We start from the raw sequence: 57671 nt of genomic DNA on the forward strand, positions 1-57671 counted from the left end.
CCACAGATAATGCGGGGCGTTTATCAAATCAGATGTAAAATTATTCAGTTACAATACTTACGTATTTACGGCTTTTCTCGCCTTTAACTTCAAATTTTACTTTACCGTCAGCGGTAGCAAATAAGGTGTGGTCACGACCCATACCTACGTTGTTACCTGCGTGGAATTTAGTACCACGTTGACGTACAATGATGCTACCTGCTAATACAGATTCGCCACCGAAACGTTTAACACCAAGGCGTTTAGCTTCAGAATCACGACCGTTACGAGTTGAACCACCAGCTTTTTTAGTTGCCATCTACTTGATCTCCTCTGAAATTATGCTTGAATCCCAGTGATTTTCACTTCTGTGAACCACTGACGATGACCTTGTTGTTTACGGCTGTGTTTACGACGACGGAACTTAACGATTTTAACTTTATCGCCACGACCTTGTGCCACAACTTCAGCCACTACTTTCGCGCCAGCTACTACTGGTGCACCAATTTTAACATCTTCACCATTAACGACCATCAACACTGAGTCGAACTCAACTGTTGCGCCAGTTGCAAGTTCAAGTTTTTCTAAACGAACTACTTGACCTTCGCTCACACGGTGTTGTTTACCGCCACTTTGGAAAACTGCGTACATAAATACTCCGCTATAAATTGTGCTTCTCCGTTACTATTTTCGGTCCGCACTTCAAAATTCATATAAATAGGTCGCAAATTCTACGGAAAAAACAACTCGATCGCAAGCACTTATTTGCAATAAAATAAAAAAAAGCGCTTTTCCTCGAGTTTAATTTCAGAAACCCTGAAAAATCGGGTAAAATTCACCGCACTTTTCTTTTATATACACAACCATCGAACCAAATGAAGATGAACAAACAAGATTTAATGGATATGCATGCCATCCAAGCATTAACAGATGCGGATATGCAGAAAGTCAACCAAGCCATTTTAGCACAAATTAACTCCGATGTGCCGATGGTTAATCAGCTTGGTTTTTATATTGTACAAGGTGGCGGAAAACGTATTCGACCACTTATTGCGGTTTTAGCGGCGCGTGCATTAGGTTACGAAAGCGATAAAGTAGCCACTTGTGCAACCTTTGTAGAATTTATTCATACTGCTTCCTTATTACATGATGATGTGGTGGATGAATCGGATATGCGTCGTGGTCGAGCAACAGCAAACTCTGCCTTTGGCAATGCCGCTAGCGTATTAGTGGGCGACTTCATTTATACTCGTGCATTCCAATTAGTGGCGCAGTTACAATCATTAGATATTCTTCGCATTATGGCGGACGCCACCAACGTATTGGCTGAAGGTGAAGTTCAACAATTGATGAACGTGAACGATCCCGATACCACGGAAGAAAGCTATATGCGTGTGATTTATAGTAAAACAGCACGCTTATTTGAAGTAGCGGCACAATCTGTTGCAATTGTTGCGGGTGCTGAAAAATCAATTGAAACCGCATTTCAAGAATATGGTCGCTATCTTGGTACCGCATTCCAATTAGTGGATGACGTGCTAGATTACAGCGCTAATGCAGCTGCATTAGGTAAAAATGTGGGTGACGACCTCGCTGAAGGTAAACCTACTCTTCCTTTATTACACGCAATGCGTCACGGTAATCCACAACAAGCCGCGCTTATTCGCGAAGCCATTGAACAAGGCGGAAAACGTGATGCGATCGATGAAGTACTTGCGATTATGGCTGAACATAAATCCCTTGATTACGCGATGGATCGTGCGAAACAAGAAGCCCAAAAGGCCGTTGATGCGATTCAGATTTTGCCGGAAAGTGAATATAAACAAGCGTTAATTTCTCTAGCTTATTTATCTGTTTCTAGGAGCTATTAAATGGAGCTTAAATGGATTACAGATAATTTATTTCCCAATTTTGTTCAAAATCTATCAATAATTGCAAGTATACTGGGAACGGTTATAACATTTTGTGTGTGGCTTAAAACGAATAAGCTATATAAACTGTATAATGAAAAAAGTTCTAACTTTTACATTACAGATCAGATTTCTCAAGCGTATGAGGAATACACTAATGTGATTACTATAAAGAGTGATTTTGAGGAACGAAAGTTAGATGTATGGAGGCTAATAAAAAAGATTAACGGAATTGTTATTACTTACGAATATCCAACAACATCAATTGGCAAACATGTCGGTACATTTAAATCTGATACAGAGATGTTTATTAATCTTTCAAAGGATAATTTAACATATGATAATGCTTGGAGTTATTACGATTATTTAGCAAATCTGTATCAAGCATTAAGAAATATACAAGCGTTAAACGCGAGAAAAACCGCATAATTACTAAAGAGATGTTTATATGACTGCAAACGAAATTTCTATTATTAATGAATTACTAAAAAAGTCAGTAGAAGATATTGTTACGTGGAATATGGTAGTTCCACCAAGAATTTTATCTGAGACTACTGAGTTCACTATAATCTCATGTTATATAGCTTCTGGTCTAAATAACAATTCAGGAAAGTTATATCTATTTAAATATAGAGTACCTGAGTACTTAGGTGAATATGATAAGTTTTTCAACTTAGAAAAGGTTGGATTAGCTCTTATTAATAATGATCAAATAACTTGGCAAAATATAAATGATTCAATTCCTGCTCATAGCTTATATGAATATGTCAGTAATAAATATTCTGGGATACAAAATATCTTTAACGTATGATAGAACAACAATCTCAAAGTGCGGTCGGTTTTCAACATAAAACACGCAAACAAAAACCGCGCAAAGATCCGAACGCACCTTTTATTCGTGAAAAACTCGAATTACCTGAAGGGCATAATAAGCTACTTCTCCACTCTTGCTGTGCGCCTTGTTCGGGTGAAGTGATGGAGGCTATTTTGGCTTCTGGTATTGAGTTTACGATTTATTTTTACAATCCGAATATTCATCCATTAAAAGAATATTTAATTCGTAAAGAAGAAAACATTCGTTTCGCCCAAAAATTTGGGATTCCATTTATCGATGCAGACTACGATCGCCAACAATGGTTTGATCGCGCAAAAGGTATGGAATGGGAACCTGAACGTGGCATTCGCTGCACCATGTGTTTTGATATGCGTTTTGAAAAAGCGGCTGAATATGCTCATGAACATGGTTTCCCTGTATTTACCAGCTGCCTTGGTATTTCTCGCTGGAAAGATATGGATCAAATTAATGGTTGTGGTCACCGTGCGGCTGAAAAATATGATGATGTGATTTATTGGGATTACAACTGGCGTAAAGCAGGTGGATCGCAACGCATGATCGAAATCAGTAAGCGTGAACGTTTTTATCAACAGGAATATTGTGGCTGTGTTTATTCTTTACGAGACAGCAATAAATGGCGTGAAGAAACAGGGCGACAAAAAATTGAAATTGGTAGACTCTATTACACGCCAGATTAAAAAACACATAAAAAAAGAACCGCACTTTCAACATGCGGTTCTTTTTTATTTAATCTACGATGGTACGCCCACCTAATGCATTCTCTAAAGAATGATCTAACTGCTGAATTCGCGTACATAACACGTTTTCAATCTGGGCATTTTTATTTTTTTCTTGGGTTAATTCAAAACTTAAATTCAAGGCAACAATAGAAAGCACACGGTCTAACTGCAATAAACCTGTACGCTCTTTCATTTCAGACACTTGAAGATCTAAATTACGCGCCGCTTGACGCAAAATCTCTTCTTGTTCTGCAGGGACATTCAAGCGCAGCACTTGCCCTAATACAACAACTTCAACCAGTTTTAATGACATGTTATTCCCTTATGTTGAATGCTCAAGTGAGCCTATTATGCCACAGCCAAACGCCTTCGTCATAATTTTTACGTTTAATTGACCACACTTTATCCGTTCGCCCCATTTCGCAATTTACGCTATAATGCGACACTTTTCATTATTTTTGAACGGAATATTTATGCCAACTATCGCTCCAAATCCATTAGTCCTAGTGGACGGTTCATCTTATTTATATCGTGCTTTTCATGCATTTCCGCCACTCACCAATTCAGCCGGCGAGCCGACCGGTGCCATGTACGGTGTATTAAATATGCTTAAAAGCCTGATTTCGCAAGTGCAACCGAGCCATATTGCGGTAGTCTTTGATGCAAAAGGCAAAACGTTTCGTGATGAAATGTTTGAGCAATATAAATCCCATCGTCCACCGATGCCGGACGATCTGCGCAAACAAATTCAACCGTTACACGATATTATCCGAGCCCTTGGCATTCCTCTTTTAGTTATTGAAGGTGTAGAAGCCGATGATGTCATCGGTACTCTAGCGGTAGCGGCTTCCAAAGCGAATCAAAAAGTTTTGATCAGTACCGGCGATAAGGACATGGCGCAGCTAGTAGATGACAACATTATGTTGATCAACACCATGAATAATACCTTATTGGATCGCGATGCTGTGATTGAAAAATACGGTATTCCACCAGAACTCATCATTGATTACTTAGCGCTAATGGGCGATAGTGCCGATAATATTCCTGGTGTAGCTGGTGTGGGTGAAAAAACGGCTCTCGGTCTCTTGCAGGGTATCGGCAGTATGGCAGAAATTTATGCCAACTTAGACAAAGTGGCCGAATTGCCAATCCGTGGAGCAAAAAAATTAGGTGATAAATTATTGGCTGAAAAAGAAATGGCCGATTTATCCTATCGCCTTGCCACGATCAAAACCGATGTCGCTCTCGATATCACTCCGGAGCAACTTACCCTTGGTGCAAGCAATAACGATCAACTTACCGAATATTTCGGCCGTTATGAATTTAAACGTTGGCTCAATGAAGTGATGAATGGCGCTGATTCCATCACTAATAATAACGAACAACCGACCAAGATTAATCACTATCAAGCTACGCCTGCCCTCGCTCAAGACAATAGCGATGAAGCATTGCCGGCAATTCAAATTGATCGCAGCCGTTATGAAACCTTGCTCACTGAAGCAGATTTAAATCGTTGGGTGGAAAAACTCAAGCAAGCTAAACTTTTTGCGTTGGATACAGAAACCGATAATTTAGATTATATGGCTGCCAACTTAGTGGGGATTTCCTTTGCGTTAGAAAACGGCGAGGCGGCTTATTTACCGCTACAATTAGATTATTTAGGCGCACCAAAAACTCTCGAAAAAACAACCGCACTTACGTTGTTAAAACCGATTTTAGAAAATCCTACTATTCAAAAAGTCGGGCAAAACTTCAAATACGATCTCACCATCTTCGCCCGTAATGGCATCGATGTGCAAGGTGTGGCTTTCGACACTATGCTTGAATCCTATGTACTCAACAGCACAGGCCGTCATAATATGGACGATCTGGCGAAACGTTATTTAGGGCATCAAACCATTAGTTTTGAAGAGATTGCAGGCAAAGGTAAAAATCAGCTGACCTTTAACCAAATTCAGTTGGAACAAGCCGCCGAGTACGCGGCGGAAGATGCTGATGTAACAATGAAACTGCAACAAGTGCTATGGGAAAAACTCTCCAAAGAACCCACTCTTGAAAAACTCTTTAAAGAAATGGAATTGCCGTTGTTAGGCGTGCTTTCCCGTATGGAACGTCGCGGTGTTTTAATTGATAGCGATGCACTATTCCTACAATCCAACGAAATCGCTAACCGTTTAAGTGAATTAGAAGAACAGGCCTATGTCTTGGCGGGGCAGCCATTTAATTTGGCCTCAACCAAACAATTACAGGAAATTTTATTTGATAAATTAGGTTTGCCGGTTATTCAAAAAACACCAAAAGGCGCGCCATCCACCAACGAGGAAGTATTGGAGGAACTGGCATTTAGTCATGAATTACCGAAAGTGTTGGTAGAACATCGTGGTCTCAGCAAACTAAAATCCACCTACACTGATAAATTGCCGCAAATGGTAAATCCACAAACGGGTCGAGTGCATACTTCCTACCATCAAGCGGTGACAGCTACCGGTCGTCTTTCATCAAGTGATCCGAATCTGCAAAACATTCCGATTCGTAATGAAGAAGGTCGCCGTATTCGTCAGGCCTTCATTGCGCGCGAAGGCTTTACTGTTGTTGCAGCCGACTATTCACAAATCGAACTACGCATTATGGCGCACCTATCTCAGGATCAGGGCTTAATTAATGCTTTTACCCAAGGCAAAGATATTCACCGCTCTACTGCGGCAGAAATCTTTGGGGTAGCACTGGATGAAGTGACGTCCGAACAACGCCGCAATGCTAAGGCAATTAACTTCGGTTTAATTTATGGTATGTCTGCCTTTGGCTTATCGCGCCAACTCAGCATTGGCCGTGCCGATGCTCAGAGCTATATGGATTTATATTTCAAACGCTATCCTGGCGTACAAACTTTTATGCATGATATTCGTGAAAAAGCTAAAGCCCAAGGCTATGTGGAAACCCTATTCGGCCGTCGTTTATATCTACCAGATATTAACTCTTCTAATGGTATGCGCCGTAAAGCAGCCGAACGTGTCGCGATCAATGCACCAATGCAAGGTACCGCCGCAGACATTATCAAACGTGCCATGATTCAATTGGATCAAAAACTACAAAATGATCCCGATATCGCGATGATTATGCAAGTGCACGATGAATTGGTGTTTGAAGTGCGGTCAGAAAAAGTCGAGTTTTATAGCAAACTCATCAAAACACACATGGAAAGCGCAGCTGATTTAGTGGTGCCATTGATTGTAGATGTGGGGCAAGGCACTAACTGGGATGAGGCGCACTAAGGAATTTAGTCATGAATAAAGTTATTCAAAGTCAGCACTTTACGGCAGAACGTGCTTGGGGAGCACTGGATATTACCAATATGAATGGCATTTCCGTGCGTCTTCACTGGACAGATAAACCTTACAAATGGCATATCAATGACGGTGAAGAAGTCTTTGCTGTCATGGATGGTACGGTGGAAATGCATTACAAAGAAGAGGGCCTAGAGAAAGCCGTATTGCTCCATGCGGGTGATATTTTTTATGCGGGTATTGGTACCGAACATGTTGCTCATCCACAAGGCGAAGCGCGCATATTAGTCATAGAGAAAGAAGACAGCATTTAACAGACTTAAAAAGAATTTTATGAATCAAGAAAGACTCAACGAAATCGAAAAACCATTACTTCATCTTGTAGAACGCGATGTGGTTCCGGCACTTGGCTGTACTGAACCTATCTCTTTAGCGCTTGCAGCAGCAACTGCAGCCAAATATTTAGGCAAAACACCGGAGCGTATTGAAGCTAAAGTATCACCAAACTTAATGAAAAATGGTTTAGGTGTTGCAGTACCGGGAACGGGCATGGTGGGCTTGCCTATTGCCGCGGCGATTGGTGCTTTAGGCGGTGATCCTGAGGGTGAATTGGAAGTATTAAAACACATCACGCCAGAGCAAGTATCCCAAGCCAGGGCGATGCTTGATAACAAGCTCGTTAATGTGGATATTCATCAAACCGAGCATATTTTATATTCTGAAGCTGTGTTGTTTTCAGATAATGACCGAGTGAAAGTAGCCATTCAAGATCAACACACCAACATCATTTTGATTGAAAAAAATGGCGAGGTCATTTTTGAGAAAGAACACGATCAATGTGCGGATTGCGATCCCTATGATATTTTCAAACAGGTGAGCGCACGTGAAATCTTTGAATTTTCTTGTGAAGTTGAGCTCGATAAAATCCGTTTTATCGGACAAGCTGCCGCCCTCAACCGCGCGCTATCTGACGAAGGATTGCGCGAAAATTACGGTTTACACATTGGCAGAACATTACGCAAACAAGTTGGTAGTGGCTTAATGTCAGATGATTTACTCAGTAAAATTATGATTGAAACCACCGCAGCCTCCGATGCCCGTATGGGTGGGGCTACATTGCCAGCGATGAGTAATTCCGGCTCAGGTAACCAAGGTATTGCTGCGACTATGCCCGTAGTTGTGGTCGCCGATTATTTAAACGTGGATGAAGAAAAACGTCTCCGTGCACTCTTCTTATCACACTTAATGGCCATTTATATCCACAGTAAATTACCCAAACTGTCTGCCCTTTGTGCGGTAACAACCGCCTCAATGGGAAGCTGTGCGGGTATCGCCTATTTGCTTACAGGTAAATTTGAAACAGTGAGCATGGGGATTTGCAGCATGATTGGTGACATCAGCGGGATCATCTGCGATGGCGCATCTAATAGCTGTGCGATGAAAGTGTCCACCAGTGTGGCTTCTGGCTATAAATCAGTACTCATGGCGATGGATGAAACCCATGTTACAGGCAATGAAGGTATCGTTGAACACGATCTCGATCGCACTATCGACAATCTATGCTCAATTGCTTCTAAGAGTATGCACCACATCGATCGCCAAGTAATTGAAATTATGGTGAGTAAACCCTGCCCTTAATGTTGAAATAACTTACAATAAAGTGCGGTCAGAAAAACACACAAATTTCTGACCGCACTTTTTTTATATCAAAAAAACATATTTTCTAGCCAAAAGTTATTGGCGCTACCTTCTTATTTTTTTAGAAAATACCGACCTACTTAGTTCTAAAAGAGAAGGAATATTTATGCTTTTAACCGGATTACTTTGCGGAATTTTACTCGGATTTGTGATGCAGCGTGGGCGCTTTTGTATTACTGGCGCATTTCGCGATATGTATGTCACCAAAAATAACAAAATGTTTGTTGCCCTTCTGTTGGCGATTACCGTGCAATCCATTGGTTTCTTTCTCTTAAAAGAAATCGGTGTATTAAATGTTGATCCGGCTGAAAACTTTGCCTTTTTGGCAGTGATTATCGGTGCCTTTGTGTTTGGTATCGGCATTGTTCTTGCTGGCGGTTGTGCGACAGGTACATGGTACCGCGCTGCAGAAGGCTTAGTCGGCAGTTGGGTCGCGTTATTCACTTATATGCTATTAAGTGCCATCATGCGCACCGGCCCGTTAGGCGAATTCAATAAAGCTTTACGTAGCATCAATATCGAACAACGCAACATTTACGATACATTCGGCATTTCACCTTGGTGGTTAGTCGCATTATTAACTTTAGTGACAGCCTTTTATGTATACAAACATCTCAGCAAACCAAGCGTAAAAGTCGCGGCATTAAAACCGAAGAAAACGGGGCTTGCCCACTTATTATTTGAAAAACGCTGGCACCCATTTTTCTCAGCCGTGTTAATCGGATTAATCGCGCTTGCCGCTTGGCCACTCAGTGTCGCTACAGGTCGTGAGTTTGGACTTGGGATCACTGGTCCATCCGCTAATATTATGCAATTCCTCGTTACTGGCGACGATAAATTTATTAACTGGGGCGTATTCTTAGTTTTAGGGATTTTTATCGGCTCATTCATCGGCGCGAAAGCAAGCAATGAATTTCGTGTCCGCGTACCGGATGCCACTACAATTCTACGCAGCGGACTCGGCGGTATTCTCATGGGCATTGGTGCAACCCTTGCAGGTGGCTGCTCCATCGGTAACGGTTTAGTCGAAACTGCCTTTTTCTCTTGGCAAGGTTGGGTATCATTGCCATTGATGATTCTCGGCACTTGGGTGGCCGCCTACTTCACCATTATCCGTCCACAACGTTTAAAATTAGCAAAAACATCATAAGGAGTTTATATGATCGTTAAATTACCTACACTCGGCCTTGTTTGCCCATTTCCTCTCGTTGAAGCTAAGGAGGCCATGGCTAAGTTAAATAAAGGCGATGGCCTAGAAATTGAATTCGACTGTACCCAAGCCACTGAAGCTATCCCCGCTTGGGCGGCTGAAGAAGGTTATGAAGTCACAAACTTCGAGCAAATTGATGATGCGAAATGGTCAATTACGGTGATTAAATAATAAAAAAGTGCGGTCAGAAAAATACATAAATTTCTGACCGCACTTTTGCTTTAAATCGAAATAATTAAATTAATTCTACCGGTACTTTCACCACCAGTTTTTTCACAAAACTTGATTTGCCGTTTACGGTGCAACCTGGTTTATGGGGTTCATAAGGGAAGAAGACGGCGAACATTTTTGGTAAAAGTGTCACGGTGCTTTTATCTTCAATTTGCGGGGTAAGTTGGTAGTCATCTGCATCACGATATTCATCGTATAAGCTGAGGTTTGGATAAGTCGCGCTTACTTCAACATTTTCTTCGCCACGAATAAGTAATTGAATATCTAGATATTTGTGGTGAAGTTCGGCTTGTTTGCTATCCGCTTCAACCGTATCAAATTCCATGACATTCATATAGACTTGCTCGCTTAAATCATGACGACCATTTTCTAATGCTTCAAGATCTAAGGTATTGAGATGATCGCAAATGTCCGCGATAACTTTTGGTAAACCCACTTTGAAATTTGGGTTATTTAATGCACTGATAATCATAGTGTCTCCTTACGTATGTATTTGTATGAGAATATGATAACAAGTTGCTTATATTAAATAAAGTTACCAATAAATTTAAAACTCTGTATAATAAGCGAGCTTTATTTTCTGCATTAGCGTGCGGCTATCAAAAGAAATTTTTAAACGACCAAAGTGCGGTCATTTTTTCGAAAGATTTCTTTTGCTAGTCGCAATCTGGAAAATAAAGCTTTGTTTTAAATATTATTTTGAAGGAAAACATTGTGAATCCAATTGTTAAACAATTTAAATACGGTCAACATACCGTTACTCTAGAAATCGGCGCAATTGCACGTCAAGCAACTGCTGCGGTTATGGCAAGCATGGACGATACCACGGTATTCGTGACTGTTGTTGCTAAAAAAGATGTGAAAGAAGGTCAAGACTTCTTCCCATTAACCGTAAACTACCAAGAGCGTACTTATGCGGCGGGTAAAATCCCTGGTGGTTTCTTCAAACGTGAAGGTCGTCCATCTGAAGGCGAAACTTTAATTGCACGTTTAATCGACCGTCCAATTCGTCCATTATTCCCAGAAGGTTTCTTCAACGAAATCCAAGTTGTAGCAACTGTAGTTTCTGTAAACCCGCAAATCAGCCCAGACTTAGTCGCGATGATCGGTACTTCTGCAGCATTAACCTTATCTGGTGTGCCTTTCAATGGCCCTATCGGTGCAGCGCGCGTTGGTTTTATCGACAACCAGTTCGTATTAAACCCAACTATGGCTGAACAAAAACAAAGCCGTTTGGACTTAGTAGTAGCAGGTACTGACAAAGCCGTATTAATGGTTGAATCTGAAGCTGACATTTTAACTGAAGAACAAATGTTAGCGGCAGTAGTATTCGGTCATCAACAACAACAAGTTGTGATTGAAGCAATCAAAGAATTTGCGAAAGAAGCGGGTAAACCACGTTGGGATTGGGTTGCGCCACAACCAAATACAGATTTAATCAACAAAGTAAAAGCGATTGCTGAAGCACGTTTAGGCGATGCATACCGCATTACTGAAAAACAAGCTCGTTACGAACAAATCGATGCGATTAAAGCGGATGTGATTGCACAAATCACAGCTGAAGATGAAGAAATCAGCGAAGGTAAAATCGTAGATATTTTCACTGCACTTGAAAGCCAAATCGTTCGTGGCCGTATCATTGCTGGTGAACCACGTATTGATGGCCGTACCGTTGATACCGTTCGTGCATTAGATATTTGCACAGGTGTATTACCACGTACTCATGGTTCTGCAATTTTCACTCGTGGTGAAACGCAAGCATTAGCTGTTGCAACGTTAGGTACTGAACGTGATGCACAAATCATTGATGAATTAACAGGTGAACGTCAAGATCACTTCTTATTCCACTACAACTTCCCTCCATACTCTGTAGGTGAAACCGGTATGATCGGCTCACCAAAACGTCGTGAAATCGGTCACGGTCGTTTAGCAAAACGCGGTGTCGCTGCGGTTATGCCAAGCCTTGCAGAATTCCCGTATGTAGTGCGTGTTGTGTCTGAAATCACTGAATCTAACGGTTCTTCTTCTATGGCATCTGTATGTGGTGCGTCTTTAGCATTAATGGATGCGGGTGTTCCAATCAAAGCCGCTGTTGCAGGTATCGCAATGGGCTTAGTGAAAGAAGAAGAAAAATTCGTGGTGCTTTCAGATATCTTAGGTGATGAAGACCACTTAGGTGATATGGACTTTAAAGTGGCCGGTACACGTGAAGGTGTCACCGCACTTCAAATGGACATCAAAATTGAAGGTATCACCCCTGAAATTATGCAAATTGCATTAAACCAAGCAAAAGGTGCACGTATGCACATTCTTGGCGTAATGGAACAAGCAATCCCTGCACCACGTGCAGATATTTCTGACTACGCGCCGCGTATTCACACCATGAAAATTGATCCGAAGAAAATCAAAGATGTTATCGGTAAAGGTGGTGCAACTATCCGTGCATTAACTGAAGAAACTGGTACTTCTATCGATATCGATGATGATGGTACAGTGAAAATTGCTGCAGTAGATAGCAGTGCAGCTAAAAATGTGATGGCACGTATTGAAGAAATCGTTGCTGAAGTTGAAGCTGGCGCAATTTACAAAGGTAAAGTGACTCGTCTTGCTGATTTCGGTGCATTCGTGGCTATCGTAGGAAATAAAGAAGGTTTAGTTCATATTTCTCAAATCGCAGAAGAACGCGTAGAGAAAGTGAGTGATTATCTTCAAGTAGGTCAAGAAGTGACGGTTAAAGTGGTTGAAATCGATCGTCAAGGTCGTATCCGCTTAACCATGAAAGATCTTGCACCAAAACAAGAAACTGAAGCAGAATCTGCACCTGTAGAAGATATTTCAGAAGAACAAGAATAATCTCATAGGGTGTGTAAAAACCTTTGCACACCCGTTTTGATTATCGAACTAACTTATAAAACAATGCAATATTTTCGGTTATTCCGTTTTCTAGTTTCATTATCTAGCCTAAGTCTGACTTTATTTATTTCCGGTTGTGTACAATCGGGAAACGTGTTTGTCGCACCAAATAAAGTCGTTCTCTCGGATCAAACGCCGAATACGCACTTCGAACAAGAAGTGATGATTACCCGAATCGGGCAGGTTTTATTAGTTGGTAAAATGAGTAATGAAGAACGGGCGACGCTTCACTTTGAACGTGGCGTTTTATATGATTCCCTCGGTTTATGGGGCCTCGCACGTTATGACTTTACACAAGCCCTTGCGTTACAGCCAAAGATGGCTTCCGTTTATAATTACTTAGGGCTTTACTTACTGCTTGAAGAAGATTACGACAGCGCATTAGAAACCTTTAATGCGGTGTTTGAGTTGGATCCAAGTTATGACTATACCCACCTTAATCGTGGTTTAAATTTTTATTACGTCGAACGCTATAATCTTGCTGAAGACGATTTAATGAAGTTTTACGAAGCCGATACCAAAGATCCCTATCGCGTACTCTGGCTCTATTTGAACGAACAAAAATTAAAACCACAAGAAGCCCATGCCAACCTTGTTGAACGAGCTAAAGGGCTATCTAAGGACTTCTGGGGAACCAATATCGTTCAATACTATTTAGGTAATATTTCCGTGAGTGACTTGCAAGAAAGGGCAACTAAATTTGCAGAAAATTCACAACAATATGCAGAAATATTAACCGAAACCTACTTTTATCTAGCAAAACAAAAACTCAATTTGGGGCAAATTGATGAAGCGGCGGCTTTATTCAAACTCGCTATTGCGAATCAGGTATATAACTTTGTTGAGTATCGTTTTGCCGTGTTAGAGCTGATGAAATTGAAGCCAGCTCAAACTGACGACGAAAAAGAAGAAAAAAGTGCGGTCACAAAAACTGCTGTTTTTTAGACTTGCCTCTTTCTTGTGTAACAAATAAACCTGAAAGCAAAATTGAGCTTTCCTTACTTATATTCGAGCATTTTAATGACAGACAAAATCACTTTTAATGATTTAGGCTTGCCTGAATTCATTCTAAAAGCCGTTTCTGACCTTGGTTTTGAAACACCTTCGCCAATCCAACAAGCTTGTATTCCTGCTCTTCTAGAAGGCAGAGATGTACTTGGCATGGCGCAAACCGGTAGTGGTAAAACTGCCGCATTCTCTTTACCTATTTTGGCAAAAATTGATCCTGCCGCAAAACATCCACAATTATTGGTGATGGCACCAACGCGTGAACTTGCCATTCAAGTTGCTGATGCTTGTGAACACTTTATGAAATATGCCAAAGGCATCAACATCGTGACCCTTTATGGAGGTCAACGTTATGACATCCAATTACGTGCATTAAAACAAGGCGCACAAGTTGTTGTGGGTACACCAGGTCGTATTTTGGATCACATCCGTCGTAACACATTAGATCTATCTGAGTTAAAAGCTATCGTACTTGATGAAGCAGATGAAATGCTTCGCATGGGCTTTATTGATGATGTAGAAACCGTTATGGCTGAATTACCTGAAGAGCACCAAACTGCGCTTTTCTCAGCCACCATGCCTGAGCCAATTCGTCGTATCACAAAACGCTTCATGAACAACCCGCAAGAAGTAAAAATCAAAGTAAATAACGATAATGCGCCTGATATTGAGCAAAATTGTTGGTATGTTCAAGGTTTCCGTAAAAATGATGCATTATTACGTTTCTTAGAAGTAGAAGATTTTGATGCGGCAATCATTTTTACTCGCACTAAAACAGGCACACTTGATGTGACTGAATTATTAGAAAAACACGGTTTCCGTGCTGCGGCATTAAACGGTGATATGACTCAGCAATTACGTGAGCAAACCTTAGATCGCTTACGTAATGGTAGCCTTGATATTGTGGTTGCAACCGATGTTGCTGCGCGCGGTATCGATATTGAAAGAATCAGTCTTGTAGTGAACTATGACATCCCACTTGATGCAGAGTCTTACGTTCACCGTATCGGCCGTACCGGTCGTGCAGGTCGTTCTGGTCGTGCATTATTATTCGTTGAACCACGTGAACGCCGTTTACTCCGTAATATCGAACACTTGATGAAAAAACCAATCAATGAAGTTGAATTACCAAATCATGAAGTGTTGCAAGCCTGTCGTCGTAAAAAATTCCAAGACAAGATTACCAAACAATTGGAACATCATGATCTTGAAATGTATCGTAGCCTATTGGAAGATTTATTCACGGCAGATCAGGATCAAGAAGATATTGCTGCGGCGATGTTGATGTTGCTTCAAGGAAAACAAAAACTCATCCTTCCACCGGATCCACCAATGGATAAGCGTCGTCGTGACCGTAATGATCGCGGTGATCGTCGTGAAAACCCACGTTCAGCTGAACGTCGTGGTGAACGTAAAGGCTATGGCACCCCACAACCGATGGATTTATATCGTATCGAAGTAGGTCGTGCGGATGGTGTAGAAGTGCGTCATATCGTAGGCGCTATCGCCAATGAAGGTGATATTAACAGCCGTTACATTGGCCATATCAAACTTTATGATGACTACTCTACCGTTGAATTACCACAAGGCATGCCAAAAGAATTGCTTCAACAATTCGGTAAAACTCGCGTTTTAAATAAACAAATGCAAATGAGCTTTATGGGTGCGGTACAATCAGACAGCGGACGTAGTGGTAACGATTTTGGTGGAAAAGGCCGTCGCGATGGTCGCCGTAATGACCGTGGAGAGCGAGGACAAGATCGCTTCCGTGGTGAACGTAATGGTGAGCGTCGTCAGCGTAAATTTAACGATAAAAACGACCGCACTTTTAATGAACGTGGTCGCCGAGATCGTCAACGTTAATCCTTATTTAACAGCCCCTTGAAGTAAAAGGGGCTTTTTTATTGTCTTAATTCTCGTTACAATCGTCTCTTATCTCAATTTACAAGGTTTATCTATTGAAAGGTCTATTTTTACGTATTATTGCTGCCTTTGCATTATTACTTTGGGCAGTGGATATGGTGTTCCCTTGGCAAAAAATTATGCAATCGGAGCAAAACCCTTACACTGAGATCAAAAATCGCGGCAGCCTTATTGTCGGCACCATTAACAATCCCATTTACTATTTTATTGGGAATGAGGGCGAATCTGGCTTGGAATACGAATTAGCAAAAAACTTTGCTGATTACTTAGGGGTTCGCTTACAAATTAAAACCTTAGAAAATCACGATCAACTTTTTAACGAATTAGAGAATAACAATATTGATATTGCTGCTGCAAATCTTTTGTTCCAGCCTCAACGTGCAGAAAAATTTCAGTTAGGGCCCTCTTATACTTCTGCCTCTTGGCAGCTTGTGTATAAAAAAGGTGAAAATCGCCCGAAAGATTTAGCGCAAGTCCAGCAAGAAATTATTATTTCTGCGGGGGAAGACTTAGAAAAATTATTATCCCTTGCACAGAAAAAACTTCCTGCACTTAAATGGCAGAATAACAAGCAGTTAACCCAAGAGGAATTATTAATTCAAGTAGCGGAAGGCAAAATTCCTTATACAATTGCAAATAGTATTGATGTGGCAGCAGCGCAACAAATTCGCCCTAATTTAGCCATTGCATTTGACCTAACGGATGAAATGACCGTGCATTGGTATCTTTCCAATAAATCCTATAATGAACTGCAAGCAGGCTTGTTGGACTTTATGAATAATGCCATTGAAACAGGATTAATTGATCGTATTGAGGAAAAATATTTCCGCCATATTACTGCCTTTGACTATGTAGATACTCAGGCTTATTTAGAGGCGGTTGAAAAAATTCTCCCTCAATATCAACCGCTCTTTGAAAAATATAAAGGGAATTTAGACTGGCGATTATTAGCCGCTGTAGCCTATCAAGAATCGCATTGGGACCCTTATGCGACCTCTCCAACCGGTGTGCGTGGGATGATGATGTTAACCAAAGATACGGCTGCACGTATGAATATTAACAATCGCACGGATGCCGAACAAAGTATAAAAGCGGGATCGGAGTATTTGCATTGGCTACTCGACCAAATGCCTGACAGTATTCCAGAAGAAGATCGAATTTGGTATTCTTTAGCTGCATACAATATGGGATTAGGGCATATTTTAGATGCACGTCGCTTAACCAAAAAATTAGGGGGCAATCCTGATAACTGGCTAGATGTGAAAAATAATCTGCTATTATTATCGGAAAAACGCCATTATTCGAACTTAAAATATGGCTATGCTCGAGGTTATGAAGCCTACCAATATGTCGAGAATATTCGCCGTTACATGAACAGTATTGTGAATTATCATCGTGTTCAAGAAAACCAAGCAACTGCAACAGAATAAGTGCGGTCAGAAAAAATAGAATTTTGATTGAATGAAAAGAAAACAAGGAGAAAAAGATGTTAAAACGAAAAACCTTTTTAAAGAAAAAAGCATCAAGAGATATTTCAGCCTCACGTAATTTACGTCTAAGACGTTTTAAACACCGTAAAGCACAACAATTCCAACGCCACGCATTACAACTTGTGGTTCAAGATATCTAATAAAAAGGCGAGCATCATGTTCGCCTTTTTACTATTGATTACTAGATATTATTGCTTAATCCCACCAAATGAACCGCGAGCTTGATCCGCTTCGTTAACAAAGAGGCCGGTCATTTCTTGTGCTTTTTCACCAAAGAAACCACCTTGCGTTTTAATTCCATTAGCATCTCCAGCAAAACTGTTGCCTGTAATCTTACCACCAAAGTTCATTCCTGGTAAGGCATTCGTTTTTCCTGCAATATTGATATCAATCACTTTTTTATCAAAATCAGCTGTTGCAGTCATTTCGCTTAGCTCACTATAATTTTCTGCACCATCTTTCTTGTAAACAGCGCCACCTTTATATTCCACTTGACCAGCAGTTGGAATTTGCGTTACTGCAGTTGGTAAACCTTGTGCAAAGAAATATCTATTGCCTGTTAATGCGTAATAATAGACACCAAATGCACTAGATTTAAAATTACTATTGCTTAAAATTGCTTGGCCTTCTTTACGAAGATTATACTGATCATCGTATGCTTCATAAGTCCATGGATCCATATCGCCCGCTCTTCTTAGGATATTGATATCCACTAGCTTACCTTTGTCATCAATAATAGTTAAATCACGAATATCACGAGTTTGTGGACGAGAGGCAACATTTTGTCCGTCAATTAAAACGCCACCAGAAATCGCATCCGTCATATTACCACTACTACCACCAAAAATTTTATCACCTAATGAAACTCGCGCTTTTTCATCCGCTAACAATTTTTCAAGCTCTTTTAATTTCGTTTCTAAGTCTGGAGATGATGTGTATGTATATGATCCTTTTGTTCCACTTGAATTACTTGAGCTACCTGAATTACTTGAACTGCTTGAACTGCCTGAATTACTTGAACTGCTTGAACTGCCTGAATTACTTGAACTGCTTGAACTGCCTGAGTTTGAACCTTTTGCTGCTGCTTCAGCTTTTTGAGTTGCTTCAGCAATTTTCTGATTCAATTCACTTTCTAATTGGCGAATTTGATCAGTATTATCCGTACCACCTTTCGAGCTAGAAGAACAAGCACTTAAAGCCATAGCGCAAGAAAGAGCAATGATTGATAGTTTAATTTTACTCATAGGAGAATCCTTATTGTTCATGTTTGATAAATAGATGCGCACAATTTACAGAAAATGAAAATAATTTGCAATAGCATTGTCAAAATTCTTTAACTTTTGTAAAATTTACTCCAAAGTTTATATATCAATCGAATTTTAGGTGAAAATATGGCTCTTAAATTTCCTCTTTCTTTAGGTGCAATCTGTGTAGCCGTAGCTTTACAAGCTTATGCAGAAGAACAAACAACACTAGATACCATCACGGTAACCGATACTGAAATCAAAGCAAGTCAAATTAAAAAAACTCGTAAAGTCATTCAAGAAGAGTTAGTGGCTGATAATTATGACTTAGTGCGTTATGCAACTGATGTTGGCATCAGCGATAATGGTCGTCGTAACAAAGGTTTTGCAATGCGAGGCGTAGAAGGTAACCGCGTTGGTATTAGTGTTGATGGTGTTAATTTACCTGAATCTGAAGAAAACTCACTTTATGCTCGCTATGGTAACTTCAATAGCTCACGATTAAGTATTGACCCTGAATTAGTGCAAGGCATTGACATTATGCGAGGTTCAGACTCTTTCAATGCAGGAAGTGGATCATTAGGTGGTTCAGTAAACTATCGCACTCTTGGTGCTGAGGATATTATTCTACCAGGTCAAAAATGGGGCGTATTGCTTAAAAATGGTTACGCGAGTAAAAATCGAGAATGGACACACACCTTAGGTGTAGCTTATAGAGATGACAAATTTGATGCAACCTTACTCTATTCTCATCGTCACGGACATGAAATGAAAAGCCGTGGCAACGGTGAAGACATTTTTGGTAATGCTCGAGGTATTCCCGACCCATCCCATCATAAAAATCATAGTTATTTAGCGAAAATTGGCTATTTCATCACGCCATCGCATCGCATAAGCGCATCATTTAATGGACAAAACGCAAATAATTTTGTTGATGAAAAATCTTACCAACTATCAGGCATCTGGCGCGAATCTGAAGATATTGGTAAACGTTATAATGCTAACGTTGCCTATGAATATTTTCCGGAAAATAATCGTTGGTTAAGTTATGTGAAAACTGACTTTGATTGGCAAAAAACGGATGTTGGTTCAAATAACTACAAAGGTGGGCATAGTTATAATGCTGATTTTAGCAAACCATCGGAAAAACGTTTATATGAAATCCAAGATACACACATGAATACTCGATTTATGCGTGGATCATTACGCGCTGATTTTCAGCCGTGGGAAAGTCGTTTTGGTAGCCATCAATTCACTATAAAAACCGGTATTTCACAAAAAGATTTTGATAACCGCAATAATCATGAATATCTAAATATAAATGCTGATGGATCTAGTGCAAAAGATAGCGAATCCATTCAACATCCGGTAAGAACACGTTCATTCTTCGCTCAGTTACAAGATAACGTAACTTGGAATGACATTTTTTCTAGCCAACTTGGTATTCGTTATGATTGGGATGAATTGGTGCCACAAGATTTAAATGCAACTTGTCGTGCTTGTAGTAGCACTCCCCCATCAAATACATTCCAAAGTGTCAGTGGTTCATTAGGATTAGATGCTCAACTTAATGATATTTGGAAAATTGGTTATAACATTTCTACTGGTTTCCGTATTCCAACAGCCTCAGAGATGTATTTTACTTATAACCATGCAGCGGGTAACTGGCTAGCGAATCCTGATTTAGAAGCTGAACAAGCGCTTAATCAATCTATTCATCTTCAAGCAGAACACCAATTAGGTTCATTCGGTCTAAATCTATATCATACTCGTTATAAAAACTTCCTCTATGAACAGGAATCAACCTATAAAAAGCGGAATCAATTCTACGATCCATATAGTGCTGGATATGGGCAGTTACCTTATTACACAACTATTGCACAACAAGCAGTAAACATTGATCGTGCTAGAATTTCAGGTGTGGAATTCACCAGCAAAGTTAACTTGGAACAAGTTTCTTCGGCCATTCCACAAGGTTGGAAATTCTTAGCTAATCTCGGTTATGCCAAAGGGAAATTGAGTGGCACTGAAGCAAGCTTACTTTCTATTCAGCCAATTAAAGTGATTTTAGGTATCGGCTATGAAGATCCAAATGATCTCTGGGGAGTTAACGTCAAAGCTAGCTATCTTGGTGCGAAGAAAGCTAAAGATGCCCAAATAGTACAATACTCAACTAACTTTGTTAGAGAAGTAAAAACTTACCCTTATCTCAATAATTCAGCCGTTTTATTCGATCTATATGGTTTCTATAAAGTGAATAAAAATATCACACTACGAGCAGGGCTTTATAACTTATTTAATCGTAAATATCACACTTGGGATACTTTACGTGGTATTAACAAAATAAGCACTACTGACTCTATAGATAAAGAAGGAAAAGGTTTAGAACGTTTTTATGCGCCTGGGCGTAATTTCGCAGCATCTGTTGAAATTCGTTTTTAACTCATTATTCTCTTAATAAGAAAGGGCGAACATCATGTTCGCCCTTTTATTCACTCACTATTCTTTATTTTTCAAAAGAATCTTTCAAACGTTCGTCTGCTCGACGAGATTCACCTTTATGTTGAAGTTTGTTTAATTGGCGTTCTAATTTTTCTTCAACTTCATTGATCGCTTTATACATATCCTCTGCTGTTGCACTGGCTAACAGATTACCTAATGGAGTTCCAATTGAAGCCTCTACAGAAAAGCCGTTTGGTACTTTACTTAAAACAAAGTGCGGGCTAATCAGTTGAGTGTGCCATTTCTCTAATTTTGCAAGTCTTCCCTCCACATGTTCACGAATTGCAGGGGTGATTTCCATTTGTTTACTTGTGATATTGAGTGTCATAGCATTTACCTCTTTTGCTTAAATGAACCCTTCGGTTCCGTTCATCTTTAATAACAACATATCGACCTTGAACCACTTTTTCAAGTGCTTTTAGTCAAATAAAAAAACAAATGTTCAAAAATATGATCGGGATCTAATTTCTGAAAAAATATGATTTTCTTTCTATGCAAACTTGTTATGATGTAAAGCTGTAAACAACAAAGGGAAGCGCTCTGCTTCCCTTTTCTTTTTATGAGATGAATTAGGCTAATTCATCTTGATCATGTTGCGTCGCTTTTAAACGCTCAAAGTAATCTTTGGTTTCTGAAATAATCTCTTTGCGTAAACCAATTAATGCAACTAAGTTCGGGAAGGCCATTAAACCATTCACGATATCCGCTAAGATCCAGATTAAATCTAAGGTTAGGAATGAACCCGCTCCAACTAGAACAATAAACACGAAGCGATAAAATTTAATACCACGGATACCAACTAGGTAAAGGAAACAGCGTTCACCGTAGTAACACCAGCCTAAAATTGTGGTGAAAGCAAAAAATAATAAACCAACGGTTACAATAGTTGCACCGATTGATGTGCCTAAGCCCTGTGCAAAAGCGTAGTTGGTAACACTTGCACCAGAAAGCTCAGGATTACTCCATGCTCCCGTAATCACAAGAACTAAGCCAGTCATCGTACATACGATGATGGTATCTAAAAATGTCCCTGTCATCGAAATTAAACCTTGGCGAACGGGCTCTTTCGTTTGCGCTGCAGCAGCAGCAATAGGCGCACTTCCTAAACCTGATTCATTTGAAAAAATACCACGTGCAACACCCGATTGAATCGCTTTCATCACGGTAAAACCAACTGCACCGCCTAAAGCCGCTTGTGGGTTAAACGCACTCTGAATAATTAATGCAATTGCAGCAGGCAATTTGTCGTAATTAACGATTAAGATGATAATTGAGGTCGCCACATAGCCGATTGCCATAAAAGGCACAATCACTGAAGAAGCTGTCGCAATACGTCTTACACCACCGAGAATAATCATAGCGACCAATACGGTCACCACTGTTGCCGTAATAATAACGGGTACATTGAATGTGTCTTGCATCGCATGCGTAATGGCATTTATTTGAGGGAAGGTACCAATACCGAAAAAGGCCACTAATACCCCAAAGAGCGCAAATAATTTAGCTAACCATTTAATACCAAGACCACGCTCAATGTAATACATTGGTCCACCGGCCATAAAACCGTATTTATCTCGAACACGATATTTCACGGCCAGTAAGCATTCAGCATATTTAGTTGCCATGCCTAATAATGCAACCAACCACATCCAAAAAATCGCACCTGGTCCACCTGCTTGCACCGCAGTGGCTACACCCACGATATTCCCTGTACCAATAGTTGCCGCTAATGCCGTACAAAGTGCCGCAAAAGAAGATACATCCCCCTTGCCTTTATTCGCACCACGAGCAAATAAATAGCTCAATGCACGAGGCAAATAACGAATTTGTAAGAAGCCTAAACGAAGGGTGAGATAAAGTCCGGTTCCGGACAATAGAATGAGTAGGGGCGGTCCCCATACAAAGCTGCTAATAGCAGATAAGGTTGTCTGTAATGACATTGATGATTCCTCGTCGTTTAAAATACAAATAAACTCGACAAGGAGACAAGAAGAATCCCGATAGAAATATTTTGATAATACCGATTGTCTTTTGCCCCTGTCCTTTTGCCTGAGCGTTTGGAAAACAATCGAAAAATCGACCGCTCTTTTGCGCCTTCGGCGTCCATTTACATCAATAAAATGCAATGGATCTCTCCAAGGGTTCGTCCAGTAACAGTCCCTGCAACCTTGCGATTGCGCCTGAAAGATTTTACCTCGTCGGCGTAGGGGCAATTCCCTACTCTCCAGCTACCTTCTTCCGAACTCACTTTTTACGTTTTATTCTTATTGCAAAAAGTACTGCAAATTTTAACAAACTTAAAAAGCGAACTCAATGGATTGACGAAAAAAGGCTTAGATAACAAGGTGAAAGCAGATAAAAACAAAGTGCGGTCAAAAATTTTCTTATTTTTTGACCGCACTTTCTTAAAAAAGAAAGGCAGGTCATTACCTGCCCTTATCTATTTTAATAATTATAAAATCTCTTTTGCTTTTGCCACCACGTTATCCACGGTGAAACCAAAGAGTTTGAATAATTGATCTGCTGGTGCTGATTCACCGAAGCTATTCATACCTACCACGCGACCTTCAAAGCCAACGTATTTATACCAGAAGTCTGCAATACCTGCTTCAATCGCAACACGTTTGGTTACAGCTGCAGGTAATACGCTTTCACGGTACGCTGCATCTTGTTTATCGAAACGATTAGTACTTGGCATAGAAACTACACGTACTTTTTTACCTTCAGCACTCAATACATCTGCTGCTTTCATCGCTAATTCTACTTCAGAACCTGTCGCAATGAAGATTAACTCTGGTGTACCCTCACAGTCTTTTAACACATAAGCACCACGCTTAACTGCATCTAATTGTGCAAAAGTGCGGTCCATTTGGGCTAAGTTTTGACGAGTAAAGATCAACGCACTTGGACCATCTTGACGTTCAACCGCTTGTTGCCATGCGATAGCTGATTCCACTTGGTCACATGGACGCCATGTTTCAAGATTTGGAATTAAGCGTAATGATGTGGTTTGCTCAACTGGTTGGTGAGTTGGTCCATCTTCGCCTAAACCAATCGAGTCGTGCGTATAAACAAAGAGTGAGCGTTGTTTCATTAATGCCGCCATACGCACTGCATTGTGAGCATATTCATAGAACATTAAGAAGGTTGCGCCATAAGGAATGAAACCGCCGTGTAAAGCAATACCATTCATGATCGCTGACATACCGAACTCACGCACACCATAGTTAAGGTAGTTACCACCTACGTTTTCGTGTGCACGAATTGGTTTAGACCCACTCCATAACGTTAAGTTAGAGCTTGCTAAGTCTGCTGATCCGCCTAAGAATTCAGGTAACACATGTGCATAAGCTTCGATTGCATTTTGTGATGCTTTACGGCTTGCAATGCTTGCAGGGTTAGCTTGTAATTTTTCAATAAACGCTTTAGATTCTGCCGCCCAATTTGCTGGTAATTCACCGTTTACACGACGTGTAAATTCTGCCGCAAGTTCCGGATATGCTTTTGCATAAGCGGCAAATTTTTCTTCCCAAGATTTTTCAGCTACAGCACCTTTTTCTTTCGCTGACCATTCAGCATAGTACTCATCTGGAATTTCAAATGGACCATATTCCCAGCCAAGTGCTTTACGGGTTAATGCGATTTCCTCATCACCTAATGGTGCACCGTGGCAATCATGAGAGCCTGATTTATTTGGTGAACCAAAACCGATGATGGTTTTACAAATAATTAACGTTGGTTTTTCTTTTTCAGCTTGAGCAAGAATGGTTGCGGCACGAATTTGTTCTGCATCGTGGCCGTCCACATTACGGATTACTTGCCAGCCATAAGCTTCAAAACGAGCAGCTGTATCATCACTGAACCAGCCATCTACATGACCATCAATCGAAATGTTGTTGTCATCGTAGAATGCGATTAATTTACCAAGACCTAATGTGCCTGCTAAAGAGCAAGCTTCGTGAGAAATCCCTTCCATTAAACAGCCATCACCTAAGAACACATAAGTGTGGTGGTCTACGATTTCATGACCTTCACGGTTAAATTGACCTGCTAATGTTTTCTCCGCAATCGCCATACCCACGGCATTAGTGATACCTTGGCCTAACGGACCAGTTGTGGTTTCAACACCTGGTGCATAACCATATTCTGGATGTCCAGGGGTTTTAGAATGTAATTGACGGAATTGTTTTAAATCTTCGATAGAAAGATCATAACCTGTTAAATGTAATAAGCTATAGATCAACATTGAACCGTGGCCATTAGAAAGTACAAAACGGTCGCGATCGGCCCATTTAGGATTGTTTGGGTTATGTTTTAAGAAATCGCGCCATAATACTTCAGCGATATCCGCCATTCCCATCGGTGCACCTGGGTGGCCTGATTTCGCTTTTTGTACTGCATCCATTGATAGCGCACGAATTGCGTTGGCGAGTTGTCTACGAGTTGCCATGTTTTTCTCCTATCTAAATAATTCTAAGTATTCTACCCTATTTACTGATTGGCTTAACCAATATTTGCAATTTTATTTAACTTGATCAAATTCTTCGACGACGTTGATGGAAACGCTGGCTACTCGATTTACCTTGTAAATTTACCACCGTTTTAGTTTCTACTGGTTTTCGATATGTTCGACGATAATGACTTAAAAAATAATGAATGGAACTGGCGAATAAAGCACCTAATAAAAAAACCACGACAATTTCACCATATAAGCGGTGGAAGACTTGATTAATTTTGCTCTGCGTCGTTTGAGCATATTGCGCGTCAAATGTTACACGCAAAAAGCCACGAACGGCATTATTCGAGGCGGAATAAATGGGCTCAACAATTTGTTGTGTTGAAAATTCACCTTCATTTTTATGTTCTAGGCCAAGTTGTTCACGAAGATTGCCGGTATTGGTACTTTGTGCCAATTCTTTGCCGTTATAATCATAAATGGTCGCATCGAGCACAAAGTTTTCTTTAACTAAATTATCCAAATTTTCGACGAGCTGATCGGATTTCGCATTATTAGTTAATAAAACCGAAAATAAATTGGCTTGCTGACGAACCAAAGTATGCGATAAATTCGCCACTTGATTCACACTTGAAAGCTGTGAACCAATCTTAAATTGTTTCACACCAAATAAAATCACCGCCATAGCACCAATGCAAAGCAGAACGATGAGTCCAAACATCAGTGATTTTTGAAGTTTTTCTTTAATTAATTGCACGTTGTTTTTCCATTTTTTCGCCAAGATCGGCTAGAATAGACGAGTATTCACAATTTACAGGATTTTCTATGCAAATTCAAAACCTTGCAAGCATTACCCAAAAATATCCCCAATTCCCCACCGCACTTTCGTCTGATTTGCCTCACTCCGATGAATCGCATGCGTTTATTTTATACGGTACAACGCTGAATTTAGCCAAATTACTCGAATTCCAACAAAAGTGCGGTCAAACTTTTCTGTGTTTTGATGCATGGAACGTTGAAAAAAATACCATTGTCCTTTTAAAAGGCGAATGGCTATCCGATTTTATTGCCCATGCTCACGACCTGCAATTAGACATCGCCAAACTGGATTTTGATGCAAAATTATCAGAAAAAGGTTTATTGGTGATGGATATGGATTCTACCGCCATTCAAATTGAATGTATCGATGAGATCGCTAAACTGGCTGGCACGGGTGAATTAGTTTCTGCCATTACTGAAAGCGCCATGCGTGGCGAGCTCGATTTTGAACAAAGTTTGCGTCGCCGTGTGGGTACGCTTAAAGGCGCGCCAGAAAGCATTTTGCAACAGGTACGTGAAAAATTACCGTTAATGCCAGGCTTAATTGAAACCATTAAGACATTACAACAACATGGTTGGAAAACCGCCATTGCCTCTGGTGGCTTTACCTATTTCGCCGATTACTTAAAAAGTTTATTAAATCTTGACTTTGCGGCTTCCAATCAATTTGAAATTATTGATGGTACGCTGACTGGAAATGTAAAAGGTAGCGTAGTCGATGCACAATACAAAGCGAATACCTTGCAAAAACTCGCTGAGGAATACGGTATTCCACGCAAAAACACCCTTGCTATTGGTGATGGCGCTAATGATTTGGCTATGATGAAGGTCGCCGGATTAGGCGTGGCATTTCATGCGAAACCAAAGGTGCAACAACAAGCACAAATTGTGGTAAACTTTGCTGACTTAACCGCACTTTTATGTCTTTTAAGTGCAAATGATCGAATTTAATTGATTTTGGGAGAAAATTTATGCCATCTTTTGACATCGTATCTGAAATTACTATGCACGAAGTGCGTAATGCGGTTGAAAATGCAAACCGCGTATTAAGTACACGTTATGATTTTCGTGGCGTGGAAGCGGTCATTGAATTAAATGAAAAAAGCGAAACCGTGAAAGTGACGACCGAATCAGATTTCCAATTAGAACAATTAATTGAAATCTTAATTGGTGCGTTTGTAAAACGTGGCATTGAGCATAGCTCATTGGATATTCCAACAGAAAGTGAACATCACGGTAAACTTTACACCAAAGAAATCAAATTAAAACAAGGGATTGAAACAGAGATGGCGAAGAAAATCACTAAATTAGTGAAAGATTCAAAAATCAAAGTTCAAACTCAAATTCAAGGTGAACAAGTACGCGTAACCGGTAAATCCCGTGATGATTTACAAGCTGTTATTCAATTAGTGAAAGGCGCGGAATTAGGCCAACCATTCCAGTTTAATAACTTTAGAGATTAATTTAATGAAAAAATATCTTTGGGTATTTTGGGCTGCCGTTCCACTATGTTCGTTCGCAAATGAGAATGCCATGAATCTCGGTGATAGCGTCATTGATGTTGTAAAATGTGAAAGCACCAAAGGGGAAAAACTTTGGGTCGCGCTAAATAATCTTAAAACATTCACTTACATGAAAAACGATGTGAATGTGGCTGATCAAACGATAGATAATGCTTACTTACAAGCTTATGCCACAGAAGCGACGCTTTTTCTTCCACCAACAGAAAATAATCAGTTGTGGACGATAATAAAAGAAAGAGCAGTAGATAAGACGAGCATCAGTCAAGTTACTATCGATTTGCGTAATAAGAAAGGTAAGCTAATTTCTCATGCTGCTTGCAAACGAAATGACGAGACTTTTTCATTATTAATGGGATCGAGTTTCGATATAAAAGAGCCTACCGATAAAATCCTTGAATTAATGGATCCACTTCCACAATAAAACTAAAGAGCGGTCAAAAAGCACAATATTTTTTGACCGCTCTTTTTATTTGCGCTAATTAAGCTAATCTCGCTTTTGCTTCTGCAATCGCTTCTGCTACACGAAGTGGTGAAACCCCACCTTTCGCACAACGTTTATCTAAACAAGATTGTAGTGAAAGAATGTCATATACATCATCCCCTACCACATCACTAAATTGACGGAATTCAGGAATGGTTAAGTCTTCCAAGGCTTTGCCTTTTTCAATGGCATAAACCACGGTTTCACCGACAATATGGTGAGAATCACGGAATGGCACACCTTTTGCCACAAGGTAATCCGCTAACTCTGTTGCATTTGAGTAGCCTTTTAAAGCGGCTTCACGTGTACGGTCGATATTCACTTTTAACTCATCTAACACGAAAGTCGCCATATCTACGCAATCTTGCCAGGTATCTAACGCATCAAAGATCCCTTCTTTGTCTTCTTGCATATCTTTGTTATACGCTAACGGTAAACCTTTTAAGGTCATCAACATACCGGTTAATGCGCCCATTACACGGCCCGCTTTACCACGAATCAATTCACAAGCATCTGGATTTTTCTTTTGTGGCATTAAAGAGGAACCTGAAGTTACACGATCTGACAATTCGACAAAATTCGCTTCACCACTGTTGAAAATAATCATATCTTCTGCAAAGCGAGAAAGATGCGCCATACTTAAAGATGCCGTTGAGAGTAATTCCACAATATGGTCACGATCAGAGACGCTATCCAAACTATTACGCGTCGCAAAAGCAAAACCTAAATCTGAGGCTAATTGTTCACGATCGACTGCATAGGCTGTCCCCGCAAGTGCACCACTACCTAATGGGCAGCTATTCATGCGTTTATAAGCATCAGCGAGACGTGAATAATCACGCTCAAACATTTCTACATAAGCCATACACCAATGGGCAAAAGTGATTGGTTGTGCACGTTGTAAATGGGTATAACCCGGCATCACCGCATCTTGCGTATTTTCAGCAGTTTGTACCAAATGGCGTTGAAGATTACGAACTGACTCTTGCAACTCGACTACACGCTGTTTGCACCACATTTTAATATCAAGTGCAACTTGGTCATTACGGCTACGACCCGTGTGTAATTTTTTGCCCAAATTACCCACTTTATCAATAAGCTTACTTTCCACCCAGCTATGAATATCTTCTGCATCATCTTGCAAAATTGCTTGTGGATTTGACCGCACTTCGATTAATAATTCATTTAAGGCAACCTCTAGCTGTTGTTGCTCTTCAGCACTTAATACACCAACATTCACTAAAGCTTTGGACCAACCAATTGAGCCTTCAATATCTTGCTCTGCCAAGCGATAATCAAAACGCAGGCTATCATTAAAATCTTTAAAACGTTTGTCTGCCGCTTGTGTAAAACGACCACCCCAGAGAGCCATAAGTTATCCTTATCTCGATTATAAAAATGATTAATTATTCAATTATTACGCATAATTAATCAACATGCAATAATAATCTCTACATCGTCTGCTATTTTACCCTGTTTTTTCTAACAAAAACTAGACAGTACTGCATTTTAGTGGTAATTTACGCAGCATTCTTAAGGGCATTGCCCACCATTCAAACAATTCAGTATTATCAACTCTTATTAATTCCAACATTATTAATTATGCATCTTACAGAACTTAAAAACACGCCTGTTTCTGATCTTGTGAAACTTGGCGAAGAACAAATGGGTTTGGAAAATCTTGCCCGTTTACGTAAACAAGACATTGTTTTTGCTATTTTGAAACAGCACGCCAAGAGCGGTGAAGACATTTTTGGCGGCGGCGTATTGGAGATTTTACCCGATGGTTTCGGCTTCTTACGCTCCGCAGACAGTTCCTACCTTGCTGGTCCTGATGACATCTACGTTTCCCCAAGTCAAATTCGTCGTTTCAATCTTCAAACTGGTGATAAAATCGAAGGCAAAATCCGTCCACCAAAAGAAGGCGAACGTTATTTTGCACTTTTAAAAGTCGACCAAGTCAACGATGACAAACCTGAAGTCTCTCGTAGCAAAATCCTTTTTGAAAACTTAACCCCATTACACGCAAACTCTCGCTTAAGAATGGAACGTGGTAATGGCTCAACCGAAGATTTAACTGCGCGTATTTTGGATTTAGCGTCTCCGATTGGTAAAGGCCAACGTGGTCTTATCGTGGCTCCACCAAAAGCCGGTAAAACCATGTTGCTACAAAACATTGCACAAAGTATCACGCACAATTATCCGGAATGTGAACTTATCGTGCTTTTAATCGATGAGCGTCCAGAAGAAGTAACGGAAATGCAACGTTCAGTAAAAGGTGAAGTGATTGCTTCTACCTTTGATGAACCTGCAACCCGTCACGTTCAAGTGGCAGAAATGGTTATCGAGAAAGCCAAACGTTCTGTTGAGCATAAAAAAGATGTGGTGATTTTACTCGACTCTATTACTCGTTTAGCGCGTGCTTACAATACCGTTACACCAGCATCCGGTAAAATTCTTTCTGGTGGTGTGGATGCTAATGCTTTACATCGTCCAAAACGTTTCTTTGGTGCGGCGCGTAACGTAGAAGAAGGCGGTAGCTTAACCATTATTGCAACTGCGCTTGTGGATACCGGTTCAAAAATGGATGAGGTTATCTTCGAAGAATTTAAAGGTACCGGTAACATGGAATTACATCTTTCTCGTAAAATTGCAGAAAAACGTGTGTTCCCAGCAATTGACTTCAACCGTTCTGGTACGCGTAAAGAAGACTTACTTACCACACCAGATGAATTACAAAAAATGTGGATTCTTCGCAAAATCCTTAACCCAATGGGTGAAGTGGAAGCGATGGAATTCCTCATCGACAAACTTATGGTGGCGAAAACTAACGATGAGTTTTTTGAAATTATGAAGCGGTCTTAATTCTGACCGCACTTAAAAACAAAAAAGGCTTGGAAAACCAAGCCTTTTTTATTTTGCGAATTATTCGCCCAAACGCTCTTTAATACGAGCTGATTTACCTGAACGTTCACGTAAGTAGTAAAGTTTAGCTTTACGTACTGCACCTTTACGTTTAACCGTGATTGAATCTACAACTGGTGAGTGAGTTTGGAATACACGCTCAACACCTACACCGTTAGAAATTTTACGTAAAGTGAATGCTGAGTGCAAACCACGGTTACGAATTGCAATAACCACGCCTTCGAATGCTTGCAAACGACGTTTGCTACCTTCAACTACCCATACTTTAACTTCTAAAGTATCACCTGGGCGGAAGCTAGGTACGTTTTGTTTTAATTGTTCTTGTTCAAGTTGTTTGATAATGTTAGACATTGTTTGATCCTTTATTGATCCTAGATGTAACTGAAACTAACTGTTATGCTCGGCTTGCGCCTCTTTTAACAGCTTACGTTGTTCGTCAGTCAGAGCTAGGCCTTCTAAGAGCTCAGGGCGTCGGAGCCACGTTCTTTGTAGCGATTGTTTTAATCGCCATTTCCGAATTTCTTCGTGATGTCCCGACATCAGCACGAGTGGTACAGTTAATCCTTCTAACACTTCCGGTCTGGTGTAATGCGGGCAATCTAATAAACCATCAGCAAAAGAATCTTCTTCTGCGGAGGCTTGTTTGCCTAATACACCGGGAATAAAACGCGCAACAGCATCAATTAATGTCATTGCCGGCAATTCCCCACCGGTCAGAACGTAATCGCCGATTGACCATTCTTCATCGATTTCAGTTTGAATCAATCGCTCATCAATACCTTCGTAACGTCCACATACCAAAATCAATTTTTGATTTTGAGCAAGCTCGGTTACGCCGCCTTGATCGAGTTTACGTCCTTGTGGCGAAAGGTAAATCACCTTTGCGCCTTCTCCTGCCGCTGCTTTCGCAGCATGAATCGCATCCCGTAAAGGTTGCACCATCATCAGCATTCCTGGACCACCACCATAAGGGCGGTCATCCACAGTTTTATGCTTATCGAATGTAAAATCTCTTGGATTCCAACATTCCACTTGCAGAAGATTGTGTTTTACGGCTCTACCTGTAACCCCAAATTCCGTAATCGCTTTAAACATTTCGGGGAATAATGATATCACCCCTATCCACATAAAAAGCCTACTACATTACGTTTGTGCATACTTGAGATTAGAAACCAGCGTCCCAATCCACTTCAATTGTTTTCGTGGTGAGATCGACTCTTTTAACTACTTGTTCATACAAAAACGGAATTAACCGCTCTTGTTTTCCAAAAGCATCTTTGGTATTGGCTTTCACCACTAACACATCATTAGAACCGGTTTCCATCATCTCTGTTACCGTTCCCATTGTATAACCTTCTAGGTTGACGACTGAACAACCGATTAAATCGTGCCAGTAATAATCGCCCTCTTCCAGTTCAGGGAAAACAGATAAATCCACACCAATTTCAACATTCGCTAAAGTTTGTGCGGCTTCACGATCATCAACGCCTTTTAATTTAACGATGATTTCGTGATTATGATGACGCCAGTTTTCTAATTCCGTTGGCTGCCATTCACCTTTGATTTTTAAAAACCAAGGTTGGTAATCAAAAATGCTTTCAGCTTGTTCTGTTGATGAATAAATACGTAACCACCCACGAATACCGTAGGTTGAGCCTAATTTGCCCACAACTTCAATGCGTTGTTGTTCCATATTTTTCACCTATCTTAGTTTAAGAACTAAATCAAAAAGCGAGATTATGCTTTTTGGGCTTCTTTTACCAAAGTTGCAACACGATCTGAAAGTGATGCACCTTGAGCAACCCAGTGGTTTACACGCTCAAGATCAACACGAAGACGCTCTGCGTTACCTTGTGCGATTGGGTTGAAGAAACCTACACGCTCAATGAAACGACCGTCACGTGGTGAACGACTGTCAGCTACTACGATTTGATAAAATGGGCGTTTTTTAGCTCCGCCACGAGATAAACGAATGGTTACCATAACCTTCCTCTAAATGTTTAATTACTAAAAGAATATTCTCAAACTCGAAAGTGATTTAAGAATATAGCTTACTTTTTTCTCTGTATATATAGACAAAAAGCCTGAAGATTTTACACTTTTTGAGCAAAAAAGCAAGCCGATCGCCTATTTCAACTGAACAATTCGCCATAAAAAATGACCGCACTTCATCACAAAGTGCGGTCAAGTTTTCACTAATTTATTGGATTAATAAACCCCTTGTGCCAACATTGCATCGGCTACTTTTACAAAGCCAGCTACGTTTGCGCCCACTACATAGTTAATGTTTGCTTGGCCTTCTGCTGAACCGTATTTTTTACAGTTTGCATGAATATCTAACATGATGCGATGAAGCTGTCTGTCCACCTCTTCAGCAGTCCAGTATAAACGTTGTGAACTTTGCGCCATTTCTAAACCTGATGTCGCAACACCACCTGCATTAGCCGCTTTACCTGGGCCAAATAATACACCAGCCTCTAAGAATGCTTCTGTCGCTTCGATAGTAGTTGGCATGTTTGCCCCCTCAGCGACTAATTTCACACCATTTGCAATTAAGGCTTTTGCATCAGAGATCTCTAATTCATTTTGGGTTGCGCAAGGAAGTGCAATATCTGCTTTCACTTCCCAAGGGCGTTTACCTGCAAAATATTGAAGACCAAATTGTTTTGCAAACTCTTCTACTCGACCACGTTTTACATTTTTAAGCTCTAATAACGCTTCTAATTTTTCACGATCGAATCCTTCTGGTAAATACACGTAACCTGCAGAGTCAGAACAGGTTACAACTTTCGCACCTAGCGCCATCGCTTTTTCAATCGCATATTGCGCCACGTTACCCGAACCGGACACTAAAACCGTTTTACCTTGGAAACTATCCCCTTTCTCTGCAAGCATTGCTTGGGCAAAATAAACCAATCCATACCCTGTTGCTTCTGGGCGAATTAAGCTCCCACCGAATGAAAGACCACGACCAGTAAAGACACAAGCAGCTTGGTTTGATAATTTTTTCATATAGCCTGCAAGATAGCCTACTTCACGACCACCTACACCAATATCACCGGCGGGCACATCGGTATCTGGGCCAACATGACGATACAATTCAGCCATTAACGCTTGGCAGAAACGCATCACTTCAGCATCTGATTTGCCTTTAGGATCAAAATCTGAGCCGCCTTTCGCACCGCCCATTGGCAATGTGGTTAAGGCATTTTTAAAGATCTGTTCAAAACCTAAGAATTTTAAGATTGATAAGTTAACGGATGGATGAAAACGCATACCCCCTTTAAAAGGACCAATTGCACTGTTGAATTGCACACGGAAAGCACGGTTTACTTGAACTTGACCTTTATCATCAGTCCATGCCACACGGAATTGGATTGCGCGCTCTGGCTCAACTAAACGCTCTAATAAAGCTTCTGAACGGTATTTAGGGTTTGCTTCCAAGAAAGACCAGATTGACGTGAAGACTTCACGAACGGCTTGTAAAAATTCAGGTTGGTGGCCGTCACGTTGAGCCACTTTTTCAAGAAATGCGTCTAATGATGCTACTGCTGACATAGGATTTTCCTTCTAGTAGTGAGTTAATATGATGTGTGTAATGTTATTTTATTTATCACCGTCTTGTTGCGGCGTGTCATCAATATAACAATAGAAAAATCAACTAGGCAATAGTTTTTTTATAGAAAAAATGAAGAAAAAATAAAAAACGAGAAAAAATTTAATATTTTCTCGTTTTTATTAGATGAGTTCTAAAATCAGCACCTAGATTAGCACTTCAAGTTAAAAAGTGCTTATTTATTTTTACCTTCTAAGTAAAGCCATTCAGCGACTTGCTTCGCAAAATACGTCAAAATACCATCCGCACCCGCACGCTTAAAGCAAAGCAATGATTCCATAATGCATTCTTTTTCTTTCAGCCAACCATTTTGAATGGCTGCCATATGCATCGCATATTCACCAGAAACTTGATAAGCAAAGGTTGGCACGCCGAAATAGTCTTTCACACGATATACCATGTCTAAATATGGCATACCTGGTTTCACCATCACCATATCCGCGCCTTCTTGTAAATCAAGTGCGACTTCTTGCAAGCCCTCATTGCCATTTGCCGGATCAAGTTGGTAAGTTTTCTTATCCCCACCTTTCAGATTACCCGCAGAACCAACTGCATCACGGAATGGACCATAGTAATTAGACGCATATTTCGCTGAGTACGCCATAATTTGTGTATTGATATGGCCATTCTCTTCCAATGCCTGACGAATACGGCCAATACGACCATCCATCATATCACTCGGTGCCACAACATCTGCACCCGCTTCAGCATGGGAAAGTGCCTGTTTGATCAGAATATCTGTCGTGATATCGTTTAAGACATAGCCTTCTTCATCAATGATGCCATCTTGTCCATGGATAGTATAAGGATCAAGTGCCACATCAGTTAATACGCCTAATTCTGGATACGCAGCTTTCAATGCTTTTACGGCACGCTGTACCAAACCATTTGGGTTAAACGCTTCATCTGCCATTAAAGATTTTTTATCTTGCTCAACTACAGGGAATAATGCGATCACTGGCACACCATATTTTACTAAAAGGCCTGCTTCAATTAATAATTGATCGATGGTTAAACGCTCAACTTTAGGCATAGAAGGCACTGGTTCACGATGATTTTCACCTTCAATAATAAATACCGGATAAATTAAATCATTCGCTGTTAAGGTATTTTCTGCCACTAAACGGCGGCTAAAATCATGTTTACGTAAGCGACGAAGACGACGGGTTGGAAAACCGCCTAAAATTTGTTGAGTCATAATAATATTTCCTGTTTTTATGATGTTAAAAGGGCGTATCACCTACGCCCATTTTCTTAATCTTTGTGATTCAAATCACCTTGATTTTCTACCGCACTTTCTTCATCAGCTGCCTCTTCTTCATCCTCTTTCGGTTGATAGAAACGTGCAACTAACAAGCCTAATTCAAAGAGAAGACACATTGGTACAGCAAGTAAAGTTTGAGAGAACACGTCTGGTGGCGTTAAGATCATGCCAACAAAGAACGCTCCCACAATAATATAAGGGCGTTTTGCCGCCAATGCTTTTGTGGTTGTGACACCTGTCCAGCAAAGCAAAATAATAGCAACGGGTACTTCAAAGCACACACCGAAAGCCAAGAATAATGCTAGCGCAAAATCAAGGTAACTGCTGATATCTGTTGCGATAGCGACCCCTTCTGGTGCAGTTTGCGTAAAGAAACTAAACACGAAAGGGAAAACAACATAATAAGCAAACGCTACACCGCAATAGAATAAAACTGTACTGGAAAACAATAACGGATAAATTAAACGTTTTTCATGTTGATACAGTGCCGGCGCAACAAACGCCCAAATTTGATAAAGCAAATAAGGTACAGAAATAAACACCGAGACAATCGCGGTTAATTTAATTGGCGTAAAGAAAGGTGTTTGGATATTGGTTGCAATCATCGTTGCACCTTTTGGCATCACCGCTGTTAAAGGTGCGGCAACAAAATGATAAATATCATTAGAAAAATAAACCAACGCCACAAAAACCACTAAAATACAAATTACACAACGTAATAAGCGGTTTCTGAGTTCAACAAGATGGGTAATTAACGGTTGGGAATCGTCCGTCGTATTGCTCATAATTATTCTCTAGGACTTAGCTTCAGATTTAGGTGCTGGTTGCAGTTCCACATCATCCGGCGAATAGTAATCAGATAAACGCTCGGTTAATTCAGCTTGTTCATGGGCTTCAAGTGCGGTCAAATCTACTTCTGTTTTTTCAGGTTCTGAAACTTCAGCAAGTTCATTCTCTACATGCTCTGCCGATGCTGTTTCAGCCGATTTTTCTGTAGTTTCTTGTGAATTCACCACGAGTTTTTCAGCAGAATCAGCCGAATTTTCAGCCGCACTTTTAATTTCTTTAATTTGCTCTTCTACCGTTGTGCCCGCTGCAGCTGCTTTTTCTTCTAGCTCCGCACGCATTTTTTGAGCCTGTTCTTTCAGCTCTTCAACGGTTTTACTTAAGTCTGGGGAAAGCTGTTTTAGATTAAGTTGTTCCGCTTTCTTAATGCTATCTTGCAATTCTTGCAATTTAAGCTCTTGTTTTAATTCATTTTGAACATTAGCTGCCAACCCACGGATTGTTTTCACCCAGCCCATTACCGTGCGAATAGCCACAGGTAAACGCTTAGGGCCTAGTACTACTAAGCCCACAAGCATCAATAAAACAAGTTCGGAAAAACCAATATCAAACACGGTTATGCCTGTTCTTTATCTTTTACAGTTTCAGTTTTTTCAGCGGTTGTTGTACCGTCTTTAATTTGAGTAAATTCCGCATCTTTTTTCGGCTCGTCATCAGACATCGCTTTTTTAAAGCCTTTTACTGCTGCGCCAAGATCAGAGCCCGCATTGCGTAATTTTTTTGTACCGAATACTAATAAAATCACGACTAATAAAATAATCATTTGTGCTGGGGATAAACCAAACATAGAAAAACTCCGTTAGAATTAAATTGAAAATTTGGGCTTGAATATACTCTTTTTATGCATTTGTCTCAAGAGGTAATTTTAAAAGTGCGGTCAAAAAAATTAGAGGATTTTCAACCGCACTTTCGTCTTCTTATTCAGCCAGTTCTGTTTATTCATCAGACATTAACGCTCATCCACCATATTAAGCTTATGTGACAGAAATTATGAAATAACAAAATCCAGTTCTTTCATGTATCGCTCATAACATTGCAAGATGTCCACGATCAAATCCTCTTCATTTGTAATACTCAAAGGATAACCTTCCAAGTGAATATTGGTTGAAACCATTAATGCATGATGAACTTGTGCAGTTTCAGGCTCAGGCTTCTCGAACAAGGTAATTTGGTAAAAAAAATCTTCTGCTAATCCATTTTCAATAGAAAGAACCAGTTGATTATTATCACGACCAAAATGTTTCTGTAAGGTCACATTTAAACCATAGGTACCAATGAGTAGCTGGCGCAACTCTCTCATTGCCAAAAGCGCCGTTGTTTTTAAATGTAAAATGGCATCATCTCGCTTAGGTTCAATCACTAACTGTCTTAAACGGCTACGCCAGTTTGCACCTGTCCACAAATCTGAAACCTCTGTGGAATAATATTGACGTTCAAATCGTAAGCCCTTCAACAAACTCCATGCCATCACAGACATCAATAGAGCAAAAGGTAAAGAAAAAAACAACATCGTTGATTGGAGTATTTCAATACCACCAAAAAGATAAAGCACAAACGTAACTACTGACAATAGCCCTCCCCAGAACATAGATTGCCAACGAGGTGAAATCTGGCTTTTGTCTTCAATCGCGATATTATTAAGCGTATAAATACCAAAGTTAATGGTGACGATAAAAAAGAGTGTGATAATAAATAAAGCTAAAGTTTTAGTTAAGCCGGAATAGGGTAAATAACTCAGAAAATCAAAAAGGAGTGACCCCACATTATTTACAGCTTGACCTAATGCCCCCTTAGCAAGATGTTCATTGACCCAAATGGCCCCATTTCCAAATACTGTGAACCATAAAACAAAGAATAAACTTGGCACCATCAATACGCCGAAAATAAACTCCCGTAAAGTTCGTCCGCGAGAAATCCGTGCGATAAAAATTCCAAACCCTGGAGCCCATGAAAACCACCATGCCCAGTAAAAAACGGTCCAATCCATAAACCAGTCTAGATGTTCTACATCATAGGCATAAGCCTTGAAGCCGACTCTAATTAAACCGCTTAAGTAGGTACCAATATTTTCTGTAAACGCAGAAATTAAATATATTGTCGGACCGAATAACAAAACCAGTAGCATAAAGAGAAATGTGACGCCTAGATTAAGCTCACTAAGAATACGGAATCCGTTAGCTATGCCCTGCAGTGAAATTAAAATAGCAATGATAAAAACACTCACCAAAATAAGGGGAACCAAATACGGTGAGTTATCCAATAAATGCATGGAATGGAACGCTGCAGCTAATCGAATTGCACTGTAACCTAAAGTTGCGACCACGCCAAATAAGGTAGTGCAAATTCCGAGAATATCAATGATATCCCCGACTCTTCCATTAATCTTTTCTTTCAGTAAGGGATAAAAACAAGAACGTAAAGAAAATGGCAATTTATAGCGAAATCCGAAGTAAGCAATCGTAAGTGCGATCAATCCATAAATAGCCCAAGCACTGATGCTCCAATGAAAAATACTAAAAAATAATGCCGTTTTAACTTTCTCATATTCACCTATTGGTGAAAGAAAGTGTGAAAGCGGTTCAGCGACACCAAGAAAAACAATGCCAATACCAATTCCAGAGGTAAAGAGTAATGCAATCCAAGAGCCTAATTTAAACTCTGGTTCTTCCTCATCACTCCCGAGTTTAATATCGCCATATCGTCCTAATGCCAAGAAGAGTAAAAAAAATAGAAAAAATGCACTCAGTAAAATATAAAACCAGCTAAATTGAGAGAAAATAAATGCTTTCGCCGCAGCAAGATAAGATATCGTTTGCTGCGTATCAAATAAAAGGGCTGCAATAATCGCTAAGCTAAAACCTAAACTGCCCCAAATAACATTTGCTTTGAACGTATTTTGTATCTTCATATTTGTTTTAAGATAAAAAGTGCGGTTAAAAATTTAGAGGATTTTCAACCGCACTTTAGTCTTATTATTCAGCCAGTTCAGTTTGCTCGTGTGCCATCAATTCTTGGCCAACGTCATCTAGCAAACTTAAGTAACGTTCATAATGTTTCAACATATCAGCAATTAATTCATCTTGATCCATATATTGCACATCATAACCCACTCGACCATCAAAGAAATAAGTGTATGGTTCATAAGTCATACTATGCTGGATATGTGGCAAGTTATCGTCATTAATTAATTGCTCTGACACCTCACGACCGATAGATTTCACCCCATACATAAAGTCTCGCATCAAATCTTTCTGAATGACTAACTCGACTGCAGGTTCATCTTGATCAAATAACGTGTTAATTTGTACGCTTAAGTCATATTTGCCAATCAACTCTTGACGTAATTCACGCATAGCTGGTAAAATCGTATGTTTAAGGAAACGTAAAATATCTTTTTCTTGCGTTTGGTTCATCATTTGTTCCAAACGTTCTTTCCATTTATCCCCCGTCCAGAAAATACTGGTTGGATTAACTTTGGTATCAAAATATTTTTTATCCGCATTCAAGCCTTTCCATAAACTAAAACACATCAACAACATCAACATGGCGAAAGGTAACGCCACTAATAGCGTCATTGCCTGTAGATTAGCCAAGCCGCCTGATTGCATCAAAACAATGGCGACAACTGACATTAATATGCCCCACATCACCGCTTGCCAACGTGGTGCAGCAAGACTTTTATCACGTGATGCAATGTTATTTAATACATAAATACCGGAGTCTGCTGAGGTGATAAAGAATAAAGAAATCACCACCAAACTCACTAAACCCGTTACACCAGAAAGCGGTAAATAATCTAAGAACTTAAAGAGCAACGTTTCAGGCGAAGAAATCATTTGTCCTAATGCACCAGCCGCCTCACCATCATTTAACCAAATAGCCGTGTTACCAAATACGGTAAACCACAAAATACCGAACATGCTAGGAATCACCAACACGCCAAAAATAAATTCGCGAATGGTACGCCCTTTCGAGATACGCGCAATAAATAAACCTACAAATGGCGCCCAAGAACACCACCATGCCCAATACAGAATGGTCCAACCGCTAAACCAGCCAGTATGTTCTTGTTCATAAACATAGGTTTTGAAGCTTAATTGGACTAAGTTGCTGAGATAAGTTCCGATGTTGTCGCTAAAAGCAGATAACAAATAAAGTGTTGGCCCCGCCACTAATACAAAAATCAACAAACAGAAAGCTAATGTTAAATTCAGCTCACTTAAGATTTTTACCCCTTTTCCTACACCAGAAATCGCGGAAAATGTGGCTAAACTCATCACGACAGCAATCACGATAATTTGCAGACTAAAGCTATTTTCACTAATCCAACCTAATTGATGTAAGCCAGCCCCCAATTGGGATGCACCAAAACCTAATGTTGTGATAATCCCGAATAAGGTGGCAAGTAATGCCATGATGTCGATAAGATCACCTAACTTGCCATTAATACGCTCTTTCAATAACGGATAGAAACAAGAACGTAATGCCAAAGGTAATTTGTAACGGAATCCAAAGTAAGCCAATGCTAACGCAATCGTGCCATACACCGCCCAGGCATGAATTCCCCAGTGGAATAAGGTGTGTAACAAGGCTTCTTGTTGCTTATGCTCTGCGCTGCCTGTGGTAATATCAGATAAGTAATGTGTCAATGGCTCTGCGACACCAAAGAACATCAACCCTACCCCCATGCCGGCAGCAAATAACATCGCCAACCAAGAAAGAAAACCGAACTCAGGCTCTTCTTCATCATTGCCTAATTTGATATTACCTAGGCTACTGACTGATAAAATGACTAAAAAGCCCAAAAACACTGAGAATGCTAATACGTAAAACCAACTAAAGTTAGCAAAAATGCCCGATTTTGCGGTATTTAATAAAGTTTGCGTTTGTTCAGGTGCGATTAAAATCATCGCGACAAGTAACACCACAAAAAATAACGTTGCACCAATCACTAAAGGATTGAACGACGTTTGCTTTTCCATAAATTTAGATAAAGACAACGCTTTCCCCTTGAAAATTAAGTGAATAAAAATAAAATCAGATTAATAAAACAAGGCCCTAAGCCCTAAATGGTGCGATGGAACCATCGCAAATGACAGCACGGAGAAGTGCGATTTTGAAGGAAACGCTCAGTAGGATTTGAGTGGATTGTTTCCAAATACGAAATTTATAATATCAAAATATCAATATTTTTTCAAATTAACGAAAATTAAAATACGATAAAGAAAAAGTGCGGTCAGAAAAATCGTTAAATTTTTGACCGCACTTTAACTTAATAATACTCATATGAATGTTCAACAATAGTGCTGCTAGGTTCATTAGCCTCATCAAACTCTTCATCCTTCAACACATTGCCATAGTTATCAACAGTCTTTTTCCAACGTTTTACAGAAGATTTTGAACCATCTCCAAATCCCAAAGGTGGGAATTCTTCAAATTGAATTTGATGTCCATTAGCATCAAAAGTCCTCACCTCTTTTCCACCATAACTGAATTCTGTCTGTTCAATTAGTTTTCCATCAGAGTATTTATTGGTATATTTTACAGGCTCAACAGCAAAAAGCTCATTCTTAAATTCTACAACATTGCCATGTTCATCATAATGGTAGCTATATTTGTTCATGCCATTTTCAAGTTTCTCGCACTCATTCTCACAAGAGTCATCTGTTTCTTTTTTAATGATTAATAATCCATTTTTATCATAAGTATTTTCAGATATAACTCGAGATTCGCTATCTTTAAATTTCTGTTTCTCTATAACCGTCAAAGTACCATCTGAATTAGTACGATAGCTATATTCGAGAACAGCGTCATCATCACTCCAAAAAATTTTAATCAATCGCCCTTGTTCGTCATACACAAAGTTTTTTGTTTGAGCAGAAGAATCTAATGTTTCTTCTTTGATTTTAAATCCCTTTGGATTAAAGTGAGTAATCTTATGTTCCAAAACAGAAGAATTACGTAGATCTGTTATTTTCATTTCCCATTTTTTTACTGGTCCTTTCAAATTTAATAAGGCTAAATCTGTTTTTAAGTGGGCAAAAAGTGTAGTGGAAAACAAAGTTAACAGACATCCCAATACGATGTGACGCATAAAAAGCTCCATTAGGTAAATAATTAAAAAGTGCGGTCAGAAAAATCGTTAAATTTCTGACCGCACTTTATTGAATGTTGATTAAATTCGTTCTTCGATAATGCCGCCACCCAAGCAGACTTCATCTAGGTAAAACACGGCTGATTGACCTGGCGTGACCGCGGCTTGCGGTTCGTCAAAAATCACGCGGATACAATCGTCATCAATTGGCTCAACCAAACAAGCGATGTCTGTTTGACGATAGCGCGTTTTCACTGTACAACGGAACGCTTCACGCACTGGTTCTCGATTGACCCAGTGGAGCTGTTTAGCAATTAATCCTTTAGAGAACAAGCGTGGATGATCATGTCCTTGCGCAACAATCAATTCATTGTTTTCGACATCTTTATCCACTACATACCAGGCTTCATCACCGGCATTTTTTAATCCACCGATACCTAATCCTTTTCGCTGCCCCAGTGTGTGGTACATCAAGCCTTCATGGCGACCAATAATCTCGCCATCTACGGTACGGATGTCACCTGGTTGAGCCGGCAAATAACGCGCTAAGAAATCTTTAAATTTACGCTCACCGATAAAGCAAATCCCAGTAGAGTCTTTTTTCTTCGCGGTAATTAAACCTAAATCTTCTGCAATAGCACGCACGATTGGCTTTTCGATTTCACCTACAGGGAAAAGGCTTTGACCTACCTGATGTTTACTCAACGTGTAAAGGAAATAGCTTTGGTCTTTGTTGCTATCTAAGCCGCGTAATAGCTCTGCTTGATTATCTGCACCACGACGACGCACATAATGGCCGGTAGCAATATAGTTAGCGCCCAAATCTTCCGCTGCATATTCCAAGAAAGCTTTAAATTTAATTTCTTTATTGCATAAAATATCCGGGTTTGGCGTACGACCAGCTTTGTATTCTGTTAAGAAATGTTCAAACACGTTATCCCAATATTCCGCCGCAAAATTGATTTTATGTAGCTTAATACCTAGCTTATCGCATACTGCCTGCGCATCAGCAAGATCCGCTGCGGCTGTACAATAATCGGTATCGTCATCTTCTTCCCAGTTTTTCATAAACAGGCCTTCCACTTGGTAGCCTTGCTGTTGAAGAATAAACGCAGAAACGGAGGAATCCACTCCTCCTGACATACCACATATTACTTTTTTAGTGGCATTTTCGGCAAGTTGTTCTGCAGAGAGTTTCGGAAAATGTTTTTCGTAGGTTTGTGATTTCATAGTTTAGTAATAAATGTTCCACTAAATAAATAATTGGGCATTCTACCGCAAATCAAGTAAGAGTAAAAATGCCCGACAATTTCGGGCACTTTCATACAGGTTACGGCATGATCACTTCATTGAACGTCGAGAAGTTACCGTTTTCCCTCCAATCCCCCAGTTATCCATATCGACTTCGTCAATAACCACCACTGTCGTTTCGGGATTTTTGTTTAACACTTTCTGTAATAAATGGGTGACACCTTCAATTAACTCTGCTTTTTGTTTAGCTGTCGGCGCCTCTGCTCCACCGGTCACTTTAATATTGACATAGGGCATACTGTTCTCTCATCACAACGTTAAATAGAACTACTTCACTTCATAAAATTGCGAATCATCGTCTTTCTTCGCAAATTTTTGTTCGTACTCAGCTTTGGCATTTTCATCGCCAGCATCTAATTTTTCTTGCAAAGTGTCACAAGGTTTATCGCAATCACAGGCTTTGGCAATACCGAGTGAGGAAAGGCCTCCACAGCTACCTTTTAAAGCTTGTTTTTTAAAGATAAAGCCTACTGACATCAATACGATAATTGCCACAAAAGCTAATAGGGTAAAAAATAACGTTTGCATGATTATTCCTTATTTGCGAGTAATTTTTGGAAGGCTGACGACATTTTTGTTTCAAAGCCTTTTTCCGTTTTCATAATTAAATACACTGGAATATTTTCTTTCTCGGCCACTTCAAGTGCTTTATTTTCACCGAGTACAAATAAACCTGTAGATAAGCCATCAGCAGTCATCGAACTTGGTGCAAGCACGGTAATTGAGGCTAAATGATGCTGAATTGGATAACCTGTTTTTGGATCGATTTCATGAGCAAAGCGTTGACCGTTTTCCTCAAAATAAATACGGTAATCGCCTGAGGTCGCCATCGCCATATTATTTAAACCAATCACTTCTTGAACGGCTCTTTCACCGGTATTATTCGGTTTTTCAATGGCGATTTGCCACGCTTTATTCTCGGGATTTTTACCTTTAGCGCGAATTTCCCCGCCAATTTCCACCATATAATTTTGCACGTGGTGTTGCTCTAATACATCCGCAACTTGATCCACCCCAAAGCCCTTAGCAATCGATGATAAATCAATATAAACTTGCGGTACTGCTTTACTTAATGTTGGGGTTTTACCGCTCATATCAAGGTGAATCTTATCAATTCCCACCCAACTTTGACGTTCAGCAAGTTGCTCTGGGGTTGGCTTACGTTCTGGGCGTTTTTCTGGCCCAAAGCCCCATAAATTTACTACAGGCCCGACTGTCACATCCAATGAACCTTCAGTAACCTTATTTAAACGGATCGCTTCTTGTAATACTTTGGCAAAGTCAGCAGAGATTTCAATTGGCGTATTCACTTGCGTATTTTGATTAAAGCGACTTAATTCGGAATCGTTAATGTAAGTGGACATTTTCTGATTCACATCTTTTAAAACCACTTCAATCTGCTCATGTGTTTTTTCAGCATTTTCTTTAACTGAACCGTCATCAATGTAGCGGATATGGTAAGTGGTTCCCATGGTTTTGCCGCTAAGTGAAATAATTTCGGGATCTTTTTTACAAGCACTTAATGAACAAGCCAAAGCAATTACAATCAATCCGCTTAATATTTTTTTCATCTATTCCTTCCTAAATATATGAATTACAGGCAAACCGACGCGTCTATCAGCTTGCCTGTAATCCATCTTAAATATTGACCGCACTTCATCACAAAGTGCGGTCAGTTTTAATGATGTTTGGGTTAACTAAAATCAACCACCGAAGTCATCTAATAAGATGTTTTCATCTTCAACACCGAGGTCTTTCAACATTTTGATTACCGCAGCGTTCATGACTGGAGGTCCACACATGTAGTATTCACAATCTTCTGGTGCTTCATGATTTTTCAAGTAGTTTTCATAAAGTACGTTGTGAATAAAGCCAGTGTAACCTGTCCAGTTATCTTCTGGTAACGGATCAGATAATGCCACGTGCCATGTAAAGTTTGGATTTTCTGCTTGAAGCTGATCAAAATCTTCTACATAGAACATTTCACGTTTAGAACGTGCACCATACCAGAATGACATTTTACGTTTAGAGTGTAAACGTTTTAATTGGTCAAAGATATGAGAACGCATTGGTGCCATACCTGCACCACCACCGATGAAGACCATTTCATTGTCAGTTTCTTTCGCAAAGAATTCACCGAATGGACCAGAAATTGTCACTTTATCACCCGCTTTTAATGACCAAATGTACGAAGACATTTGACCTGGAGGTGCATCAGGTTGACGTGGTGGAGGCGTTGCAATACGCACGTTAAGCATAATGATGCCTTTCTCTTCTGGGTATGAAGCCATAGAATAAGCACGGATAATATGCTCGTCTACTTTAGACACGTAACGCCATAAATCGTATTTGTCCCAATCTTCGTGGTATTCTTCTGGAATATCAAAATCTTTATAGTAAACCGTATGTGGATCAGCTTCGATTTGGATATAACCACCCGCACGGAAAGGTACTTCTTCGCCTTCAGGAATCGCTAATTTAAGCTCTTTAATGAAGGTTGCTTTGTTATCATTAGAAATAACAGTACATTCCCATTTTTTCACGCCGAAGATTTCTTCTGGAAGTTCAACGTCCATATTGCCTTTTACATTCACTTGGCAAGCTAAACGATAACCTTCTTTTGCTTCACGTTTATTAATGTGAGAAAGTTCGGTTGGTAAAATTTCACCACCGCCACTTTTCACTTTCACGACACATTGACCACAAGAGCCACCACCACCACAAGCAGAAGAAACGAAAATACCTTTACTTGCTAATGCACCAAGTAATTTGCCACCAGCAGGTAAGGTGATCGCTTTTTCAGGATCGTCATTAATAGTAATGGTGATATCACCAGAATCCACTAATTTTGATTTAGCGAATAAAATAATCGCAACGAGCACTAAAAGGATAACCGTAAATGCCGCAACACCTAATAATAAAATTGAAGATTCGCTCATTTATGCCTCCTTATAACTGAATACCAGAGAATGACATAAAGCCAAGCGCCATCAAGCCTGCAGTGATAAAGGTAATCCCTAATCCTTTTAAGCCTGCCGGTACATCGGCATATTTCATTTTTTCGGTTAAGCCTGCAAGCGCAACGATTGCTAACATCCAACCAAGCCCTGCACCCACACCATAAACTGCAGATTCTGCAAAAGTGTATTCACGTTGTACCGCAAAAGATACACCACCAAAGATCGCACAGTTTACGGCGATAAGTGGAAGGAAGATACCTAATGCGTTATAAAGTGCGGGGAAGAATTTATCTAAAGTCATTTCAAGAATTTGAACGATACCCGCGATAATCCCGATAAACGTAATAAAGCTTAAGAAGGATAAATCTACCCCTTCAACTAAGGCGCTATCTTTTAACACATGTTCGAACACAAATTGGTTCGCCGGCACAGAAATACCAAGCACCACTGTTACTGCAACCCCTAAGCCGAATGCTGTTGACACTTTTTTCGATACGGCAAGGAAAGTACACATCCCTAAGAAGAAAGAAAGCGCCATATTTTCAATGAAGATCGCCTTCACAAATAGGCTAATATAATGTTCCATTGATTATTTCTCCTGTTGCTCAGGTTTCCACGTTCTTAAGCCCCAAATAACGAAGCCAATAATAAAGAACGCACTTGGTGCAAGAAGGAATAAACCGTTTGGTTGATACCAACCACCGTCTTGAATTGTTTGGAATACAGGGAAACCAAATAAACGACCAGAACCGATTAGTTCACGTAATGTTGCAACAATTAATAAGATCGCACCATAACCTAAACCGTTACCGATACCATCAACAAAGCTTTCTAGCGGAGGTGATTTCATCGCAAACGCTTCTGCGCGTCCCATTACGATACAGTTTGTAATGATAAGACCAACGAATACAGAAAGTTGTTTAGATAAACCATAAGCATAAGCTTTTAGTACTTGGTCAACTAAGATTACTAAAGATGCGATAATCGCCAGTTGCACAATGATACGGATACTATTTGGAATATAGTTACGAATCAATGAAATGAACAAACTGGAGAAACCGGTTACCAAACTTACCGCAATCGCCATAACGATCGCGGTTTGTAATTGGGTCGTTACCGCTAATGCAGAACAGATACCCAAAATTTGCAAGGCAATCGGGTTATTTTTAACAATAGGATCGAATAAAAGACCTTTTAAGTTTACTTTTGCATCAGCCATTATTTGATTTCTCCTGCTTTAAATTTCGCTAAGAATGGACCAAAGCCATTTTGGCTGAACCAATAATCAAATGAACCTTGAACACCGTTACTGGTTAAAGTTGCACCTGATAAACCATCTACACCGTGCTCTTTATCTGCAGCAGAGCTACCTTTATAGATTTTGAATTTTTGGTTACCTTGTTCATCGAATAATTTTTTATCAACGAACTGTGCTTGCCAACGTGGGTTCGCAATTTCGCCCCCAAGACCAGCTGTTTCACCTTGATCATAGTAAGTAATACCTTTGATGGTATTTGCATCTGGTGCAACAGAAACAAAGCCATACATGGTTGACCATAAACCACGGCCATACATTGGTAATACCACTTGGGTTACATTGCCTTGTTCATCTTTTACAAGATAAACACGTGCTTGATTTGCACGAACCTTGATTCCGGCTTTATCTGCCTCAGCTGGGATAGCTTGGCTCTTAGCTGGATCTTTAACGGCATCTTTAGGTTCAAATTTATTAATTTCTTCTGCTGAAGCTTGAACGTAATCACCACTTTGCAAATCAACTAAACGTGGTTCAATAAATTTGCTGTAAGTGTCTTTAATTACTGATGCATTATCTTCTTTCATTAAGCCAGCAACAGTTAAAATGTTACGTTGAACGTCGAGTGCTTTTTGTTCATCTTGTTTGGATTTTAATGCTACTGCAGCACCAGAAACCACGATAGAACACACTAAACTTAGCAACACAACAACGGTAACTGTACCGCTAACGCTATCTTTATTAAATTTAGCCATTTGTTCTTGCTCTCCGACGTTTGATATTTGCTTGAACCACGATGTAGTCGAAAATTGGTGCAAATAAGTTTGCAAATAAAATCGCTAACATCATCCCTTCTGGATAAGCTGGGTTCACTGTACGAATTAATACCGCCATCACGCCAATTAACGCACCGTACCACCATTTACCCGTGTTGGTAAATGAAGCTGATACTGGGTCGGTTGCCATAAAGATCATACCAAGTGCAAAACCACCTAATACAAAGTGCCAATGCCAAGGCATTGAGAACATTTGGTTAGAATCAGAACCGATTAAGTTGAATAAGGTTGCTGTACCAATCATACCGATCATGACACCAGCCATAATGCGCCAAGAAGCAATTCGAGTGAATACAATCACTGCACCACCGATTAATAACGCAAGGGTTGAAACCTCACCCATTGAACCAGGGATATTACCAATGAAGGCATCCATCCAAGTAATAGGTTGACCGGTTACCGTGTGTTGTAATGCAGCTTGACCACCTTGAGACCATTGTGAAAGTGCGGTTGCGCCTGAGAAACCATCTGCAGCAGTCCATACTAAGTCACCGGAAATTTGAGCCGGATAAGCGAAGAATAAGAATGCACGACCAGCAAGTGCAGGGTTCATAAAGTTACGACCTACACCACCAAAGATTTCTTTCGCAACCACGATACCAAAGGTGATACCTAGTGCGGCTTGCCATAATGGCAATGTTGGTGGAACGATTAACGCAAATAAAATGGTTGAAACGAACATCCCTTCATTTACTTCATGACCACGCACCACTGAGAATAATAATTCCCAAATTGTACAAACGGTAAATACCACTAAGTAAATTGGTAAGAAGAAGATCGCCCCTAACGCCATTTTTGAGCCCCAAGTTGCATTATTGGTTAAATCTAAACCTAATGAACTTGCAAGCGCATAGTGCCAATCGTTAGCAATTAATTGATCTAAATTGCCTAATTGATTTAAGGCAGGGATCGCTTGGTTACCCACATTGTACATCCCATAGAAAATCGCTGGGAACAACGCAAGGAAAACCGTAATCATCATACGTTTTGAGTCTAACGCATCACGAACGTGTGTGTTTTTGTGCGTTACCGTACCTGGTGTATAAAGCAAGGTATAAATCGATTCAAAGACCGGATAAAGCTTGCTGTATTTACCACCTGGTAAAAACGCGGGTTCCATTTTTTCAAAAAGATTTTTTAAACCCATTTTTAACCTTCCTTCTCAATCTTATCTAATACTTGACGCAAGATTGAACCGTATTCATATTTGCCCGGGCAAACGAAAGAACATAATGCTAAGTCTTCTTCATCTAATTCAAGACAACCTAACGCTTGTGCACCATCGGTATCGCCCACGATTAAATCACGTAATAATAATGTCGGTAAAATATCCAACGGCATTACGCGCTCATAGCTACCGATTGGTACCATTGCACGCTCACCACCATTTTCTGCAGTAGTGAAATTGAATAATTTCTTACCAAAGTGACCTAATACGGTACGGGTAATCGAATATTTGTTCGATTGTGGTGTGATCCAACCTAAGAACTCTTTCTCATTACCTTCTGCAATCACAGAAACTTGTAATGCATAACGACCCAAATAGTCGTGAGCATCTTTTGCTGTTTGACCACAAAGCACAGAACCAGAAATCACACGGTTATTACCGTCTTTTAACTCACCTGCCGTTAATTGAGAAAGGTTAGCACCGATTACGGTACGAACTAAACGAGGCTCTTTCACTTGCGGACCCGCAAGAGAAATAATGCGTTCTAAATAAAGTTCGCCCGTAGTGAATAATTTACCTACAGCAATCACATCTTGGTAATTGATATGCCATACGGTTTTATTCACACCAACTGGATCGATAAAGTGAATATGAGTACCTACTAAACCAGCAGGATGAACACCACCAAAATCATGTACTTTTAGGTTAGGTAAATCCACGGTTGGGATATTGCTATCACCCGCTTTACATAAATTTAATGGTTTATTTGGGAATAGACGACTTAATACTGTTAAACCGTCAATAAAATCTTGCCAATGCTCTTTTAACACCACCTCTGGATTTGCTGCCAAAGGATTGGTATCCATCGCATTTACAAACAGAGAAGAAGGTTCTGCATCTAAGGCAGGCACTTTGCTGAACGGACGGGTGCGGAACGCTGTCCACAAACCGGATTCAACGAGGTTTTGTTTAACTTGTTCAGAAGAAAGCGTATTGAGCTCACCTGCGTTATATTTAGCGAAAGTAACTTGATCGTTACCTTGCACCTCAATGACCACAGATTGTAATACACGTTTTTCGCCACGATTAATTACAGTGATAGTACCACTTGCAGGGGCTGTGAAAACCACTCCAGGGTTTTTCTTGTCTTCAAAAAGCACTTGGCCTTTTTTCACAACATCGCCTTCACGTACCTTCATAGAAGGACGCATACCCACATACTCTTCACCAAGAATCGCAACCTGATTCACAGCGTTACCGCTATGGATTACTTGTGCTGGTTTTCCTGCAATAGGAAGATCCAAGCCTTTTTTGATTGTAATCATACTGTTTGCACTACTTTTCTAGGTTAAAAACACGATTGCGATTAAAGCATACACTCTAAAAGCAATCTCACGATTGAGCGTGACCAGAAAACACTTTTAAGATCAAAGCGTTATTAACTGACACATAAATTCAAAAACTCAAATCTGTTTAATTCCTCGATGAGTAAGAAATTACTTACACAACCAGAAATTGAAATTCGAAAATTAAAAGCGCCTTATTCTATCGAAAAATGGGCTTTTATTCCACTTTACGCCCTTACTTTTTGTGAAATATTTGTGAACCTTTTAGACTCATACTTATTAGGAGTTAGAAATAAATAGGAATTAAAAATAAAAAAGAGAGAATGTCTCTTACCTTCTCTCTTCTTATGAAAATCTAATATAGGGAACGTAAGGAAATACTTACTGTCCAACACCAAGACAATTTGGTGATTTTGGAAATGCTTCACCTAGACTCTCCCATTCGCTTTTTGTATAGAGGTGAAGAGCTAATGCGTGAATGCCATTTTTTAAATCATCGGCAAAAAGTTGGTAAAGTTTTTGGTGACGCTGCACCTTGCGCATGCCTTCAAAAGCATCGCTGACAATCACTAATTTAAAATGAGAATCGGCTCCACGACCGGAACTGTGCATATGGCTTTCATTTTCCACGGTGGCAAAGTGCGGTTGAAATTCGGTTTGAATTCTCTCTAATAATTCTTGCTGTTTTGACATAAATAAACTCCCTAACTTTTTGCTATACATTCAGCGTTAAGTTTGTAAGAATAACACAAATTAACCTAATTCAATGAGGAAATTATGAAAGTAACAAACAAAATCAAAGTATTATCAACAATGACGTTGGCGGCTGCGACATTATTTTTAGCAGGTTGCCAAGCGCAATCTAATACCTTAACTTTTACCCCTCAATCGCCAACTGCATCAATGAATATTAACCAATCAGCAGTGGTAACAGTTAATACTCGTGATTCTCGTCCACAACAAGAAATTGCAACTTATACTAAATCAGGTGAGCTGATTAAATTAAACGCCTCACCAAGCGTCACTCAACTTTTCCAACAAGTGATGCAACAAAATTTAGTCAGCAAAGGGTTCCGTATCGGGCAAGCTAATAATGCAAATGCTGGTGTAACCGTTGAAGTGAAAGAATTCAATACTCACGTAGATCAGGGTAATTTACGTTATACCTTGAACAGCAAAATTCAAGCAGTTGTTTATGTACAAGGTCCACGCGGACAATACAACAAAACCTTTAATGCGACCCGTTCACAATCTGGCGCATTTAATGCGAGCAATGATGAAATTCAAAAAGTGTTAGGCGAAACCTTCAAAGATATTGTTAATAATATTTATCAAGATCAAGAAGTTACTAACGCAATTAATCAATATACTAATTAATTAAAAGTGCCATGTCCTTTTCAATAATACTTGACGAAAGCGCCTTTCAAGCGTAACATTCGCCCGATTTTTTAACGAGAAGGACACACACTTTGGACAGTCATAGTCGATACCGAATATCGCTTTAGACTCTCGCCTCTTATCAGCGAGAGTTCGCTGGTAATCAATTTACCTTTCTTCGGCATCTTTTATCGAACGAAACCCATTTTTAAAACATACAAAAATTTGACCGCACTTTTCTCTAGTGCCAATTTCGTTTGATCTTTTTTTGTTCACTGTTGGATCTTCATAATCCCAAAAGGAGTATGACCAATGATTAACGCTTTTGCCATTAACGATTCCCGTTTGCTTCGTATTGATGACGAACCAGCCGAGCTCAGTTCTGCTATTTGGTTAGATTTACTGGAGCCGACAGGGGAAGAACGTGAAATGCTGCAAGAAGGCTTAGGACAAAGTCTCGCCTCATTCCTCGAATTAGAAGACATCGAGGCATCCGCGCGTTTCTTCGAAGACGAAGACGGTTTACACTTGCACTCATTCTTCTATTGTGAAGACGAAGAAAACTACGCTGACCTCGCAAGCGTGGCATTTACTATCCGTGATGGTCGTCTATTTACCTTGCGTGATCGTGAGTTACCGGCATTCCGTTTATATCGTATGCGTTCCCGTAGTCAACGCTTATTAGAATGCAATGCGTATGAAGTTTTGCTCGACTTATTTGAAACCAAAATTGAGCAATTAGCGGATGTTATCGAAAACGTTTATGCGGATTTAGAAAAATTAAGTCGTGTAATTCTAAACGGTACGCAAGATGAAGCTTTCGATGAAGCCTTAAATACCCTAACAGAACAAGAAGATACCAGTTCTAAAGTGCGTTTGTGTTTGATGGATACACAACGTGCATTGGGTTTCTTGGTGCGTAAAACACGTTTACCGGCTAATCAGTTAGAACAAGCTCGTGAAATCTTACGAGATATCGAATCCTTGCAACCGCATAATGAGTCTTTATTCCAAAAAGTAAACTTTTTAATGCAGGCGGCAATGGGTTATATTAATATCGAGCAGAATAAAATCATGAAATTCTTCTCGGTGGTGTCTGTGATGTTCCTACCGGCAACACTTGTGGCATCCACTTACGGAATGAACTTTGAATTTATGCCGGAGCTTCATTTTAAATATGGCTATCCAATGGCTATTGGCTTAATGATTGGTGCGGCACTTACACCTTACATCTATTTCAAACGGAAAGGTTGGTTATAATGGAAATTTCCCAAACTGCGTTATTTTTAGGATCGATTATCGATCTGTATTGTTTAGTGTTAATTTTACGCGTATGGCTTCCCTTAGCGAACGTGGATTATTACAATTCTATTTCTCAATTTACACTGAAATTTACCCAACCAGTTGTTGCACCATTGCGTAAAGTTTTTCCTGTGGTGAAAAAAGTGGAAACTGCTGCACTGGTTTTAGTCTTCTTGCTTTGCGGATTAAAATCGGTTCTGTTTGGCGGGTTAAATCTCAACTACTTCCTACTATTGGGCATATTAGGGTTGATTAAAAATATCGGTATAGCTATTTTCTATGTGTTAATCGCCGGTGCAATTTTAAGTTGGTTTAATCGTGGCAATAATCCTGCATTCTATGCGTTATATCAACTTACCGAGCCATTATTAAAACCAATTAAACGCATTTTACCAACCGTGGGCGTCATTGATTTTTCACCGATGGTTATCGCTATTGTTCTATTATTTTTGAATAATCTCTTTTACGATTATTTCAAGGTTTTATGGGTAATCGCCGCTTAAAGTGCGGTCAAAAATAACATTATTTTTTCGGGCTGGATTTTCCAGCCCTTCTTGTAAATGTGGTGAGTAAATTTAGTTATGTCTGCAATCGAACAAACGCCTGAAGGATTACGTCTTAAAATCATTTTGCAACCCAAAGCTAGCAAAGATCAAATCGTGGGATTACATGATGATGAGCTCAAGATTACGATTACAGCTCCACCAGTTGATGGTCAAGCAAATGCCCACCTGCTGAAATTTTTGAGTAAAGCATTCAAAGTACCTAAGAGCTCAATAGTTCTTGAAAAAGGTGAATTAAACCGACATAAACAAGTTTGGATTCCTTCGCCTAAATTAATTCCATCCGAAATTCAAAATCTCTTATAAAATCAGCAAAAAAATCACCGCACTTTCTACCAATTCTCCCTGTTTTACGCTATCCTATATCACATTTTACAAAGCAAAATATGCCGCAAAGTGCGGTCAAAATTTAAGGTGATTTTCTATGCAACAACATTACCGTCCCGATTTGATTGAGCCTTCAGTTCAACAATATTGGGCTGAAAATAAAGTCTTCAAAGCCATCAAAGATACGTCTAAAGAAAAATATTACTGTCTTTCAATGTTCCCTTACCCATCTGGTCGTTTACACATGGGCCACGTGCGTAACTACACTATCGGTGATGTGGTTTCTCGTTATCAACGTATGAACGGTAAAAATGTTTTACAACCGATTGGTTGGGATGCATTTGGTTTGCCGGCTGAAGGTGCTGCGATTAAAAATAAAACTGCGCCCGCAAAATGGACCTACGAAAACATCGAATATATGAAAAACCAGCTCAAAATGTTGGGCTTTGGTTACGACTGGGATCGCGAAATTGCGACTTGCAGTCCAGAATACTACAAATGGGAACAATGGTTCTTCACTGAGCTTTATAAAAAAGGCTTAGTTTACAAAAAAACCTCAACCGTAAACTGGTGTCCGAACGATGAAACCGTATTAGCTAACGAACAGGTGCACGAAGGTTGCTGCTGGCGTTGTGACACTCCGGTCGAACAAAAAGAAATCCCACAATGGTTCATTAAAATCACCGACTATGCAGAGCAATTATTAGGTGGATTAGACCAACTGCCACAATGGCCAGACATGGTAAAAACCATGCAACGTAACTGGATTGGCCGTTCTGAAGGGGTGGAAATTACGTTTGATGTGGCGGATACCGCAGAAAAAGTTTCGGTTTATACCACCCGTCCTGATACTTTCTATGGTGTGAGCTATTTAGGTATTGCAGCTGCTCACCCATTAGCAGAATTAGCGGCAGAAAAAAATCCTCAATTGGCTGAATTCATCCGTGAAGCGAAAAATGCCAAAGTGGCCGAAGCAGACCTTGCCACAATGGAGAAAAAAGGGATGGCAACCGGCTTATTCGCTATTCATCCATTAACTGGTGAAAAATTACCGATTTGGGTCGCTAACTTTGTGTTAATGCACTACGGTACTGGCGCAGTAATGGCAGTTCCGGCTCACGACCAACGCGACTTTGAATTTGCTCAAAAATACAATTTGCCAATTAAACAAGTGATCGCACCGCTTGCAGATGAAGAAATTGATTTAACCAAACAAGCTTTTGTCGAACACGGTAAATTAGTGAACTCAGCTGAGTTTGATGGTTTAGATTTTGATAGCGCATTCAACGGCATCGCGAACAAATTAGAAAAATTAGGCGTAGGTAAACGCCAAGTGAACTATCGTTTACGTGACTGGGGCGTTTCTCGTCAGCGTTATTGGGGGGCACCAATTCCAATGCTCACCTTACCAAACGGTGAAACTGTGCCAGCACCAATCGAAGATTTACCGATTATTCTGCCGGAAGATGTGGTTATGGATGGTGTGAAAAGCCCAATTAAAGCCGATCCAAACTGGGCGAAAACCACCTTCAACGGTGAACCTGCATTAAAAGAAACCGATACCTTTGATACCTTTATGGAATCTTCTTGGTACTACGCACGCTACACCTCACCAAGCTATGCTGAAGGCATGTTGGATAAAGATGAAGCGAATTACTGGTTACCCGTGGATCAATATATCGGCGGTATCGAGCACGCGACCATGCACTTGCTCTACTTCCGTTTCTTCCATAAATTATTGCGTGATGCAGGTTTCGTAACGAGCGATGAGCCAGCACAAAAATTATTATGCCAAGGCATGGTGTTAGCCGATGCGTTCTACTACACCAGTCCAACCAACGAGCGTATTTGGGTCAGCCCAACGCAAGTGACCCTTGAGCGTGATGAAAAAGGTCGAATCATCAAAGCAACCGATCCAGAAGGCCGTGAATTGGTGCATACCGGTATGACCAAAATGTCGAAATCGAAAAACAACGGTATCGACCCACAAGAAATGGTGGAAAAATACGGTGCAGATACCGTGCGTCTCTTCATGATGTTCGCGTCTCCTGCAGAAATGACGCTTGAATGGCAAGAATCAGGCGTAGAAGGGGCAAAACGTTTCTTAGGTCGTGTATGGAATTTGGTGTATGAATACAGCCAAAATCCTGCAAAAACGGCTTTAGATGTGACCGCACTTTCTGCAGACCAAAAAGCGCTTCGTCGTGATGTGCATAAAACCATCGCAAAAGTAAG

Annotated in this window: 57 protein-coding genes and 1 riboswitch (1 of these 58 running past the window's edge); of the genes, 24 read left to right on the forward strand and 33 right to left on the reverse strand. The window is 40.0% G+C overall.

The genetic code is table 11. The features are described 5' to 3' along the window. Nucleotides 1-40: 40 nt before the first annotated feature. Nucleotides 41-298, reverse strand: a complete 258-nt coding sequence (gene rpmA / locus PARA_RS00875) for a 50S ribosomal protein L27 (protein WP_005539872.1) — start codon at nucleotides 296-298, stop codon at nucleotides 41-43. Between the two features lie 20 nt (nucleotides 299-318). Next, nucleotides 319-630: a 50S ribosomal protein L21 gene (rplU, locus tag PARA_RS00880; protein ID WP_005695431.1), complete on the reverse strand. Its 312-nt coding sequence runs from the start codon at nucleotides 628-630 to the stop codon at nucleotides 319-321. A gap of 230 nt (nucleotides 631-860) precedes the next feature. Here rplU and ispB point away from each other — a divergent pair, with 230 nt between their 5' ends. The 4 genes from ispB to PARA_RS00900 are packed head-to-tail and all read left to right on the forward strand — an operon-like array spanning nucleotide 861 to nucleotide 3422. Further along, nucleotides 861-1850, forward strand: a complete 990-nt coding sequence (gene ispB, locus PARA_RS00885) for an octaprenyl diphosphate synthase (RefSeq protein WP_041918190.1) — start codon at nucleotides 861-863, stop codon at nucleotides 1848-1850. Further along, on the forward strand, nucleotides 1851-2318 hold the full coding sequence (locus tag PARA_RS00890; RefSeq protein WP_014064118.1) for a hypothetical protein: 468 nt from the start codon (nucleotides 1851-1853) through the stop codon (nucleotides 2316-2318). A gap of 19 nt (nucleotides 2319-2337) precedes the next feature. Further along, nucleotides 2338-2700, forward strand: a complete 363-nt coding sequence (locus tag PARA_RS00895; RefSeq protein ID WP_014064119.1) for a hypothetical protein — start codon at nucleotides 2338-2340, stop codon at nucleotides 2698-2700. Then, nucleotides 2697-3422 carry an epoxyqueuosine reductase QueH gene (locus PARA_RS00900; RefSeq protein WP_014064120.1) on the forward strand — a complete coding sequence of 242 codons (726 nt, stop codon included), beginning with the start codon at nucleotides 2697-2699 and terminating at the stop codon, nucleotides 3420-3422. The genes PARA_RS00895 and PARA_RS00900 overlap by 4 nt, the downstream gene beginning before the upstream one ends. A gap of 49 nt (nucleotides 3423-3471) precedes the next feature. Here the strand turns inward: PARA_RS00900 and PARA_RS00905 are convergent, their stop codons facing one another. Continuing rightward, entirely contained in the window at nucleotides 3472-3777 is a 306-nt protein-coding gene (locus PARA_RS00905) for a cell division protein ZapA (protein ID WP_005695425.1), read from the reverse strand. Between the two features lie 160 nt (nucleotides 3778-3937). Here PARA_RS00905 and polA point away from each other — a divergent pair, with 160 nt between their 5' ends. The 5 genes from polA to PARA_RS00930 all read left to right on the forward strand — a co-directional run bounded on the left by polA (nucleotide 3938) and on the right by PARA_RS00930 (nucleotide 9827). Continuing rightward, on the forward strand, nucleotides 3938-6736 hold the full coding sequence (gene polA, locus PARA_RS00910) for a DNA polymerase I (protein WP_014064121.1): 2799 nt from the start codon (nucleotides 3938-3940) through the stop codon (nucleotides 6734-6736). A gap of 11 nt (nucleotides 6737-6747) precedes the next feature. Beyond that, a complete protein-coding gene (locus PARA_RS00915) occupies nucleotides 6748-7062 on the forward strand; it encodes a cupin domain-containing protein (RefSeq protein WP_014064122.1) in 315 nt (104 codons plus the stop codon). Nucleotides 7063-7081: 19 nt separating this feature from the next. Beyond that, a complete protein-coding gene (locus PARA_RS00920; RefSeq protein ID WP_014064123.1) occupies nucleotides 7082-8386 on the forward strand; it encodes a serine dehydratase subunit alpha family protein in 1305 nt (434 codons plus the stop codon). Nucleotides 8387-8552: 166 nt separating this feature from the next. Next, nucleotides 8553-9596, forward strand: coding sequence for a YeeE/YedE family protein (locus tag PARA_RS00925; protein ID WP_014064124.1), 1044 nt, complete (start codon nucleotides 8553-8555; stop codon nucleotides 9594-9596). Nucleotides 9597-9605: 9 nt separating this feature from the next. Further along, the gene (locus PARA_RS00930) at nucleotides 9606-9827 is read left to right on the forward strand and encodes a sulfurtransferase TusA family protein (RefSeq protein WP_005631077.1); all 222 of its coding nucleotides are present in this window, start codon (nucleotides 9606-9608) and stop codon (nucleotides 9825-9827) included. Between the two features lie 64 nt (nucleotides 9828-9891). Here PARA_RS00930 and nanQ read toward each other — a convergent pair whose 3' ends face one another. After that, nucleotides 9892-10359 carry an N-acetylneuraminate anomerase gene (nanQ, locus tag PARA_RS00935; RefSeq protein ID WP_014064125.1) on the reverse strand — a complete coding sequence of 156 codons (468 nt, stop codon included), beginning with the start codon at nucleotides 10357-10359 and terminating at the stop codon, nucleotides 9892-9894. 242 nt (nucleotides 10360-10601) lie between these two features. Here nanQ and pnp point away from each other — a divergent pair, with 242 nt between their 5' ends. From pnp to PARA_RS10375, 5 genes are all read left to right on the forward strand, one after another. Then, complete coding sequence (gene pnp / locus PARA_RS00940) at nucleotides 10602-12740, forward strand: polyribonucleotide nucleotidyltransferase (RefSeq protein ID WP_014064126.1); 2139 nt, start codon at nucleotides 10602-10604, stop codon at nucleotides 12738-12740. Between the two features lie 63 nt (nucleotides 12741-12803). Then, a complete protein-coding gene (gene nlpI, locus PARA_RS00945) occupies nucleotides 12804-13745 on the forward strand; it encodes a lipoprotein NlpI (protein WP_014064127.1) in 942 nt (313 codons plus the stop codon). 75 nt (nucleotides 13746-13820) lie between these two features. Next, a complete protein-coding gene (locus tag PARA_RS00950; RefSeq protein ID WP_014064128.1) occupies nucleotides 13821-15671 on the forward strand; it encodes a DEAD/DEAH box helicase in 1851 nt (616 codons plus the stop codon). Between the two features lie 95 nt (nucleotides 15672-15766). Next, nucleotides 15767-17161, forward strand: a complete 1395-nt coding sequence (gene mltF / locus PARA_RS00955; protein ID WP_014064129.1) for a membrane-bound lytic murein transglycosylase MltF — start codon at nucleotides 15767-15769, stop codon at nucleotides 17159-17161. Between the two features lie 56 nt (nucleotides 17162-17217). Beyond that, nucleotides 17218-17361 carry a hypothetical protein gene (locus PARA_RS10375; protein WP_014064130.1) on the forward strand — a complete coding sequence of 48 codons (144 nt, stop codon included), beginning with the start codon at nucleotides 17218-17220 and terminating at the stop codon, nucleotides 17359-17361. Nucleotides 17362-17409: 48 nt separating this feature from the next. Here PARA_RS10375 and PARA_RS00960 read toward each other — a convergent pair whose 3' ends face one another. Beyond that, nucleotides 17410-18465, reverse strand: a complete 1056-nt coding sequence (locus tag PARA_RS00960) for a transferrin-binding protein-like solute binding protein (RefSeq protein WP_014064131.1) — start codon at nucleotides 18463-18465, stop codon at nucleotides 17410-17412. 147 nt (nucleotides 18466-18612) lie between these two features. On the opposite strand from PARA_RS00960, the gene PARA_RS00965 reads away from it, so the two are divergent. Continuing rightward, nucleotides 18613-20907: a TonB-dependent hemoglobin/transferrin/lactoferrin family receptor gene (locus tag PARA_RS00965; RefSeq protein WP_014064132.1), complete on the forward strand. Its 2295-nt coding sequence runs from the start codon at nucleotides 18613-18615 to the stop codon at nucleotides 20905-20907. Between the two features lie 64 nt (nucleotides 20908-20971). Here the strand turns inward: PARA_RS00965 and raiA are convergent, their stop codons facing one another. The 4 genes from raiA to PARA_RS00985 all read right to left on the reverse strand — a co-directional run bounded on the left by raiA (nucleotide 20972) and on the right by PARA_RS00985 (nucleotide 26180). Then, nucleotides 20972-21295: a ribosome-associated translation inhibitor RaiA gene (gene raiA, locus PARA_RS00970; RefSeq protein ID WP_014064133.1), complete on the reverse strand. Its 324-nt coding sequence runs from the start codon at nucleotides 21293-21295 to the stop codon at nucleotides 20972-20974. Between the two features lie 241 nt (nucleotides 21296-21536). Further along, complete coding sequence (locus PARA_RS00975) at nucleotides 21537-22907, reverse strand: alanine/glycine:cation symporter family protein (protein WP_014064134.1); 1371 nt, start codon at nucleotides 22905-22907, stop codon at nucleotides 21537-21539. A gap of 87 nt (nucleotides 22908-22994) precedes the next feature. Then, nucleotides 22995-23116: riboswitch (glycine riboswitch) on the reverse strand. A 303-nt stretch (nucleotides 23117-23419) separates the two neighbouring features. Then, on the reverse strand, nucleotides 23420-25417 hold the full coding sequence (gene tkt / locus PARA_RS00980; protein ID WP_014064135.1) for a transketolase: 1998 nt from the start codon (nucleotides 25415-25417) through the stop codon (nucleotides 23420-23422). Between the two features lie 85 nt (nucleotides 25418-25502). Next, a complete protein-coding gene (locus PARA_RS00985) occupies nucleotides 25503-26180 on the reverse strand; it encodes a YtjB family periplasmic protein (protein ID WP_041918191.1) in 678 nt (225 codons plus the stop codon). 68 nt (nucleotides 26181-26248) lie between these two features. Between PARA_RS00985 and serB the strand changes: the two genes are divergently transcribed. From serB to PARA_RS01000, 3 genes are all read left to right on the forward strand, one after another. After that, nucleotides 26249-27193, forward strand: coding sequence for a phosphoserine phosphatase (gene serB, locus PARA_RS00990; RefSeq protein ID WP_014064137.1), 945 nt, complete (start codon nucleotides 26249-26251; stop codon nucleotides 27191-27193). Between the two features lie 20 nt (nucleotides 27194-27213). Further along, entirely contained in the window at nucleotides 27214-27705 is a 492-nt protein-coding gene (locus PARA_RS00995; protein ID WP_005695407.1) for a YajQ family cyclic di-GMP-binding protein, read from the forward strand. A 70-nt stretch (nucleotides 27706-27775) separates the two neighbouring features. Further along, nucleotides 27776-28186 (forward strand): hypothetical protein, encoded by a 411-nt coding sequence (locus PARA_RS01000; protein WP_014064138.1) that lies wholly within the window; start codon nucleotides 27776-27778, stop codon nucleotides 28184-28186. Between the two features lie 58 nt (nucleotides 28187-28244). Here PARA_RS01000 and argH read toward each other — a convergent pair whose 3' ends face one another. After that, nucleotides 28245-29618 (reverse strand): argininosuccinate lyase, encoded by a 1374-nt coding sequence (argH, locus tag PARA_RS01005; protein WP_014064139.1) that lies wholly within the window; start codon nucleotides 29616-29618, stop codon nucleotides 28245-28247. Nucleotides 29619-29848: 230 nt separating this feature from the next. On the opposite strand from argH, the gene rho reads away from it, so the two are divergent. Then, nucleotides 29849-31111: a transcription termination factor Rho gene (rho, locus tag PARA_RS01010; protein ID WP_014064140.1), complete on the forward strand. Its 1263-nt coding sequence runs from the start codon at nucleotides 29849-29851 to the stop codon at nucleotides 31109-31111. Between the two features lie 60 nt (nucleotides 31112-31171). Here rho and rplS read toward each other — a convergent pair whose 3' ends face one another. The 23 genes from rplS to PARA_RS01125 form a co-directional block, all read right to left on the reverse strand. After that, entirely contained in the window at nucleotides 31172-31522 is a 351-nt protein-coding gene (gene rplS / locus PARA_RS01015; RefSeq protein ID WP_014064141.1) for a 50S ribosomal protein L19, read from the reverse strand. A 36-nt stretch (nucleotides 31523-31558) separates the two neighbouring features. Next, nucleotides 31559-32299: a tRNA (guanosine(37)-N1)-methyltransferase TrmD gene (gene trmD / locus PARA_RS01020; protein ID WP_014064142.1), complete on the reverse strand. Its 741-nt coding sequence runs from the start codon at nucleotides 32297-32299 to the stop codon at nucleotides 31559-31561. A gap of 37 nt (nucleotides 32300-32336) precedes the next feature. After that, entirely contained in the window at nucleotides 32337-32864 is a 528-nt protein-coding gene (gene rimM, locus PARA_RS01025) for a ribosome maturation factor RimM (protein ID WP_005697003.1), read from the reverse strand. 44 nt (nucleotides 32865-32908) lie between these two features. Beyond that, nucleotides 32909-33154 (reverse strand): 30S ribosomal protein S16, encoded by a 246-nt coding sequence (rpsP, locus tag PARA_RS01030; RefSeq protein ID WP_005697005.1) that lies wholly within the window; start codon nucleotides 33152-33154, stop codon nucleotides 32909-32911. 225 nt (nucleotides 33155-33379) lie between these two features. Next, entirely contained in the window at nucleotides 33380-34729 is a 1350-nt protein-coding gene (gene gdhA / locus PARA_RS01035; RefSeq protein WP_014064143.1) for an NADP-specific glutamate dehydrogenase, read from the reverse strand. A gap of 233 nt (nucleotides 34730-34962) precedes the next feature. Further along, nucleotides 34963-35985, reverse strand: a complete 1023-nt coding sequence (gene hemB, locus PARA_RS01040; RefSeq protein ID WP_014064144.1) for a porphobilinogen synthase — start codon at nucleotides 35983-35985, stop codon at nucleotides 34963-34965. 56 nt (nucleotides 35986-36041) lie between these two features. Then, entirely contained in the window at nucleotides 36042-36836 is a 795-nt protein-coding gene (gene tatC, locus PARA_RS01045) for a twin-arginine translocase subunit TatC (RefSeq protein WP_014064145.1), read from the reverse strand. A 9-nt stretch (nucleotides 36837-36845) separates the two neighbouring features. Then, nucleotides 36846-37451, reverse strand: a complete 606-nt coding sequence (tatB, locus tag PARA_RS01050) for a Sec-independent protein translocase protein TatB (protein WP_014064146.1) — start codon at nucleotides 37449-37451, stop codon at nucleotides 36846-36848. Nucleotides 37452-37453: 2 nt separating this feature from the next. Further along, complete coding sequence (gene tatA, locus PARA_RS01055) at nucleotides 37454-37684, reverse strand: twin-arginine translocase TatA/TatE family subunit (protein ID WP_005695386.1); 231 nt, start codon at nucleotides 37682-37684, stop codon at nucleotides 37454-37456. A 201-nt stretch (nucleotides 37685-37885) separates the two neighbouring features. Further along, the gene (locus PARA_RS01060; RefSeq protein WP_014064148.1) at nucleotides 37886-39805 is read right to left on the reverse strand and encodes a BCCT family transporter; all 1920 of its coding nucleotides are present in this window, start codon (nucleotides 39803-39805) and stop codon (nucleotides 37886-37888) included. Between the two features lie 64 nt (nucleotides 39806-39869). Further along, a complete protein-coding gene (locus PARA_RS01065; protein ID WP_014064149.1) occupies nucleotides 39870-41897 on the reverse strand; it encodes a BCCT family transporter in 2028 nt (675 codons plus the stop codon). Between the two features lie 272 nt (nucleotides 41898-42169). Next, complete coding sequence (locus PARA_RS01070) at nucleotides 42170-42991, reverse strand: hypothetical protein (RefSeq protein ID WP_014064151.1); 822 nt, start codon at nucleotides 42989-42991, stop codon at nucleotides 42170-42172. A gap of 81 nt (nucleotides 42992-43072) precedes the next feature. Next, nucleotides 43073-44221 carry a tRNA 2-thiouridine(34) synthase MnmA gene (mnmA, locus tag PARA_RS01075; RefSeq protein ID WP_014064152.1) on the reverse strand — a complete coding sequence of 383 codons (1149 nt, stop codon included), beginning with the start codon at nucleotides 44219-44221 and terminating at the stop codon, nucleotides 43073-43075. Nucleotides 44222-44332: 111 nt separating this feature from the next. Next, complete coding sequence (locus PARA_RS01080) at nucleotides 44333-44539, reverse strand: tautomerase family protein (RefSeq protein WP_014064153.1); 207 nt, start codon at nucleotides 44537-44539, stop codon at nucleotides 44333-44335. 30 nt (nucleotides 44540-44569) lie between these two features. After that, nucleotides 44570-44830, reverse strand: a complete 261-nt coding sequence (gene nqrM, locus PARA_RS01085; protein ID WP_014064154.1) for a (Na+)-NQR maturation NqrM — start codon at nucleotides 44828-44830, stop codon at nucleotides 44570-44572. A 2-nt stretch (nucleotides 44831-44832) separates the two neighbouring features. Next, the gene (locus PARA_RS01090) at nucleotides 44833-45873 is read right to left on the reverse strand and encodes an FAD:protein FMN transferase (RefSeq protein WP_014064155.1); all 1041 of its coding nucleotides are present in this window, start codon (nucleotides 45871-45873) and stop codon (nucleotides 44833-44835) included. 132 nt (nucleotides 45874-46005) lie between these two features. Further along, nucleotides 46006-47241 carry an NADH:ubiquinone reductase (Na(+)-transporting) subunit F gene (nqrF, locus tag PARA_RS01095; RefSeq protein WP_014064156.1) on the reverse strand — a complete coding sequence of 412 codons (1236 nt, stop codon included), beginning with the start codon at nucleotides 47239-47241 and terminating at the stop codon, nucleotides 46006-46008. A 10-nt stretch (nucleotides 47242-47251) separates the two neighbouring features. Beyond that, nucleotides 47252-47848, reverse strand: a complete 597-nt coding sequence (gene nqrE / locus PARA_RS01100; protein ID WP_005695377.1) for an NADH:ubiquinone reductase (Na(+)-transporting) subunit E — start codon at nucleotides 47846-47848, stop codon at nucleotides 47252-47254. 3 nt (nucleotides 47849-47851) lie between these two features. Beyond that, nucleotides 47852-48481 (reverse strand): NADH:ubiquinone reductase (Na(+)-transporting) subunit D, encoded by a 630-nt coding sequence (locus PARA_RS01105; RefSeq protein ID WP_005695375.1) that lies wholly within the window; start codon nucleotides 48479-48481, stop codon nucleotides 47852-47854. Next, on the reverse strand, nucleotides 48481-49272 hold the full coding sequence (locus tag PARA_RS01110; RefSeq protein ID WP_005695373.1) for a Na(+)-translocating NADH-quinone reductase subunit C: 792 nt from the start codon (nucleotides 49270-49272) through the stop codon (nucleotides 48481-48483). The genes PARA_RS01105 and PARA_RS01110 overlap by 1 nt, the downstream gene beginning before the upstream one ends. After that, complete coding sequence (locus PARA_RS01115; protein WP_014064157.1) at nucleotides 49265-50500, reverse strand: NADH:ubiquinone reductase (Na(+)-transporting) subunit B; 1236 nt, start codon at nucleotides 50498-50500, stop codon at nucleotides 49265-49267. Before PARA_RS01115 ends, PARA_RS01110 begins: the two co-directional genes overlap by 8 nt. A gap of 2 nt (nucleotides 50501-50502) precedes the next feature. After that, nucleotides 50503-51846: a Na(+)-translocating NADH-quinone reductase subunit A gene (locus PARA_RS01120; RefSeq protein ID WP_014064158.1), complete on the reverse strand. Its 1344-nt coding sequence runs from the start codon at nucleotides 51844-51846 to the stop codon at nucleotides 50503-50505. A 402-nt stretch (nucleotides 51847-52248) separates the two neighbouring features. After that, on the reverse strand, nucleotides 52249-52560 hold the full coding sequence (locus tag PARA_RS01125; RefSeq protein WP_014064159.1) for a BolA family protein: 312 nt from the start codon (nucleotides 52558-52560) through the stop codon (nucleotides 52249-52251). An 84-nt stretch (nucleotides 52561-52644) separates the two neighbouring features. Between PARA_RS01125 and PARA_RS01130 the strand changes: the two genes are divergently transcribed. The 5 genes from PARA_RS01130 to leuS form a co-directional block, all read left to right on the forward strand. After that, nucleotides 52645-53244: a YajG family lipoprotein gene (locus tag PARA_RS01130; protein ID WP_014064160.1), complete on the forward strand. Its 600-nt coding sequence runs from the start codon at nucleotides 52645-52647 to the stop codon at nucleotides 53242-53244. 312 nt (nucleotides 53245-53556) lie between these two features. Then, a complete protein-coding gene (corA, locus tag PARA_RS01135; protein ID WP_014064161.1) occupies nucleotides 53557-54504 on the forward strand; it encodes a magnesium/cobalt transporter CorA in 948 nt (315 codons plus the stop codon). Beyond that, complete coding sequence (locus tag PARA_RS01140; RefSeq protein WP_014064162.1) at nucleotides 54504-55049, forward strand: YggT family protein; 546 nt, start codon at nucleotides 54504-54506, stop codon at nucleotides 55047-55049. Before corA ends, PARA_RS01140 begins: the two co-directional genes overlap by 1 nt. Nucleotides 55050-55127: 78 nt before the next feature. Then, the gene (yggU, locus tag PARA_RS01145; RefSeq protein ID WP_014064163.1) at nucleotides 55128-55415 is read left to right on the forward strand and encodes a DUF167 family protein YggU; all 288 of its coding nucleotides are present in this window, start codon (nucleotides 55128-55130) and stop codon (nucleotides 55413-55415) included. A 118-nt stretch (nucleotides 55416-55533) separates the two neighbouring features. After that, on the forward strand, nucleotides 55534-57671 hold the 5' portion of the coding sequence (gene leuS / locus PARA_RS01150) for a leucine--tRNA ligase (protein ID WP_014064164.1). It continues 451 nt past the right edge of the window; only the first 2138 of its 2589 coding nucleotides appear in the window; it begins with the start codon at nucleotides 55534-55536; its stop codon lies beyond the right edge, outside the window.

The sequence above is a fragment of the Haemophilus parainfluenzae T3T1 genome (assembly GCF_000210895.1).
Lineage (GTDB): Bacteria > Pseudomonadota > Gammaproteobacteria > Enterobacterales > Pasteurellaceae > Haemophilus_D > Haemophilus_D parainfluenzae_A.

Excerpts from the sequence above, each read along its gene's own strand:
- rpmA (WP_005539872.1), bottom strand. The coding sequence starts at position 298 with ATGGCAACTAAAAAAGCTGGTGGTTCAACTCGTAACGGTCGTGATTCT.
- rplU (WP_005695431.1), bottom strand. The coding sequence starts at position 630 with ATGTACGCAGTTTTCCAAAGTGGCGGTAAACAACACCGTGTGAGCGAA.
- ispB (WP_041918190.1), top strand. The coding sequence starts at position 861 with ATGAACAAACAAGATTTAATGGATATGCATGCCATCCAAGCATTAACA.
- PARA_RS00890 (WP_014064118.1), top strand. The coding sequence starts at position 1,851 with ATGGAGCTTAAATGGATTACAGATAATTTATTTCCCAATTTTGTTCAA.
- PARA_RS00895 (WP_014064119.1), top strand. The coding sequence starts at position 2,338 with ATGACTGCAAACGAAATTTCTATTATTAATGAATTACTAAAAAAGTCA.
- PARA_RS00900 (WP_014064120.1), top strand. The coding sequence starts at position 2,697 with ATGATAGAACAACAATCTCAAAGTGCGGTCGGTTTTCAACATAAAACA.
- PARA_RS00905 (WP_005695425.1), bottom strand. The coding sequence starts at position 3,777 with ATGTCATTAAAACTGGTTGAAGTTGTTGTATTAGGGCAAGTGCTGCGC.
- polA (WP_014064121.1), top strand. The coding sequence starts at position 3,938 with ATGCCAACTATCGCTCCAAATCCATTAGTCCTAGTGGACGGTTCATCT.
- PARA_RS00915 (WP_014064122.1), top strand. The coding sequence starts at position 6,748 with ATGAATAAAGTTATTCAAAGTCAGCACTTTACGGCAGAACGTGCTTGG.
- PARA_RS00920 (WP_014064123.1), top strand. The coding sequence starts at position 7,082 with ATGAATCAAGAAAGACTCAACGAAATCGAAAAACCATTACTTCATCTT.
- PARA_RS00925 (WP_014064124.1), top strand. The coding sequence starts at position 8,553 with ATGCTTTTAACCGGATTACTTTGCGGAATTTTACTCGGATTTGTGATG.
- PARA_RS00930 (WP_005631077.1), top strand. The coding sequence starts at position 9,606 with ATGATCGTTAAATTACCTACACTCGGCCTTGTTTGCCCATTTCCTCTC.
- nanQ (WP_014064125.1), bottom strand. The coding sequence starts at position 10,359 with ATGATTATCAGTGCATTAAATAACCCAAATTTCAAAGTGGGTTTACCA.
- nlpI (WP_014064127.1), top strand. The coding sequence starts at position 12,804 with ATGCAATATTTTCGGTTATTCCGTTTTCTAGTTTCATTATCTAGCCTA.
- PARA_RS00950 (WP_014064128.1), top strand. The coding sequence starts at position 13,821 with ATGACAGACAAAATCACTTTTAATGATTTAGGCTTGCCTGAATTCATT.
- PARA_RS10375 (WP_014064130.1), top strand. The coding sequence starts at position 17,218 with ATGTTAAAACGAAAAACCTTTTTAAAGAAAAAAGCATCAAGAGATATT.
- PARA_RS00960 (WP_014064131.1), bottom strand. The coding sequence starts at position 18,465 with ATGAGTAAAATTAAACTATCAATCATTGCTCTTTCTTGCGCTATGGCT.
- PARA_RS00965 (WP_014064132.1), top strand. The coding sequence starts at position 18,613 with ATGGCTCTTAAATTTCCTCTTTCTTTAGGTGCAATCTGTGTAGCCGTA.
- raiA (WP_014064133.1), bottom strand. The coding sequence starts at position 21,295 with ATGACACTCAATATCACAAGTAAACAAATGGAAATCACCCCTGCAATT.
- PARA_RS00975 (WP_014064134.1), bottom strand. The coding sequence starts at position 22,907 with ATGTCATTACAGACAACCTTATCTGCTATTAGCAGCTTTGTATGGGGA.
- tkt (WP_014064135.1), bottom strand. The coding sequence starts at position 25,417 with ATGGCAACTCGTAGACAACTCGCCAACGCAATTCGTGCGCTATCAATG.
- serB (WP_014064137.1), top strand. The coding sequence starts at position 26,249 with ATGCAAATTCAAAACCTTGCAAGCATTACCCAAAAATATCCCCAATTC.
- PARA_RS00995 (WP_005695407.1), top strand. The coding sequence starts at position 27,214 with ATGCCATCTTTTGACATCGTATCTGAAATTACTATGCACGAAGTGCGT.
- PARA_RS01000 (WP_014064138.1), top strand. The coding sequence starts at position 27,776 with ATGAATCTCGGTGATAGCGTCATTGATGTTGTAAAATGTGAAAGCACC.
- argH (WP_014064139.1), bottom strand. The coding sequence starts at position 29,618 with ATGGCTCTCTGGGGTGGTCGTTTTACACAAGCGGCAGACAAACGTTTT.
- rho (WP_014064140.1), top strand. The coding sequence starts at position 29,849 with ATGCATCTTACAGAACTTAAAAACACGCCTGTTTCTGATCTTGTGAAA.
- rplS (WP_014064141.1), bottom strand. The coding sequence starts at position 31,522 with ATGTCTAACATTATCAAACAACTTGAACAAGAACAATTAAAACAAAAC.
- trmD (WP_014064142.1), bottom strand. The coding sequence starts at position 32,299 with ATGTGGATAGGGGTGATATCATTATTCCCCGAAATGTTTAAAGCGATT.
- rimM (WP_005697003.1), bottom strand. The coding sequence starts at position 32,864 with ATGGAACAACAACGCATTGAAGTTGTGGGCAAATTAGGCTCAACCTAC.
- rpsP (WP_005697005.1), bottom strand. The coding sequence starts at position 33,154 with ATGGTAACCATTCGTTTATCTCGTGGCGGAGCTAAAAAACGCCCATTT.
- gdhA (WP_014064143.1), bottom strand. The coding sequence starts at position 34,729 with ATGTCAGCAGTAGCATCATTAGACGCATTTCTTGAAAAAGTGGCTCAA.
- hemB (WP_014064144.1), bottom strand. The coding sequence starts at position 35,985 with ATGACTCAACAAATTTTAGGCGGTTTTCCAACCCGTCGTCTTCGTCGC.
- tatC (WP_014064145.1), bottom strand. The coding sequence starts at position 36,836 with ATGAGCAATACGACGGACGATTCCCAACCGTTAATTACCCATCTTGTT.
- tatA (WP_005695386.1), bottom strand. The coding sequence starts at position 37,684 with ATGTTTGGTTTATCCCCAGCACAAATGATTATTTTATTAGTCGTGATT.
- PARA_RS01060 (WP_014064148.1), bottom strand. The coding sequence starts at position 39,805 with ATGAAGATACAAAATACGTTCAAAGCAAATGTTATTTGGGGCAGTTTA.
- PARA_RS01070 (WP_014064151.1), bottom strand. The coding sequence starts at position 42,991 with ATGCGTCACATCGTATTGGGATGTCTGTTAACTTTGTTTTCCACTACA.
- mnmA (WP_014064152.1), bottom strand. The coding sequence starts at position 44,221 with ATGAAATCACAAACCTACGAAAAACATTTTCCGAAACTCTCTGCAGAA.
- PARA_RS01080 (WP_014064153.1), bottom strand. The coding sequence starts at position 44,539 with ATGCCCTATGTCAATATTAAAGTGACCGGTGGAGCAGAGGCGCCGACA.
- nqrM (WP_014064154.1), bottom strand. The coding sequence starts at position 44,830 with ATGCAAACGTTATTTTTTACCCTATTAGCTTTTGTGGCAATTATCGTA.
- PARA_RS01090 (WP_014064155.1), bottom strand. The coding sequence starts at position 45,873 with ATGAAAAAAATATTAAGCGGATTGATTGTAATTGCTTTGGCTTGTTCA.
- nqrF (WP_014064156.1), bottom strand. The coding sequence starts at position 47,241 with ATGAGCGAATCTTCAATTTTATTATTAGGTGTTGCGGCATTTACGGTT.
- nqrE (WP_005695377.1), bottom strand. The coding sequence starts at position 47,848 with ATGGAACATTATATTAGCCTATTTGTGAAGGCGATCTTCATTGAAAAT.
- PARA_RS01105 (WP_005695375.1), bottom strand. The coding sequence starts at position 48,481 with ATGGCTGATGCAAAAGTAAACTTAAAAGGTCTTTTATTCGATCCTATT.
- PARA_RS01110 (WP_005695373.1), bottom strand. The coding sequence starts at position 49,272 with ATGGCTAAATTTAATAAAGATAGCGTTAGCGGTACAGTTACCGTTGTT.
- PARA_RS01115 (WP_014064157.1), bottom strand. The coding sequence starts at position 50,500 with ATGGGTTTAAAAAATCTTTTTGAAAAAATGGAACCCGCGTTTTTACCA.
- PARA_RS01120 (WP_014064158.1), bottom strand. The coding sequence starts at position 51,846 with ATGATTACAATCAAAAAAGGCTTGGATCTTCCTATTGCAGGAAAACCA.
- PARA_RS01125 (WP_014064159.1), bottom strand. The coding sequence starts at position 52,560 with ATGTCAAAACAGCAAGAATTATTAGAGAGAATTCAAACCGAATTTCAA.
- PARA_RS01130 (WP_014064160.1), top strand. The coding sequence starts at position 52,645 with ATGAAAGTAACAAACAAAATCAAAGTATTATCAACAATGACGTTGGCG.
- corA (WP_014064161.1), top strand. The coding sequence starts at position 53,557 with ATGATTAACGCTTTTGCCATTAACGATTCCCGTTTGCTTCGTATTGAT.
- PARA_RS01140 (WP_014064162.1), top strand. The coding sequence starts at position 54,504 with ATGGAAATTTCCCAAACTGCGTTATTTTTAGGATCGATTATCGATCTG.
- yggU (WP_014064163.1), top strand. The coding sequence starts at position 55,128 with ATGTCTGCAATCGAACAAACGCCTGAAGGATTACGTCTTAAAATCATT.